Genomic DNA, 57,671 nt, shown 5'->3' on the forward strand with positions numbered 1-57,671 from the left:
GGTCGCCCCCCATGCGGGGGCGTGAGTTGAAACTGATGAACAGCTTCTTAAGACTATTGAATGGGAGGTCGCCCCCCATGCGGGGGCGTGAGTTGAAACAGCATCAACCGCGAATACCTGGGCTTGTCCGATGGGTCGCCCCCCATGCGGGGGCGTGAGTTGAAACGTACTTGCGCCGTAAGAACACCAGGGATTACGCGCGTCGCCCCCCATGCGGGGGCGTGAGTTGAAACAATCTGAAGGACCCGACCAAGATCATGGTCGGCACGTCGCCCCCCATGCGGGGGCGTGAGTTGAAACAGGAGCTCAATTTTTCGACGCGGATGCGTTCGGGTCGCCCCCCATGCGGGGGCGTGAGTTGAAACGACGACCGGTACCGCAATGGCCGCCAGACGGTGTCGCCCCCCATGCGGGGGCGTGAGTTGAAACAATTTCGGAGCGGTGGAGCGGAAGCCGGGCTCCGGTCGCCCCCCATGCGGGGGCGTGAGTTGAAACTGGTACAGCAGATACCCGAAGGTCTTACGTAGAGGTCGCCCCCCATGCGGGGGCGTGAGTTGAAACTTGGCCGCTCCAATCGATTTGCATATAGGGCAAAGTCGCCCCCCATGCGGGGGCGTGAGTTGAAACTTGTCGCGGACAGTTTCCTTCTCCCGGTCCCACGGTCGCCCCCCATGCGGGGGCGTGAGTTGAAACATCTGCGTCACATTGGCGAACCTGGCCGCCATGTCGCCCCCCATGCGGGGGCGTGAGTTGAAACCATCCGTCTCCCAAAAGCTCCGGACCAAGCCGCGTCGCCCCCCATGCGGGGGCGTGAGTTGAAACTAACCTGTTCGGCGATCTGGTCCACACGCCGGCTGGTCGCCCCCCATGCGGGGGCGTGAGTTGAAACCGCGTGCTGAAGGTGGTGTAACCGTGATCCGGGTCGCCCCCCATGCGGGGGCGTGAGTTGAAACGCCCAGGCATCCAGATCAGACTGCGCCTCCTCGTCGCCCCCCATGCGAGCGAAAAACACCCGGTTTTCTGAAAGAAAAAACTGGGTTGTATCGGTATTTTCCATGTCATGACCAAAAATTTGATTTTTGTTTCTTCATGAATTGGGCCTTATACAAAGGCTTCCACAAAGATTGACACGTGTTTTAACACGCGTTATCATATTATTGTCGAGGGGAGGAGGGGGAATGAAAAGTTTCAGCAGCAGGGAGATCATAAAGATTCTGGAGCAGGACGGCTGGTTTCTGCTGGGTGCCAGGGGAGATCACCACTACTTCAAGCACAAGACAAAGCCGGGAAAGATCACGGTTCCTCATCCTGAGAAAGATGTAGACCCCAAGACTGCCAAGAGCATTTTCAAGGCGGCGGGGCTGTAAGTTCCGCCCATTGAAGCAATACATTCTGTTCCCATGACGAAAGGAGGAATAGCTATGGCCAGTAGAGGAAACAAGGATATCCGCACATATCCGGCGATATTCTCCCGCAGCGGCAAAAATATAGCGGTTGAGTTCCCCGACCTTCCCGGATGCGCAACCTTCGGCACGTCGGAAGCTGAAGCGGTCGCACGTGCCAAAGAGGCTCTCGAAGGTTTCTTGTACTACTCGGAGCGTGACGGCGACGTTATCCCTGTCCCCACTCCTTTTGACAAGGTGCAGGTGCGCCCCGGAGAAGCCGTATCCCTCGTTACCGTTCGCATGGACATCGTCCGTGAAGAGGAAGCAAACAAAAGCGTCACGAAAAGCGTTACCCTCCCCAACTGGCTGAACAAGCTCGCTATGGAGGCCAAACTCAACTTTTCCGGAATACTCCAGGAGGGCTTGAAGAAAAAACTCGGCGTGTAGCCGCATGACAGCGCCCCTGCCCGGAAAATGTCCCGCAAGGGCGCTGTCTTTTCTGGAGAAGCTCAGTACTCCCTTTGTACGTCCGTCCTGTGTATAATACTCTGTACCAAAAAGTACACCCGAACAGCCGGCACACCCCCGGAGTGCGGAGGAGAGTCAGAGATGGCCGATTACAAAAGAAAAAACGAACTGCGGGAGCTGCTGGCGCCCTGCAATTACCAGGCGGAACCGGGCACCCCCCTGGCACTTTTCCTTGATTTCCTGGTTTCCGATGATCCGGAGACGGGAGCCCAGGCGTGCATCGACCGGGACATGAAACAGGGAGACTTCCGAACCCGCTCCCAGATACCGTCGCAGAGCTGCATCAGGTATGTCGCCCAGAGCCTGTACGCGGACCATGGAAAAAAGACCGTCACCCTCGAAACGATCCGCGAGAAGGTGAAAAACGCCTGCGGTCATCATTTTCTGGGGAATTTCGACCGGTATTGTGAACAGGCCGCTCCTTCAAAGGACACCGGCGAAGAATCCGCCACGTAGGTTCGGATTCTTCGCCGGAATATCGAAACGAGGAAAAACCGGATTGCCGCCAGTGTTTCAGGAGTCCTTCGTCACCAGCGAGACGCCGTTCAGCTTCTCAAAGTACTTCGCCACGCCGCCGTGGTCTGTATCCGGCCCCCAGTCCCGCACCACATCCTCCATCATGGCCAGAACGCTTTCGGTCAGCGGCATGGCCACGCCGTACTCCCGGCACGCGGTCATTACGTTTTTCAGATCCTTGACGTGGAGCCACATTTTTCCGCCGGGGGTATAGTCCCCGCTGAACATGCGCGGCGCCTTGTCCGTCATGCACTGGCTTCCGGCAAGGCCTCCCCGTATGGCCTGGAAGATTTTTCGCGGGTCCACCCCCGCCTTTTTTCCAAGACACATGGCCTCGCCCACTATGGCCATGTTGACGGCGACGATGCACTGGTTCGCCAGTTTGGTGATCTGCCCGGCGCCGGATCCGCCCACCAGGACGACGTCCCGCCCCATGGATTTCAGAATGGCGAGGCAGCGTTCGAAAACTGGTTCGTCTCCTCCGGCCATGATGGACAGCGTGCCGGATTCCGCCTTTTCCTGGCCTCCGCTGACCGGTGCGTCGAGCATGGCGGCGCCTTTTTTCCGAAGTTCCGAGGCTATCCGCACTGCCGTCACAGGATCGATGGAACTGGTATCGATGCAGACGCTCCCTTCGCGGACGGTCCGGAGAATGCCCTGTTCGCCCAGGTAGACCTCCTCCGCCTCGGGTGACCCCGGCAGCATGGTGATGATCACGTCGCTTTCTGCAGCCACCTCGGAGGGTGTCCGTACCACCCGGACGCCCCTGGCGGCAAACTCGCTCCGGGTTTCTTCGCTCCCGCTGCGGATGGTCATGGAATACCCCGCCTTGAGCAGGTTCAGCGCCATCCGCTTTCCCATGATCCCCAGGCCGATGAATCCGATCCGTTCTTTCGTCATGCCGTACCGTCCCTTCCCTGATGTAGTTCGCGCTCCGCACCGTCATTGTATCATCAGCGAAAGGACGCCGCGCAATAGATGAGGAGGCGGTACCTTCGGCTATGGCCAGGGATTGGCTAATCCCCATCCCTGAACCGCACTCCGGTGATCAGCTCCTGTATCCAGCCTCTCGACCCGCTGTAGGCCTCTTTCGGAAGCTGCACCCCGATAAAAAGCCCGTCATCTGCGAAAAGGGCGGCGACCAGCACCTGCCCGTCCCGGGTCTGGTAGATCCTGACCGGGACCTTTTTCCGGCCCGCGTCCATGACGACATCTCCAGCCGCTCTCCCTCCACGGGCCGCCGCCAGGTTGTCCCTGTACGCCTCTCCTTCAGGAGGAGCATTGAAAAGGTGAAGAACGACCACGGTCTTTTCTTTTCCGGCTATGCCATAGGTGGCGACTTCTCCCGAAGGGGCCGAAAATTCTGGCCTGGGAGCCCCGTCCTTTACTGCCCCCGGAGGAAGCGTTACGGTGAACCTTCCGTCAGGGGCACTGAATACCTCCTCATCCTCGAGCTCGGGAAGTCCGGGGCCGGCCGCTCCGGAAGGGGGCGCCGTCCCTTCCTGGGCAGCCGGGGTCTGGGGCGGGACCGGAAGGGGAGAGGAAGGCTTCATGGAGTCGAGTACCGCGTCAAAGACCGGCTTCAACTCCTCGAACCTGTCCGGGTGAGACGTCAGGAAGGCAAAATCGTAGACGGTCGGTGCGACTATTGTGGTTTCGTTCGGGGGAACGGCACTGACCGCAACGATGCACCATCGGAACATAACCTCGGTGTTTTCCTTCCGGGAGCGGAAATCGTGGATTATCGCATCGCTTCCGGCGACTTTTCGCCTGGCGGTGCCGACCGGGGTATAGTCGCCGTAGGTCTGGAAACTGTCCCGCACCTTTGAAGCAAGCACCGCTTCCAGGGCATCCCTTTTTTCCATGAGCGCGAAGAGCGCGGTTACTCCTGCCTTTTCATCCTTGCCGAAGGGGAAAAAGGACGCCAGGTATTGTCCGTCTGCTCCCGCATACCGGTATTTTGCCCCCATGGCATCCCCGGAGTCACTCCACCCTCCCGCAAGGGTCATTTTGAAGCCGTGTTCTTCCACCGTCCGGGGTTCGGCCTTCTTCACCTCCTGCACCGGGGGCTTCGGAACCGCCTGAATCGACGCAGTGACTTCACCGAAGGATCCCTTTACGGACGGGAAAAAGCTCGAAGTCGTGTTGAAAAAGAACGTGTAGGAGGCATTGCCGACCACGAGCACCACCACCCGGCCGGTGAAGGGAACGGGACTTTGAGGCGGGAAGTAGGTAAAATCATGGGCCACGGCGTCACTGACTCCGGCCGCAGAAACGGGAAAAGTACCCATGGGCTGATAGCCCTGAAGCCCCGCGGAGTTTTTCCTCAGCCCCTCTTCGAGCACCTGCCGGGCGCTGAGCACTGACGAAAGGGGTTCCTTCGAGAGGTACATTTCTCCGTAGGGCTTGCCCTGGTACATCAGCACGTAATAGGCCAGCGTTCCGGGCGCCGGGGCCTCTTTTTTCACCCAGCCGGAAGGCATGACGAACCGGATTTCGTCAGCCGACACCGGAGTCTGCGCCGAAGAGGGCCTTCCGCCCACAGCGGCTGCCAGCACAATCACTCCTAAAACCAGACAGGACAGCTTTTTCATCATTGCATTTCCCTTCTTCCTTTTTGCCGTCTTTCCCTTATTTTCCGAACAGCAGGAGAAGCGGCGCCAGCAGCAGAACCGCCGTCATTCCGCCGGGGGACAGTGCGGAGCACCCGCTGCTGTCCGAGGACGGGGCGAACTCGTAGGAGCCGATGTCATAGGCCGATCCCTGGGGCCTGGGGTACCCTCGCTGGTCGCTGGAAGGAGCACCCGCCGACGTCCCTTTGTCGATGGCCGAACTTCCCAGGAGCAGGGCGTGGGTTTTCGTGTAGCCGCCATTGTCCTTGAGGGTGCCGAGATTCGGGTTTCCGGTAAAAATGGAGGTCCCGCCGGTGTAGCCGTACCGCACCACGCAGTAGGACACCACCGGCATGGCATCGGTATCGTTCAGGATCTCTTTCCCCTCCTGCCCCGCATTGTTCCAGAAGATACAGTTCTTCACCACCGGAGCCCCGCCGCCGCTGTTCCTCATGCCTCCCGCGCTGTTGGCCGTATTGCCGGCGAAGGTACAGTTCACAATTGAGGGGGAGCAGTTGAAATTGAACATGCCCCCACCCGTAACAGCACTGTTCCCGGAAAACGTGCAGTTAGCTATCTTTGCGCTGCTGCTTGCTGCGTTGGTTATCGCGCCGCCCGGGCCTTCCTCCGCTGCATTTCCCTCAAAGGTACAGTTTGTTATCTCAGGGTTGCAGTTTCCCGAGTTTCCTATAGCCCCTCCGCCCCAAATACCCTTTTTCGAAATATTCCCCGAAAATGTGCAGTTGATTATGACAGGGCTGCAGTGATCCACATTGGCGATGGCTCCAACGTCTCTCTCTGCCTCGTTGCCGGTGAAGGTGCACCCGCTGATGGTGGGGCTGCTTCCGTCGTAATTGTGAATGGCTGCGGCGTCAGCAAGTACCTTGTTTCCGGAGAATGTACAGCTTACGAGTTCCGGGCTGCTGGCCTGGTTGTACATGCCTGCGCCTGTCCGGGACTTGTTTCCGGAAAAAACACAGTAACCGAACCGGAGGGAGCTTGAAACGTTGTAGACCGCCGCTCCGCTCCATTCCGCAAAGTTTCCGATGAAGGAGCAGTTTCGGATGACGGCATTGCTTCCCGTGTTGTACATGGCTCCCCCGTTCCGCTTGGAACCTCCGATGTTTTCCGGAAAGTCCGCGCTCCCGCCTGTGATGGTGAAGCCGTCCAGTATTCCCGTGTTGGGGGCGGCCGCGCCGAAGGAGCTCACCACGGTGTAGCTGTTCTGGCCTTTGATGCCCGCCGCCGTCTCCGTCACGCCGTCGCCGTTCACGGTGTCGTCTCCCGCCAGGTCTCCCGTGAGGACCGTCACGTTCTTCCGGAAGTCCCGCTGCCGCGTGTTGGTCTCTCCTCCGACAAAACCGCCGTAGAGGGTCACCCCGGACTTCAGGGCGAAGGAAGCCTCCCGGTTCGCGGGAACTCCCGCGCCCGGAAGGGAAGGACGGTACGTTCCCTTTGCGACCCAAATCTCGCTCCCCGCAGGCGTTCGCCCAGGACGTGCCGTTCCGCAGCCCCGCCCCGGCCTGGGTGACATGGATCACCGTCGCCGCTTCTCCGGGAGAGGCCGGCGGAAGAAAGACCCATGCCGCCGTGAGAACCGCCACCACCGCAAGAAAAACCCCGCAGACTTTCCATTGCATTTTCTCCGTCACGGCACACCCGCTCCTTTCCTGGCTTCCCGGTTTTCCGGAGCGCCCTTCCGCCTGGATGTTCCCCGTCTTCCCGCTGCCCCGGCGAGGGGGACGAGAAGAAACAGGGCTTCAATCCACGAGACTTCTCCCGCCGCACAGCCGCCTCCTCCTCCGGAACCGGAACGGGCGGCGCCGAAAACCACCTCGACATAATGGTCCCTTTCAAGGCCGGTGAAGGTATAGCCTGAGACAGGGCCTATGGAAACTTCGTCCACAAGAACGTCCCTCACCGCCTTCCCGGCGTCGGGAACGAAGGTCACCGTCAGGGATGCCCCCTCCATGAAGCTCCAGGTCTCCCCCATCCCGCTGGGAAACGACATCCCCTCCGTGCTGAACCTGAAGAGGCCGCCGAGGGACGCCCTGATGGTCAGCATTTTCCTTATGCCTGCCTCGTAGGCGCCCATGTCGTGACCGTTTTTCTGGGGCCTGGAGACGCCCCGCTGGTCCACCGAAGGGGAAAAGAATGCCTCTGCCGCGTCGATGGCGGAGCTTCCGGAAAGAAGGGCCATGGTCCTCGTCGGCCCGCCGTTCCACGCGAGAGAGCCGAGCTTCGGGTCCGAGCTGATGTTCCCCATTCCCGAATAGCCTCCCCTGACTACCGAGTCCGTCACTGTCGCGGACGCTCCCCCGGCGGACACGATCTCCGCCCCTGAGGGGTTCCAGAAAATGCAGTTCACGGCGGAGAAAGACCCGTCATAGGTATAGACTCCGGCGACCGTACTCCCCCCGTTCCCCGCCAGGGTGGGGCTTCTCATGGTGACGGTGCTCTGGAAATTGGCGGCGGCGCCCCCGCGGACTCCCCCGTTGCCTGAAAAAGTGCAGTTGATGACCACGGGGCTGCCCATGAGGTTGAGCATGCCCCCTCCCATATCTTTGGCAGTGTTTCCCCGGAAGAGGGACCGCCTGATCTCCGGTGAACTTCCGGAGTTGAGCATGCCGCCTCCGTGGTCGGAGGAGGCCGTGTTGCCCGAAAAGGTGCAGGCCGTAACCGCGGGGTTGCTCGAGGACGTGTTTCCCATGCCTCCGGCCCGTTTGGCCGTGTTCTCCGAGAAAATACATTCCGTGACTGCCGGGCTGCTGCCGGAATAGTTGTATACCCCTCCGCCGCTGTCCGACGCTGCATTTTCCGAAAAGAGAACCTTCGTCAGGGAAGGGCTGCTCGCAGAGTTGTACATGGCCGCGCCCATCCGGGCGGTGTTGCCGGAAAAGGATCCTCCGGAAAAGGATGTGGATGTGCCGTTCGTGTTATAGACGGCGCCTCCCGAGTCGGCCGAGTTCCCCGAAAAGTCGCAGTCCACCGCTTCTCCCTGGCAGATGTAGCTGTAGAGGGCGCCTCCATAGACCCTGGCCGAATTTCCCGAAAAGGAGCATTCCGTCATCTTCGGCGCGCTGTTCGTGGAGGCCATGGCCCCTCCTCCCTGCGAGAGGTCGTCGGCCCGGTTGTTCACGAAGGAACATCGCGTCATCTCGGGGGCGGAATTCAGGACGTTTGCCATGGCCCCTCCGTTTTTCACCGCGGTGTTTTGGGAGAAAACGCAGTCCGTGAGCACCGGAACGGCACTGTCGAAGTTGTGCATGCCCCCGCCGTCATTCGAGGCGTTTTTCGAGAAAACGCAGTCCGAGAGGACCGGACGGCCGGATCGGCTGTACATGCCCCCGCCGGTCTGGTACGCCGTGTTTTCAATAAAGGAGCACTCCGCGAGGAGGGGGTTTCCCGAATCGTCGTACATGCCGGCGCCGTTCCTGGACGTGTTTCCGGAAAAAATGCACGCCGTGAAAATCGGGCCGCCGGCCGTGGTGCAGAGCCCTCCTCCGCCCCAGTAGGCGTCGTTGCCGGTGAACGAACAGTACGTGATCGTGGGGGTGCTGTTGAGGGCGAAGAGCCCTCCCCCGTAGGAAGCGGAGTTGTCGGGGGCTCCGGCGGAATCTCCGTCCGCCTTCCCGCCCTAATGCTGAATCCGTCAAGGACGGCCGTGTGGGACACGCCGACGGCCTTCACCACCGAGTAGCTGTTGCTTCCCGCGATATGGGACGACTTCAGGGTCACCCCGTCGGCATTCACCGTGTCGTTCAGTTCGATGTCACCGGTAAGCACGGTGACGTTCGCTCCCGGGTTCCGTTGCTCCCTGGAGGCCTCCGTGCCCGCGAAGCCCCCGTAGAGGGCGACTCCCGTCTTCAGCTGGAAGGCCGCGCTTCTCGCTGCCGCCGGAGCGCCTCCCAGGCTCGTCACGGGCCGGTACCTGCCTCTGGCCACCCAGAACTCCGTCCCCGGAGGAGCCCCGTCGATGGCTCCCCGAAAACCTGCCTCGTCAAGGGCGTCAGCCCAGGAAGCGCCGCTTTTGTTCCCGGATCCGGTCCGGGTCACGTATTTCACAGCCCCTTCCGACATGCCGGAAAAAGTGGATAAAAAAGAGAATAAAACGATCAGGAAGGAAAGAAAGAGGATCACGCCGCACCTTTTGCGCCTGAATCCCGCCATGGCGATCACTCCGTTTCCGCTTCGCACTCACATGGGGTATCCGACCGGCCCGCCGCTTTTAATCTGAAGTTTCTGTTTTTACAGTATAGTATCCTTATGCTGTTTCGTAAATAACCCATCAGAACGGAATATTCCCCCGTTTTATGCTCCTTCCCTGAACACGCGCCCCGAAACCGCTCGGCGCGGCCCCGGGGCGCGAAAAAGGCGGATCGGGCTGTTCTGTTCCGGTTACTTCCGGAAGAGCAGAACCAGGGGAAGGGCCAGCAGAAGCATTCCGGGGAACGGGGCGCCCCGGACGCCGCATCCTCCTCCGCCTCCGCCGGACGAAACGGCCAGTTCAAAGGCCCCGATGTCGTACCCGCTGCCCTGGGGGCGGGACACCCCCCGCTGGTCCGTGGAGGGGGCGCCGGCGGCCTTCCCGGCGTCGATGGCTGAACTGCCCTGAAGAAGCGCACATGTGCGGGTAGGACCTCCGTTGCCGGCGAGGGGGCCTAGCTTCGGATCCCCGGCGATGATCGACGTCCCTCCGATGTACCCCCCCTGGACCACGCAATGGGACAGCACCGGAATCGAGGTCGCGTCATTGAATATTTCCCCTCCGGCGGCTGAACTCCAGAAGATGGAATTCGTCACTGCCGGACTGCTGTCCAGGTTCGCCATGTTGCCCCCTTGATTGGCGCCGTTGCCGTAAAATGTACTGTTCATTATCGTCGTCGAGGCAAGCCAGTAGTTGTTGATGCCGCCTCCCTGGCCGGAGGCCGTGTTGCCCGAGAAAGTGCAGTTTGTCACCGTCGGGGCATAGCCTATACAGAACATCCCTCCTCCATCGGAAGCGCTGTTCTCCGTGAAGGTGCTTGATGAAACCTTCGCTGAATTCGATGTATACATGCCGCCGCCCCGGTCAGAAGCCGTATTCTTTGAAAATGTACAGTTTTTCACTTCCGGAACGTGAGTGTTGGCGGCAGCCATGCCTCCTCCGTAGACGGCCTCGTTTTCAGTGAAAATGCATCCGTCCGCTACGGACGCACTGTTATCGGTGTACATGCCTCCGCCCCAGTCGGCTTTATTTCCGAAAAAGATGCAGTTCTCCAGGGTGGAGAATGAGTTTCTGCTGTAGAGCCCTCCGCCGCTCTGGCTGGAGAAGTTTCCCGCGAAAGTGCAGTTCCGTATCGCCACGGAGCTTGCCACGTCCATCATGCCGCCGCCCTCATCATTCAATGCATACCCCGCCGTGACGGTGAAACCGTCCAGCACTCCTCCCTGGCCATAGGCGTATAGCACCCTGATACTGTTGCCGTTCCCGGCGGCGTTGATGTCGGACGCTTTCCGGGTAACACCGTGGGCGTCCACCGTATCGTTGAAGTCCAGGTCGCCGGTCAGGACGGTGACGTTCGTCCTCCAGTTCCGCTGGTTCCTTGAGGTCTCCGTGCCCGTGAATCCGCCGTAGAGGGAAACACCGGGATCAAGGACAAAATACCAGGTCTTGTCCCCTGTCGTGGAAGGGCGGTACTTTCCCGCCGCCACCCAGAACTCGGTTCCCACAGGTGAATTGTTCAGATTCTGGCAGAATTCAGCCTCGCCGTAAGCGTCTTCCCATCTCGAGCCGTCTTTTGCCCCAGCCCCGTTCTGGGTGACGTAAATCACCGCCTCTGAGGCAGCGGGAAGCAATAACAGGAACGCAAAAAGAAAGACCAATGCCGCCGCACGGTACACCCCATCATTCCGATACCCTTTCACCACAGCGCACACCCCTTTTCTGGAAACCGGAAAAAACGCACCTTCCGATACCCCCATTCCGCCCGCGGCGTCCCCTCTTTCCAACCGGACAACTACTCGATTCGGGCTTTCTGTTTTTGGTGGACACTATGTTTATTTGCTCCGAAATCACCCCTTAAACCATAATGCCGGCGGTTCATTGATCTCACACAAAACGCCCCCATCCCCGCCCTAGTGGTCTTTTCATCAGGCAGGGGCCTCTTCCCGCTACTTCCTGATAATAAGGAACATCGGAAGAATCAGCAGGAGCACTCCGGGGAACGGAGTGCCCCAGATGCCGCATCCCCCGCCTCCTCCTCCGGAGGAAACCGCAAGTTCGTAGGCCCCGATGTCGTACCCGCTGCCCTGGGGGCGGGACACCCCCCTCTGGTCCGTGGAGGGGGCGCCTGCGGAGGTCCCCCTGTCGAGGGCCGAGCTTCCCGGGAGAAGGGCGTGGGTCAGGGTCAGTCCCCCGTTGTCGGCCAGGGGGCCAAGCTTCGGATCGGCGGTGATGATCGACGACCCCGAGGGAAATCCTCCCCGGACCACTGACCGGGTAACCACGGCTACCGCGCTGTTTTCCACGATTTCGTTTCCTCCCCCGTCATTCCAGAAAATGCAGTTTTTCACTTCCGGAGTTCCGTTGTAAACACGGAGCCCGCTGCCGACATCCGCAGCATTGCCGGAAAAAGTGCAGTTGATGACTTTTGCGGCCTGGCCGTCGTTATACATTCCGCCGCCGTAATAGGCCCTGTTGCCCGAAAAGGTGCAGTTCGTCAGCACAGGAGAACTCAGTTCCGTGAAAAGCCCTCCTCCGTCGCCCCAGGACGCCCCGTCGAAGGCCCTGTTCCCGGAAAAAGTGGAGGATGACACCCTGACGTCAGAATTCCTGAGGGAGAGTCCTCCGGCCCGGTAGAGCCCTAGGTTGTCAGAAAAAGTGCAGTCCTCGAGGACCATCTCGTCGCTGTCCACGAGATGCATTCCGCCGCCCCGGCCCGAAGTGTTTCCCGAAAAGTAGCAGTTTGTCACCCGTGAACCGCTGATGGACCCGAAAATACCGCCTCCCCTTGAGTCGGCGAAATTCCCGATAAACGAGGAGTTCCGGATCACCGCGCTGCTGTTCACGGCGTACATGCCCCCGCCGTTTTTCTGGAATTCGGTTCCACCGCTGTTGGAGGCATCTCCGCCGGTAATGACGACCCCGTCCAGGATGGCCGTCGAATTCACGTTTTCAGCCACCACCACCGTGTAGCTGTTGTTCCCGTTGATGGCCGTCGTCACGCCGTTTCCGTCCCTGGTGTCGTTTTCGTCGATGTCCCCTGTCAGAACGGTGATGTTCGCCCGGGGATTCCGCTGGCCCCTGGTAACCTCGTTGCCAGCGAAGCCTCCGTAGATGGACGTGCCCGAGGCAAGGTAGAATGCGGCGTCCCTGTTTCCTGCCGCCCCCGGGGCATAGACGCCTGCGGCCAGCCAGAATTCTGTGTCGACAGGCATCATGGCGTGGTTGATCCGGAAGTCTTCGACACTGAAGGCTTTCTCCCAGGAATCTCCGTCCCTGGGGGCAATCCCCCCGTTCACCGTGACTCTCTTCACCGCCCCTTCGGCGAAAGACGTGAAGGCCAGTAGACATGAAAACACTGCCAGAAGCAGCACGACAATCCTCTTTCTTTCGTTTTCCATTCCGATCTCTCCTTTCGCAGTTTCCGCCGAAGCCGTAAAAAAGCCGCCGGCTTCACCATGAGGAAAGAAATGCTCTTGAACTGAAGAATAAATTGTCTGTATCGTTTTTGTAAATAGGGTGAGACAAACCTCTTTACCGGGAAAAAGCATCGCTCAAAACCGGTCTCTGCATGGATTTTTGATGAGGCGGAAAAAAGAGGGGTACGGGGAACTCACCCCTGTGATTCCTTTAGCTCACGCTGCTTCGTCCGGGAGATACAAAAAAAGCCCCGGAACCGCTCGGCGGCTCCGGGGCTTCCGGTTCTATCTGCGGTCAGCGGGAAAACCGCGGAAAGCAGTCCAGCTCTCCCTTCGACAGGATGCCTCCGGCGAAGACGAAGAGAGGTGAGGTCTCCCCCACGACACTGCCATCGGCCCCCGAGATGTCCCGGTCGAGGACGGTGACATCGGCGGCGTATCCCGGAGCGAGCCTGCCGGAGAAGGTTCCCCGCCCGATGGCCCGCCAGGGGTTGGAGGTGAAGAGGGGCAGCGCCTCCTCCAGGGAAAGCCGTTCTTCCGGGCGGAAGGCAGGTTCCCCGCCGCTGCCCGCACGGTCCAGGAGGTGCCGGACGGAGAGCCAGGGATTCACCGACTCCACCGGGGCATCGCTGGACGCGGAAATGACGAGCCCCTCGTTCAGAAGGGACCGCCATCCGTAGGCCCAGGCCAGCCGCTCCCTGCCCAGGCGGCTTTCCGCCATGTTCATGTCGCTGGGGACGAAGGCGGGCTGGATGTCGCAGAAGAGCCCCAGGGCGGCGAGTCTGCGGCGCTGGTCAGGGCGGCAGACCATCACGTGGTTGATCCTGTCCCGGAGAGCCGGAACGCCGAATTCTCCGTCCACGGCCTCGATGCACCGGAGCCCCTGGTCGAGGGCCCGGTCGCCGATGGCGTGGAGCATGGTCTGGACTCCCCGCCGCCTGGCCTCCCGGAGCAGCTCCAGCACGTCACCGTCGGACCAGTTGAGACGTCCCTCTTCCCACGAGTCGTCGGAATAGGGAGCCGAGAGGGCCGCCGTCCTTCCCCCGAGGCTTCCGTCGAGGTAGATCTTGAGCCCCTGGTAATGGACCCAGCCGTCGCCCAGGCCCGAGGGCAGAACAGGGTAGGAGTGGCTGTCGTGGTAGGTGAAGATCCGGAGGGGCAGGGCTCCTTCGTCCCGGAGCTCCCCGTAGAGGGACAGGTCTTCCTCCATGCCGTAGTCGTCCGCGCCGCAGGGATGGGCGCAGGTGACCCCGTGGGAGGCAAGCTCGAAAAGGGCCTTCTTCAGGGCTTCTTTCATGGCGGGGCGGGAGAACACGTTCCGCTCCATGGCCCTGAGGGCGGGGATGGCCTCCCGTTCCGGCAGAACCCCGTCGGCGCTTTCCAGCCCCGAGAGGACCAGGGCCTTGCTGTCCGCCACGTTCAGGTGGGTGCACACCCTCTGGAGAAGCACGGGGTTCGGAATGCCGAGCCCGTCGAGATCTTTCTTTGTCACTGAGCGGCCTTCGGGCCAGCGGCTATCGTTGTAGCCCCATCCCCGTACCCACCTGTCAGGGGGGAGCTTTTCCGACTCGGCCCTTACCATGGCAAGGGCTTCCGCCAGGGAGCGGGCGGAAGAAAGGTCCAGCAGAGCTTTCTGTTTCGCCCAGGTGGTGAGGTGGATGTGGCCGTCGGTGAATCCTGGAAGGACCGACTCCCCCGACAGCCGAAGGACAGCGCAGGAAGCAGGGGCCGCCGCCAGGACGTCATCCTCGGGCCCAGCGGCGGCGATGATCCCTTCGGTGAGAAGCAGCGCCTCTCCCCGGAGGAATTTTTTCCCGTTCCAGAGAGTTCCTCCGGCAATGAGCAGACTGTTCATGAAAATCCTCCCGGCATGGATGATGAGCTTCATTTCAGATCATTATAGAGCCCGCGGCCGAAAAAGGCCTCTCCCTTGATGTTTTTTTACACTTCTTCCCGGTGGGTTCTATTGCAGGCCCGGCAAAAGAGTGCTATTCTTTCCAAAAGGCGCCCTATCCTTTAAATTATTTATGATTAGGATAGTGTGTCAAATATATTTTTATTATTTTGCAATATTATCCCTCGAAAAGTAGACGCAAGAGTTCTATTCGGGCTTCTTCACCGTTCATCCGGTGATAATCATCACATCTCAGGAGGGTTTCATTTTATGAAAAAGCTGTTCGCTGTCACCGCACTTGTCGCTCTTGTCGTTCTTTCTTCCGCCGTCGCCTTTGCCGGCACCTATGCCATGGAAAAGGCCGGAATCCAGTTCACTCTTCCCGACACGTGGCAGCCCGCCGACTCCAATCTCGGAACCATGTTCGTGTCCCCGAAGGGCGACATGATCGCCTTCTTCGGCGAAGTGGACGGCGAAGAAGGGCTCGACGGAGCCCTTGCCATGGTGGACGAGATCGTTGAGGGAGTCATGACCGACGTGGAATACGAGGATGCGAAGGAAACGGAAATCAACGGCATTCCCGCCGTGACCATCGACGGGGCCGGAAAAAGCGACGGTGCCGATGCCGTTGTGAGCGTGGCCGTGCTTCAGGGTGAAGGCGACTTTCTCGGCCTCATCGTATGCTTCGGTGAAGCCGGCGCCCCCCAGAACAACGCTGCCGACATGCAGGCTCTCTTTGGTTCCCTGACGGCCGTAAAGTAATCTGTCCATACCTGATTGAAAGGGAAGGAGCGGGCATCCGCTCCTTCCCTTTTTATTTTTCCCCTGAAATCACGGGGAGTGTTTCCAGGTCCTCCAGCCCCATGCCCGAATGCCTGTCCTTCCGGGGATGCCACTCCTTCTCCCCGAGCAGGGCCGCCGGCAGAAGGAGTCTTCGGCCCGCTTCACCGTTGAGCCGGTCCGCCGCCCTGGAGAGGGCCGCCCCCCGGTCTTCTCTTTTCCCGAAGAGAGAGAGCTGCACCGTCCCGGCGGAGGAGAGGCTTCCCAGGCAGACCTCGGCCTTCTCGTAATCGTGCCCTTCCCGGTAGATGGACGAAAGGGCCCCCGCCGCAGCCCGTATGAGGGTGATGTCGCTGTCGGTGGGATTTTCAAGGGCCACTTCCGCCCTGGCCCCGAAGAAGGATCCCCGGAAGCGGCTGGTGGAGATGCTCACCGAAAGGCTCCCCGCGAGGGAGTTCTGGGAGCGGAGACGCCGTCCCGCCGTTAAGGTGAACTCCGTCACCGCCTCGGCAAGGGATTCCCTGTCCCGGACCGGGACGGCGAAGGACCGGGAGGACTGGATGGACTTCTGGGGCTTTTCCTGCTCCTCTATGGGAAAACACCGTATCCCCCGGAGTTCCCACGCCGTCCTGAGCCCCCGGATCCCTAGGTGCTTCTCCAGGCGGTCGTCGGGGGCATCCCGCAGGCGGAGGGCCGTGGAGATGCCCCGCCTGCGGAGAAAATCGCTCCAGCGCCGGCCGATCCCCCACACATCCTCCACGGGAACCTCCCGGAGAAGATCGTCCCACGGCTCGCCGGGCAGGAGGGCGAACCCGCCCCCCGTCTCGGGGCGCTTCTTGGCCCGCTCGGCCGCAAGCTTCGCCGCCGTCTTCGTCGGGGCCGCCCCCACGGAGACGGGAATGCCCGTCTCCGTGAGGACCACCGCCCGGATGTCCCGGGCCCACTCCTCCGGCTTCTTTTTCCCCTCAGGGGGAACCTCCAGAAAAGCCTCGTCCACGGAGTAGACTTCCATGGAAGGGACAAACCTCCGGAGGCACGCCATGACCCGGGCTGACACTTCCTCGTAGAGCCGGAAATTGCTGGAAAACACCGCTGCGCCGTGACGTTCCAGAAAGGAGCGCACCCTGAAGTAGGGCTCCCCCATCTTCACCCCGAGGGCCTTGACCTCGTTGGAGCGGGAGATGACCACACCGTCGTTGCTGGAGAGAACCACCACGGGACGCCCCTCCAGGTCGGGACGGAAGAGCCGTTCGCAGGAGACGAAAAAGTTGTTGCAGTCACAGAGGGCCAACAGATCGGCGCAGGACTTCAGGACGGCTCCCGGATGACCCACGTCACCACCCCCCACACCCTGGACGAATCGAACCTGGAGTCCAGGGTGGCGAGCCGGAGCCCTCTTTCTGTGGAAAGGATGGCCTTCCGTCCCTCCGCGGGGGGAACGGCCCGGTCCACCACGAGGATGGACCCGGGGGCGTCGGCGGACCGGAGAAGAAAGGTGGAGGACGGACGGGGAAGAAGCATGTCCAGAAGGCGCCCGGCGGCGCTGCCCTGAATCTCGTTGCTTCGCGTCATGTGGACGGCCATGGATTACACTCTCCTTCAGGATATTTTGGTGTATAATGATCACTGAAAGTATTCGTAGGCCAGTATAAATACATACACACAGAAAGTCAATATGCTAAAATATAAACCCTAAGAAATCATTTCTTTTTTCTTCTTCCTGCCCTTTTATTCAGCAAATAGTGGAAATACAGGAAATCGGCAGATAAAATGAGTCTCAAGACCCAGACCGTAACTAGTCTCCGGCTCATGGAGTATGATATCTTTACCCGGCTGGCCCATGACAGAATCAAGTGTCCCATTCCGGAACACCGGGAGGAAGAAAGGCATGAACGGACTGACCCACACAAACGGCGGAGACGCCGCCGTTGCATCGGAGGCCGAATTCGCTTCCCCGCCGCCGTGGATCCTTCTCTCCTCCGGCTCTCCCTTCTTTGAGGACGGAGACGCCCTTCTGGACCGCATCATCCCGGAAGACAGGCAGCGCATCCTCGCCGAGGGAAACCGGGCTGCCGCAGTCAACGGCCGGGTGATCCTGGAATATTCCATGGACATTCCCTCCCTCGGAACCGTTCCGGTCCAGGAGTTCAGGTGCTGCTTCCCGGGCGGGTTCAGGAGCCTTTTCGTGGCGGCGCAAGGGTTCCGCCGGAATGAAGCGTTCCCCTGCAGAAACGTGTGCAGCCAGAACCTGGTCCCCGTCTACCGGGCGGACCGGAATTTCGAGCGGATCCTGGACTGCAATCCACCCTTCGCCCGCCTTTTCGGCTTCGAAGAACCGGAAGAGTTCCTATCCTCCCTCTGGGCCCGGAACCCCTTCTTTTCCCACGCGGCCCGCGAAATGACCCTTGCCCGGTTCGACGGCGGCTTTCTCGACCGATTCGAGGTCATGTTCCGTCGGAAGGACGGCACATCCTTCTGGGGGGAGCTTTCCGCGGTGATCTCCCCCGACGGGGGATACGCCGGAGGGAGGCTGACGGACATCACCGAACGCAGGAGGGAGGATCTGCTCCTCCAGGAACGGAACTCCGCCCTCTCCATGCTCGGCGAGATCTCGGCGGACCTGATGGAGGACCTGGACATGGACGTCCTTCTCCAGAAAATCCTCGACTACGCCGCCACTTACATGAACACCGAGCACGGAGCCATCTCCTTCGCGGACCATCCCAGGGGAGAACGGTATATCCGGTGGGCCCGGGGTCCCCTCCTCACCCGGTGGATCGGGAAGCGGATCCCTCTCTCCAGGGGGCTCGGCGCCCGGGTGCTTGCCTCGGAAAAATCCATGGTCGTCCCCGACTACAAAACCTACGAAAACCGCCTCCCCGACAGGGACTTCGACATCCTCTCCACCACGGTGGGCGTCCCGCTCCGGTGGAAGAACCACACCTTCGGTTACCTCTCAACGTATTACGAGGGTCCTCCCAGGGAGATCAGCGGTTCAAAGGTGGAGTACCTTGAACGGTTCGCTTTCCTGGCCTCCATGGCCCTCCGGAATGCCGGACTCTACGAGGACGCCCGGCGGGAGCTGGAGGAGCGGCGCAGACTGGAAAAAGAACTCGTGAAGGCCCGGGAGGCTGCGGAACAGGCAAGCGCTGCGAAAGGCGAGTATCTCGCCAGGATAAGCCACGAAATCCGCAATCCCCTGAATGTGCTGGCGGGCATCTCCGACCGCCTTCTCGAAACCTGCCGCGATAAGGGAACAGCGGAAGGCCTCCGTCTGATGGAAAAGGCGAAAAACCATATCCTCCAGGTTCTGAACGACATCCTGGACCTCTCGAAGATCGAGGCGGGACGGATGAACGTTACGGTGGCCCCCTTTTCTCCGGGAGAACTCGCCGGGGAATGCGCGGCCCTCTTCTCTCCCCAGGCGGAGCTGAAGGAACTGACGTTCAGCACAGAGGTAAATCCTGATGTTCCGGAGTACACCCTCGGAGACCCCCTCCGCATCCGGCAGATCCTGTTCAACCTCCTGGGCAACGCCGTGAAGTTCACCTCCCGGGGAGGCGTCTCCCTTTCCTTGACCGAAGCCCGTGACGTCCCCGGTTCTCCCCGGCTGCTCTTCACCGTCTCCGACACGGGACCGGGAATCGACCCGGAGCGGATGGAAAGCATTTTCGAGCCCTACACCCAGGGAGGGCGCCCGTCTTCCGGAGAATCCGGGGGAACGGGGCTCGGCCTTTCCATCAGCAGGCGCATCGCCCGGCTCCTGGGGGGAGAGCTGACCGCGGACAGCGCCCCGGGAAAGGGCGCCGTCTTCACCCTGTCACTCCCTCTCCTTCAGGACGGACCCAACGAAAAGGACGTCCCGAAGGGGAAGGAAAAGACTCCGCCCCTGCCGGAACGGCTGACCGTCCTCGCCGCCGACGACCACCCGGTGAACCGTGCCCTCCTGTCGAAAATGCTCTCCCGGCCCGGCTGGCAGGTGATCCTCGCGTCGGACGGCAGGGAAGCCCTGGAGCTGGCGGAAAAACATACGCCCGACGTGATCCTCCTCGACCTGGAAATGCCCGTCCTGGACGGACTGGAAACCGCCCGGGCCCTCAGGGACGAAAACCCCGGAGATGTTCGGCCCTTCATCCTCGGCCTCACGGGCCACGATCCGGACAGGGCCCTTCCCCTCTGCCGCAGGGCCGGCATGGACGGATGCCTCACAAAGCCCTTCACTCCAGAAGACATCCTCGGCGAGATCGCCCGGAGGTTCGGGCGGGACGGGTAACCGGTCATCCCGGACCTCCCCTTTCCTGTCTTTTTTTCCTCTCCCCGAACCTTTCTTTCCGTTTGACTTTTTCCGGAAACAGATCTATTCTCCCCTCTACGGAGGAATCGGATCATGAGCCCGAAAATCGCCCCCACCAGGGGAAACATGGTGAAATTCGCATCATCGCTGAAACTGGCCGAGAAGGGACACGACCTTCTCGAGCAGAAACGGACCATCCTCCTTATGGAGCTGATGGGGAAAATCCGGGAGGCCAAGGAACTCCAGCACTCCCTTGAAGCGGTCTTCTCCGAAGCCTACTTCAGCCTCCAGATGGCCGGACTTTCCCTGGGCATCGAGAACGTGGAGGAACTCTCCTACTCTGTCCCCGAAACCGACGACTTCACCGTGAGGCTCCACTCCGTCATGGGCGTGGAGATACCGAAGGTGGACCCTGTAAACAGGCCGCCCGAACCGTGCTACTCCTTTCTCGGCACGTCGGGGGTCCTGGATGGCGCCTACCTTCACGCCACGGAGGTGCTCTCCCTCATCGCCCGGCTGGCGGAGGTGGAGACTTCCGTCTATCGGCTGGCAGTGCAGATCAGGAGGACCTTCCGGCGGGTGAACGCCCTGGAGAAGGTGGTCATTCCCTCCCATAGGCGGATGCTCGCCTGGATCGCCAACGTGCTCGAGGAGAACGACCGGGAGGATTTCACCCGGATGAAGATGGCCCGCGAGGGATTGGAAAACGAAGGAGGAGGGATCCTATGAACCTGAGCGAAGTGCTGACCGCCCTTCTGGCCGCCGAGGACGAAGCGGCGGATTCTGTTGAGGACGCCCGGCGGAAGGCTGCGGACATCCTCCGGGAAAACAGGGAAAAATTCGCCGCGGACCAGGAGGCCCGGCTCACCGCCGCCAGGGCCCAGGCGAAGGCCATCGTGGAGTCGGCCCGTCATTCCGCCGAGCTTGAGGCCGCCCAGATCGCCGACATGGGAATGCGGGGGCGGCAGAAGATGAAGGATCAGTTCGGCGAAAAGGCCCCGCCGGCGGTGTCGAAGTTCGCGGAAGAGATCGCCGAACGGTACGGAAAAAAAGGAGGGGCCTAGGTGTCCTTTCTCGCCGCGGGAGAACGGGCCGCGGTGACGGCGAAGGCCCGGGTCTACAGGGGAAGGCTTCTCGCCCCCTCTGACTACCTCCGGCTTCTCGAACTGGAGACCGTGGGGGAGATCGCCGCCTACCTCGCGAAGACGGAAGCTTACGGTCCGTACATCACGGAGCCTTCTCCGGAGACCATGCACCGGGGGGACCTGGAGGCGATCATCACCTCCGTCCCTCTCCTGGAGGAGATCCCTTTCTGCCGCTACCTCGGTCCGGAACGAAGCGCCCTGCTCCGGGCATGGGGCGAGCGGTTCGACGTGGACGTGATCAAGCGGGTGCTCCGCATCATCACCACGGGAATGGGAAGCAGGGAGAACCTCCGGCGGAGGGTGGCCTCCGTCCCCATCACCGTGGCGGACGGGGAGAAGCTCCTGGCGGCCGGAAGCCTGAGGGACGTGCTGGAGTCCCTTCGGGGGTACCCCTTATACGACATCCTCGCCGAGCCCCTGAAAAGGATCGAAAAAGAGGGTGGCACCCTCTTTCGGCCCAAGATGGCCATGGATGCCTTCTTTCTCACCCGGATTCTCTCGAAGGGGAAAAAGCTGTCCGGGAGCGAGGGGCGGGGCGTCCGGCAGATTTTCGGCACCAGGGCGGACCTGATCAACATGTACTGGATCTACCGGAGCCGCCGGTTCTTCTCCCTCACCCCGGAGGAGGCCCTCGGCCTGACGCTGCCGGTGCGCTACAGGCTGAATTTCGACACGCTGAGCTCCTTCGCCTTCGCCCCCGACGTGCCGTCCATGGTGAAGCTGCTCAGGGAGAGCCCCTACGGCGAGGCCTTCCGCACCTCCGGCGGAAACGAGGTCCCGGAGGTGGGGGAGATGGCCCTGGAGCACAACCTGTACCGGATCCTCTGGAGGACGGCGTCGGCCATCTTCCGGTCCGGCTCCGCGGGGGTCCACGCGGTGCTCGCGTACCTGACACTGAGAGAGCTGGAGGTGAAGGACCTGTTTACCATTATTGAAGACGTGCGGTATCACTACGACAGGAAAAAGGCCAGGGAATTCCTCATCCATCCCGCCGCCGCATCCTTCGCCGGAAAGGAAAGGGAGGTCGAACCGTCGTGGCTGTAGTGGAAATGATGGGGATGTCCCTCATCGGTCCCCGGCAGGAGATAGAGGCCCTGGCGGCGGAACTGCTCACCCTGGGAAACTTCGAGCCCGTTCCCCTGGAATTTGCCCTTGAACGGCGCCCCGCGTCCCTGTCTTCGGGAGGGGCGCGGATTTCCACCTTCCAGAAGAACCCCTACGACGAACTCCTGGAGAAGCTGAACTACGTCTGGAAGGAAGCGGGAGCGGTATTTCCCGCTGAACGGACCTGCAGCCGGGACACCCCGTCCCTTTCCCGGGAGGAATGCTCCCGGCAGGTGCTCGATGTGGCCCAAAAAATCGACATCTGGAAAAAACGGGCTGAAGTCCTGGAGGAAGAGCGGGAGAAGCTCATGGCGGCGGGGGCCTTCCTCGACGCCCTGGCATCCGCCGACAGGGACGTGGAGGAGACCCTGATGACCCGGTATCTCTCCATCACCTTCGGGCGCCTGAGCGCGGAAAACTATAAAAAACTGGAGGAAATGGCCGCCGTCACGCCCCTGCTGGTCTACCCCGTGGTGGCGGAAAAAGGGTATGTCCTGGCCATCGTCTTCTGCTCCAGGGACTACCTGGAGGAGGCGGAGAAGATCTTCCGGACGGTCTACCTGAAGGAATACCGGCTGACCGACCTCTTCGAGGGTGCTGGTGCAAACCTCAGGGAGCGGCTGAGGGAGCGGCAGCTCGACTCGGAGCGGGCCATCCGGGCCCTCCAGGAAGCCCCCCGGAACTACCTGGGACGCCGGAGGAAGGATCTGGAGCGGCTCTACTGCGCCGTCCACTCCCTCCAGCGGGTCTACGCTCTCTGCCAGAAGCGGGGGGAGATGAGCGGCATTTTCGTGCTGTCGGGGGTCATCCCCGCCCCGACGCTGGACAGGGTGGCGGATCAGGTGGAACGGCTGGGCCCCAACACCCTGCTGCTCACGGAAAAGGGAACGGAACTGGAAAAACGGGGCAGGCAGCTCCCCACCCTGCTGAAGAACAATTTCCTCGCCCGAACTTTCCAGGAGATCGTGGCCCTCTACAGTCTGCCCTCCTACGGGGAGACGGACCCTTCACCGCTGGTGGCGCTGAGCTTCTGCCTCTTCTTCGGCTTCATGTTCGGCGACGTGGGGCACGGCTTCCTTCTCGCCGCCGGGGCATGGTGGCTTGCCCGGAAGGGGATACTAAAAAAAGCCTTCGCATCGGTGATCCGGATCGCAGGAGTCTCCGCCATGGTCTTCGGCTTTCTCTACGGGAGCGTCTTCGGCTCGGAGGAGATCCTGCCCTCCCTGTGGACTTCCCCCATGCACGGCATCTCCGACCTGATACAGACCTCCCTCTTCGTGGGAGTGGCCTTCCTGAGCATGGGGATCGCCATCAACATCCTGGCCCTGAAACGGGAGGGACGGACGGGAAAGATGCTCTTCGACGGCGAGGGGGTGGCCGGTCTCCTCTTCTACTGGACCGCGGCCCTTACGGCCGCCATCGCCTTCACGTCTGACGGGGGGGCTCCGAAACCGCTCCTGGCGGTTCTCGGGCTGCTTTTCCTGGTGATCCTCTTCAGCTCGGTGCTGGAGCGGCTCCTGTTCGGCCCCCAGGAAAAGGACGAGGGCGGAGTGGTCCACACCTTCACGGTGTTCCACGACCTGCTCTCCTTCCTGAGCAACACCGCCTCCTTCGTTCGGCTGGCAGCCTTCGCCCTGAACCACGCGGGACTGTCGGCGGCGGTGTTCATGCTCAGCGACATGGTCCACAGCCTCCCCGGGGGAGCCCTCTTCCGGGCAGCGGTCCTGCTGCTCGGCAACATTGTCATCGTGGGCCTCGAGGGTCTCATCGTCTTCATCCAGACCCTGAGGCTCGAGTACTATGAGTTCTTCAGCAAGTTCTACCACGGCGGCGGCAGGCCCTTCGCCCCCGTGACCTGGAATGGGAAAAAACAAGATTAGACTATCGAGGAGGAACCAATTCATGAGCGGACTTGTACTTATTGCAGGAGGAACGGTGTTTGCCTGCGCTGCCGGATTCTATCTTCGGGGACGGACCGTGCGCTCCCCCAGGGCGGTCCTGGGAGGCGTCCTCGCCGTCCTGGCCGTCCTTCTCGCCGCCGGACTCGTACTGACCCTGCTGCCCGCCCCGTCGGCGGCCGCTGAGGCAACCGCAGCCTCCGCCGCGTCGGGGCTGGGGTTCCTCGGCGCGAGCCTCGCCACCGGGCTGGCCTGCCTGGGTGCGGGCATCGCCGTGGCCGTGGTGGGCGCCGCCGCCCTGGGCGTGGTGGGAGAGAAGCCCTCCATGCTGGGGACGACCCTCATCTACCTCGGCCTGGCGGAAGGCATCGCCATCTACGGAGTCATCGTCTCCCTGCTGATCCTGGGCAAGCTGTAGCCCGGAGGCTCCCGGGGACATGAAGGGATTCCTCATCAGCGACAACCACGACTCCCTGGTACTGCTCCGCCTGGCGGGCATCCCCGGCGTGGAGGTCCACGGCCCGGAGGAGACCGCCGCAGCCCTGGAGGACGTGCTGGCGAACAGGCCGGGCGTGGGAGTCCTTGTCATCACCGAAAAGGCCGCCGCCCAGGTTCCCGCCATGGTGAAGGCCCTCCGGGAAAGGGGAGAAACCCCTCTCCTGGTGGAGATACCCGACCGCCACGGCAGCATGCGGCAGGGTGACTTTCTGACGCGGTACATCCGCGACGCGATTGGAGTGAAGATAGAATGACCGGTTCCATAGCAGGAGACGGCCGGAATTACGAGGTCCGCAACCCCGAAAAACTGGCCTCCCTGAAAAATTTGCTGCTCAAGAAGGCCGACGACGAACGGGAAGCCCTCCTGGAATCAGCCAGGAGTGAGGCAGCCTCGTGGCTCGCCGAGCAGAACGCGGCCCTGGACCGCATGGTGGAGCAGATCCACGCCGAGGCGGTGAAACGGGCGGAGGAGATATCCAAACGGCAGATTTCAGGTGCCGAGATGGCCCGGACCAAGGAGCGGCTCCGCCTCCAGAACTCCCTTCTCGACGAGGCGGTGGGGATGCTCCAGAAGGAGCTCACAGCCCTCCGGATTCATCCGTCCTATCCCGCGGTCCTCGCGGGCCTGGCCCTCGAGGCGGCGGAAAACCTCCCCGCCGGGACGGAGGTCAGAATCCAGCTCGCCTCCGAGGACGAAGCCCTGGGGGAACCTCTGGCGGCCCGCCTCCGGGAGAAGCGTCCCGATCTCTCCGTCTCCTTCGCCCCCGACGCCGCCCCCATCCTGGGCGGGGTCTGGCTCTCCGCACCGGACGGCTCGTGGCGCTCCCCCGCCGACTGGCGGGAGGTCATCGCCGAAGTGAAGGATGCCCTCGCCGAGCGGATCCTCTCCCTCCTGTGAGGAGGCGGCCATGAACTCAGGACGAATCATCACGGTGAACGGCCCCGTGGTCCGGGCGACGGGCATGCGGGACTTCTCCATGCGGGAGATGGTCACCGTGGGACATCTTTCCCTGCTGGGAGAGATCATCCGCCTCGAAGGGGAGGAAGCCCTCGTCCAGGTGTACGAAGACACGGCGGGCCTCACCGTGGGCGAACCGGTAACGGGGTCGGGAAGCCCCCTCTCCATGACCCTCGGTCCCGGCCTCATGGGCTCCATTTTCGACGGTATCGGCAGGCCCCTGGCCCGCCTTATGGAGAAGGAAGGGGCTTTCGTGACACGGGGCGTCTCCGTTCCCCAGGTCGACCCCGACCGTACCTGGGAGGTCACTCCCCTGGGCAAGGTAGGGGACGTGGTCACCCCCGGGACGGTGCTGGCATCGGTGAAGGAGACCTCTCTTGTGGAGCACCGGATTCTGGTGCCCGCAGGGCTTGCGGGGGAAATCCTCTCCATACTCCCCTCGGGCTTCCACAGGGCGTCGTCCGTGGTGGCGAAAATCCGGGATGCCCGGGGAAAAGAAAGATCCGTCCCCATGATCACACGGTGGCCGGTGCGGACGCCCCGGCCCATAGCGGAGCGGCTTCTGCCCGACGAACCCCTGCTCACCGGGCAGAGGGTCATCGACGGCCTCTTCCCTCTTTCCAAGGGCGGCGTGGCCGCCATTCCCGGAGGATTCGGCACGGGCAAGACGGTGACCCAGCACCAGCTGGCCAAGTGGAGCGACGCCCAGATCGTGGTCTATATCGGCTGCGGCGAGCGGGGCAACGAGATGACCCAGGTGCTTGAGGAGTTTCCTGTCCTGGAGGATCCCCGCTCGGGGAAGCCCCTCATGGAGCGGACCATCCTCATAGCCAACACGTCGAACATGCCCGTGGCGGCAAGGGAAGCCTCCATCTACACGGGCATCACCCTGGCCGAGTACTACCGGGACATGGGCTACGACGTGGCCCTCATGGCAGACTCCACCTCCCGGTGGGCGGAGGCCCTGAGGGAGATTTCCGGCCGCCTCGGAGAGATTCCCGCCGAGGAGGGGTTCCCCGCCTACCTCCCTACCCGCATCGCCGAATTCTACGAGCGGGCGGGAAAGGTTACCACCCTGGGGGGAACCCGGGGCAGCATCTCCATCATCGGCGCCGTCTCCCCTCCGGGAGGCGACTTCACCGAGCCTGTGACCCGCCACACCAAGCGGTTCATCCGCTGCTTCTGGGCACTGGACCAGCAGCTCGCCCGGTCCCGCCACTTTCCGGCAATCAGCTGGATCGACTCCTACAGCGAGTACGGCGACGAGGTGAAGGACTGGTACGCCGCGAACGTGAACCCGTCCTGGGCGTCCCTGCGGGAGCGGGCAAGAGAGATCCTTGCGGAGGACGACAAGATCCAGCAGATCATCCGCCTCGTCGGCGAGGACGTCCTCCCCGACGACCAGAAGCTCACAGCCCTCACGGCGTCGCTGCTGAAGAACGGCTACCTCCAGCAGGGGGCTTTCGGGCCCGATTCCTACTGCCCGCCGGAGAAGGGGCTGGCCATCCTCGACCTGCTCCTCGGGTTCCATGAGAAGGCTGACAGGCTGCTGAAGCGGGGCTGTCCCCTCTCGCTCCTCAAGGGAATAAAGGAGCTGGTGGAGCTGACCCACCTGAGGGAGATCCCTGCGGAGATGAAGGAAGCCTTTGCCGATCTGAAAAAGCGTCTCTTCGAGCGCATGGAGACGGTGGACCGGGAGCGAATTGCCCCCGGAAGGGAGGGGTAAACCATGGCAGCAACCGAATACGTGGGCGTGGAGAAAATCTCCGGTCCCTTCCTGCTTCTGTCCGGCATCCCCGGGGTGGGATATGACGAAATCGTGGATGTTCTTTCTCCGGACGGAGGGGTGCGCAAGGGACGGGTGGTCCTCGTGGACCGGAATTCCACCCTGGTGCAGGTCTTCTCGGGCACCGAGGGACTGGCCCCATCCTCCACAGCCGTCCGTTTTCTCGGCCGTGAACTCGAAATTTCCCTGTCCCCGTCGCTTCTCGGCCGGACGTTCTCGGGGCTGGGCGAGCCGAAGGACGGGTGCGGCCCCGTACTCGGGGGCGTGCGCCGGCCGGTGAACGGATCGGCCATAAACCCCATGGCCAGGGAGTATCCCCGGGACTTCATCTCCACGGGCATATCGTCCATCGACGTCCTCCTCACACTGATCAGGGGGCAGAAACTCCCCATCTTCTCCGGGAACGGCCTGCCCCACAACCAGCTGGCGGTGCAGATCGCAACCCAGTCCCGGCTCGTGGGGGCAGAAAACTTCGCCGTGGTCTTCGCCGGAATCGGCATCAAGCACGACGACGCCGCCTACTTCCAGCAGCGTCTCTCCGCCCACGGGCAGGGAGGGCACCTGGTACTCTTCCTCAACCTGGCGGACGACCCGGTGATCGAGCGGATCGCCACGCCGAGGTTCGCCCTCACGGCGGCGGAATACCTCGCCTTCGACCTTGGAATGCACGTTCTGGTCATCATGACGGACATGACAAGCTACTGCGAGGCTCTCCGGGAGCTCTCCGTGGCCCGGGGCGAGGTGCCGAGCCGGAAGGGATATCCCTCCTACCTGTACAGCGACCTGGCGTCCCTCTACGAGCGGGCCGGGGTTCTGCGGAGCGGGCGGGGGAGCGTCACCCAGATCCCCATCCTCACCATGCCGAACGACGACATCACCCACCCCATCCCCGACCTGACGGGGTTCATCACCGAGGGGCAGGTCGTCCTTTCCCGTGATCTCGAGGCCCGCGGAATCTATCCTCCCGTAGAAGTTTTGCCGAGCCTGTCCCGGCTCATGAAGGACGGCATCGGCAAAGGATACACACGGGAGGACCACCCCGACCTCGCAGGACAGCTGTTCGCCTCCTACAGCAGGGTCCACAACGTACGGTCCCTCGCAGGAGTGGTGGGCGAGGACGAAGTGAGCCCGGCAGACCGGGCGTCCCTGGCCTTCGGGGATGCCTTTGAACGGTCCTTCCTCAGCCAGGGGCCGGAGGAGAACCGGGAGATCAGCCAGTCCCTCGATCTGGGATGGGAGCTTCTCTCCTCTCTGCCCGTACAGGAACTGTCCCGGCTTTCCATGGAGGAGATCGAAAAGTACATCCGGAAAAAGGGCGCGTAGATGCAGCGCAGGGGCCGGGGAGATTTCCCCGGCCCCTCCTGTCGCATGAAAGTTTGTCATTCCGAAGGGCGAAGCCCGAGGAATCTCGGTTTTACGACCCCGAAATCAAGCTGTGGAGCGATCGCGTTCCCGGAGGGGAAGGATCTCGGGTTTAAGGCCTTCAGAATCAGGATCAGATCCTTCGTCGCAAACACCGCTCCTCAGGATGACAAGAACGGGGACAATCCCGCCTCTGCTGCCGTACCATAAAGGTTTGTCATTCCGAAGGGCGAAGCCCGAGGAATCTCGGTTTTACGACCCCGAAATCAGGCTGTGGAGCGATCGCGTCCCCGGAGGGGAGGGATCTCGGGTTTGAGTCAACCAAGAACCAAGAACGAGATCCTTCGGCCATGAACCCGGCCTCAGGATGACAAGAACGGGGACAATCCCGCCTCTGCTGCCGTACCATAAAGGTTTGTCATTCCGAAGGGCGAAGCCCGAGGAATCTGGTTTTAAGACCTCGGAATCAAAAACGAGATCCCGCCCCCACAAAGTTTCCCTAAATCACCTGCCGCTCGATCCGCTCCAACTCCACTTGCTCCGATTCCCCTGCGTACCACCGGGGGTTCCTGAACTGTACGAAACAGCCGCAGCCTTCGGGCAGGACATTGCCGTGGGGCGTGTGGACCCGGATGACCTGCCCCGCGATGTTCACGTGGTACTCGATGCAGAAGGTCATGTAGAGCCGCTTCTCTATCCGCCCCGGGTAGCCCGTTCCTTCCGTCCGGCTCAGGCCGATCTCGTTCGGCCGGGAGGCCAGCAGCCCCTCACCATCCGACACGCCCTGGGGAAGCTCGAAGGGGATTGGCTGAATGGTCCCTTCCGCAGGAAACACACGGCCGTCCCTCACCCGGACCCTCAGGAAGTTCGACAGGCCCAGAAAGCCGTAGACGAACTTGTTGGCGGGGTCCTGGTACATTTCCCTCGGCGTTCCCGTCTGGATGATCTTTCCAAGGTCCATGACGAGCATCCTGTCCGACAGGGCCATGGCCTCAGACTGGTCGTGGGTGACGAAGATGATGGTGAAGTTGAACTTCTTCTGCAGGGCCTTGATCTCGAACCGCATGGACTCCCGGAGCTTCGGGTCGAGGTTCGACAGGGGTTCGTCCAGGAGCATGACCCTCGGGTTCGTGACGATGGCCCGCGCCAGGGCGATCCGCTGCTGCTGCCCCCCGGACAGGTCCGAGGGGTAGGCCTTCTCGGCGCCCTGGAGGTCCGTGTGGCCCAGGGCGGTCATGACCCGCTCCCGGAGCTCGTCCCTCGGGGTCTTCTTGACCCTCAGGGGAAAGGCCACGTTCTCGAAGACGTTCAGGTGGGGCCACACGGCGAAGGCCTGGAAGACCATGCCCAGCCCCCGTTCCTCAGGAGGGACGTAGAGGTTCTTCGACTTCACGGACACAGGCTTGTCACCAAGCCAGATTTCCCCTTCCGTCAGGTCCTCGAAGCCGGCGATCATGCGGAGGGTGGTCGTCTTCCCGCAGCCGGAGGGGCCCAGGAAGGAGAAGCACTCCCCTTCCTGTATCTCGAGGTTGAAGTTGTCCACCGCAGTCACCCGGTGGCCTCCCCGGGTGACGAATTCCTTGGTCACGTTCTTCAGCGTTATCCGGCTCATGTTATATACCCTTCCTGTCTCTGGTCACATACCGGAGGGCGAAGTGCCCCGCGATGATGATCCCGATGGCCACGGTGGCGAGGGCCGAAGCCTGCACCGTGTTCCCTTCCGAGTTGATGGCGTAGATGGCCACGCCGAGGGTCCTGGTGAAGGGCCCGTAGAGCAGTACCGACGTGGTCAGTTCCCTCATGGCCGGCAGGAAGATGAGGAAGAAGCCTGCGATCATGCCCGGGCGTATCAGGGGTATGGTGATGTCCCGGAGGGACTCGAGATGGGTGGCCCCGCAGGACCGGGCCGCCTCCTCCAGGGAGTAGTGGACCTGCTCAAGGGAGGCCGACGCTGATTTCATGGCGAAGGACACGTACCGGGCGATGTAGGCGATGAGGATGATCCAGATGGTGTTGTAGAGGTTGATCCCGAAGGCGCCGCTCCAGACCAGGATGACGCCGATGGCCAGCACCAGCCCCGGGATGGAATAGGGCAGCAGGGAGAGCATCTCCAGGAAGCCCTTTCCCCTGGGCTTCACCTTGATGACCACGTAGGCGATCATCACGCCCAGGAACATGGTGATCACGCCCGAGGCCACCGACAGGAAGAGACTGTTCACGATGGAATCCCGGACCATCTTCGACTGCCCCAGGATGTACTCGTAGTTCCGCAATGTGAGGTTCTGCAGCGTGAGCGGCAGGCCGTAGGCCTTGAGGAACCCCACGATGAAGATCATGAAGAGGGGGACCACCACGATGACGAACAGGGAAAGCAGGCTGATCCCGAGAAGGGGGATCTTCGCCCCCCGCAGCTTGATGAGCATGGGCCGCATGCTCTTTCCCTTGATGATGTCGTAATGGCCCGTCTTGAGCACGAGGCGCTGGATGTAGAGGGCCGCCACCACCACGCCCACCAGCAGGATGGACAGGGCCGCCCCCTCCCGGATTCCGTCGAAGCTGCCGGCGGACCGGTTGATGAGCTGGTAGATCTTCGTGGGCAGGGTGAAGATGTTGTTGGAGAACCCGAGGATGGCCGGCACGCCGAAATGGGAGATGGAGGAAATGAGGATGAGCATGGCTCCCGCGGCGATGGCGGGCAGGACCAGGGGAAGGGTGATCTTCCGGATCACGTACCACTGCCCCGCCCCGGCGATCCGGGCGGACTCCTCCAGGGTGGGGTCCATGCGCTCGAGGGCGCTCACCACCTGGAGGAAGACGAAGGGGAAGTAATAGCAGGTCTCCACGAAGACGATGCCGCCGATGCTGTTGATGTCCAGCAGCGGAGCGGTGCTCCCCGTGAGCTGCATGAACCACTTGTTCATGTACCCCGACCGGGGGGCGAGCAGCAGGCTCCACGCCATGGCCCCGAAGAAGGGGGGGAACATGTAGGGAATGGTGAACAGGGCCTTCATGAGACCCTTCATGGGGATGTCGCTCCGGCCGATCAGCCAGGCGTAGAACAGGCCGAGCACGGTCCCGAAGAGGGTGACGAGAAAGCCGATCTTCACGGTGTTGTAGATGGCCGAAAGGTTCTCCGGGGCCAGGACGACCCGGGTGAACAGGGCCCAGTCGGGCTGGGTGCCCTTGAAGAAGGTCCTGACGACGATCATGAGCATGGGCATCAGGACCGTCACGATAAGGATGAACAGCGAAAGGAGGAAGACGATCCGGTCCAGGCCGAAGCGGCGGTCTCCCCGGGACGTTTCTTTTCCGAACATGCTTGTCAGAAAAAATTTCATGTCAATGCTCCTGTAGTGGGGAAATCAAAGGTCAAACCTGGGATCCAGGGGATCCGCCTCGTACACCGCCGGCTGGAGAAACTCCACCGCGCAGGGGGAACCCTCGGCGGGGACCCCCCGGCCGAAGGCCTCGAGGGAATCCTCCTGGACCCTGACGGTATAGCCGCCCACGTTCACGAAATAGTCGAACTGGTGCCCAAGGTAGGTCACCCGCTCCACCACGCCCTCCACGCCTGCGGGGTCGTCCGAAAGGGGGGAGACCCGGATGTCCGTGGGGCGTGAGGCAAGGAGCAGCCTGGAGCCGAAGTCTTCCGGAATGTCCGCCGCAAGGCTGTCGAGCTTCCGGTTTCCGGAAGGCGAGACAAGATGGAGGGAGCCGTTTTCGTGAAGAAGGGGAAGGAAGTTGGACACGCCGAGGAAGGCGTAGACATCCCGGTCCTTCGGGCGGTTCCAGATCTCCTCAGGAGTTCCGAGCTGGCGGATGGTTCCCTTTTTGTCCATGATCACCATGCGGTCGGAGATGGTCATGGCCGTCTCCTGGTCGTGGGTGATGTAGATGACGGTGACCCCGATGGTCTTCTGGAGGTTCCGGATTTCGTAGGCCATCTCCTCCCGGAGCTTCGCGTCGAGGTTGGTGATGGGCTCGTCCAGGACGATCAGTTCCGAGGACGACACCAGGGCCCGGGCCAGGGCCACCCGCTGCTGCTGTCCCCCCGAGAGCTGGGAGGGCAGCCGGTCGGCGAAATCCTGCATCTTCACCTGGGCCATGGCGGCGAGGGCCCGCTCCTTCGCCTCTTCCTTGGGAACTTTGCGCTTTCTCATGGGGTAGACGATGTTTTCGAAGACCGTAAAATGAGGCCAGACGGCGTAATCCTGGAACACCACGCCGATGTTCCGCTTCTCCGGGGCGACCATGATCCTCCGGGACGGTGACGACACCACCCCGTCGTTGAGCAGGATTTCGCCGCGGCCAATCTTTATGAACCCGCACAGAGCCCTCATCAGGGTCGTCTTTCCGCAGCTGGAAGGACCGACGATCGCCAGGTTCTCTCCCCGCTCCACTTCAAGGGACAAACCGTCGATAACGGTGTTCTTTCCATAGTGTACGGTGATGTCCCTCATCGAGACTATCGCCATGGGCGCACCTCCTGGATATGATGCGCGGTCCGGGATGACCTCCGGACCGCACGGGCAATACCGGAAAATACCGGCGTCTATTTGAAAATGGCGTCGAACTTCTGCAGCATGTCCAGCTTGTCCCGGACCAGGGCCGCGGGATCCACGGGAAGCATCCTGGCCTCGGCGACCTTCACGTCGATGGCGTTTTCCAGCTTCATGTCCGGGTTGATGGGCATGGTGAACTCCTCGAGGAGCACCGACTGGCCCTCCACGCTGATGATGTAGTCGTAGAGCTTCTTTGCGGCTTCAGGGTTCTTTGTGTTCTTGATGATGGCGATGGGGCTCTCGATGATGGGTATGTCAGCCTCGGGGTAGGCGAATCCCACGGTGGCTCCCTGGGCCATGACGGTGCGGGCGATGTAGTCCACTCCGATGGAGACCTTGTACTCTCCGGCGGCGGCCTTGTTGACCACTGCGCTGGACCCGTTCTCGAGCTTCAGGCCGTTGGCCTTCAGCTTCTCCAGGTATTCCCAGCCGTATTTCGGGCTCTGGACGAGGCCGGCCACGGTGAACAGGGTGGTGCCGCTGGTGGTGGGGTCGGTCATGGAAAGGTAATCCTTGAACTCGGGCTTCAGCAGGTCTTCCCATGTTTTGGGGATCTGGTCTTCCTTCACGAGGTTGGTGTTGTACACGAAGCCCAGCATGATCAGCCGGGCGGACATGTACAGCCTGTCGGCGTCCTTGAACTTGTCGGGGATATCGGCGGCCGCGGGGGAATCGTAGGGCATCAGGAGGTCCTGCTCCTTGAAGGTCAGGTAGTTGGTGGGATCGCCCACCCAGATGATGTCGGCCGCGATGCCGCCGGACTGGTGCTCCGTGGCCAGCTTGGTCATCACGTTGCCGGTGCCGGCGGTGTAGTAGTCCATGGTCACGTTGGGGTGCTTCTTCATGAAGCCCTCCCGGATGGCGGCGAGCTGGGAATCTTTCAGCGAGGAATAGAGCATGACGTACTGCTTCTCTTCGGCCGCCGCGGCCGTCTGCGTGAAGGACCCTGTCATCGCGGACGCCAGGAGCGAAAGTACGAGCGCTGCCTTAACAAACTTTCCCATAGAAATCATCTCCTCCTTGAACTTTTTTAAACCCGGTGACATTGTAGGAGAAAGGGATTTCCGGGAAAACTGCAAATTTCGTTTCTTTGTTTTATCCCCGATTATCGAAGGCGGAAACGGGAGCGGTACTCCCCGGGGGTGGTGCCGAAACGCTTCCTGAAGAGGGTATAGAAATAGTTCTCGTTGGAAAAGCCCGCGGCCGCCGCCGCGTCACGGACGGGGATGTCGGTCTCCGCCAGCAGCGCCGAGACCTTTTCCATGCGGACCTCCAGGCAGTAGTCGCTGAGGGAGACTCCTCCGGCCTCCTTGAAGATTTTGGAGACGTGGGAGACGGAAAGGCCGACCCTGTCGGCCAGGTACTGCTGGCAGAGGTTTGGATTGGCGTACTCCTCCCGGACCGTCTCCCGGATCTGCTCCACCAGCGCCCGGTTTTTCTCCGTCCTGCACCGCTGCAGGGTCTTTTCGAAAGCTTCGAACCACTCCCGAAAGAAACCGTCCAGGGTCGTCCTGTCCTCGAGAGTCTCGACTGTCTGCTCAAATTCCCCGATGTTCATCTCCTTCGGGCTGCCGAACCCCTTCCCCATCTCCTTCGCCAGGAGCTGCAGTGAAATGTAGAGCCTCTTCATGGAGAACCGGAAATGGGTGAAGGAACCGCCGGAGATGGCCTCGAAAAACTGCAGGTACGCCTCGAAGGCATCCTCTGCCCTGCCCTGGCGGAGAAGCTGCAGCAGCTCCTTCTCCTTCTCCGTGGGGTAGGTCACCGCGGTGCCGCTGCTTCTGGACTCTTTCGGGCACCCGAGGATGGTGCCTTCCGGATAAAGGAAGGAGAACCGCAGCTCCCGGAGAAGGGAATCGGCCAGTCCGGGCAGGAAGGAAAGCCCCTCCGCCTGGGGAGAGCCCACGGCGATCCTGGCGCCCAGCGAGACGGCCCGTGAGCACAGTACCCCCGTTGTTCTTCCGGAACCTCCCTGGAACAGGACCACCATCCGCTCCCCGTCGAAGGGAACCCCCATCAGGGCCGTCTCCGGAAAATCGGACCTGAGCCTGTCCAGCTTTTCTTCAGTGAAAGGCCTGAAACCCGTCAGGCCGAAGGGTTCTTCCGGAGAGAAGGGGATCCGGAATTCCCGGAACTGCTCCAGGAGGCTCCCGGGATCGGCGGTCTTTCCCGACAGGGCCCCCCGCAGTACGTCGGTCTGCAGGAGCTTCCGGTAGGACTCGGCCGTCTCCTCCACCGTCTCGGCCCGGGACAGGATGCTGTCTATCCGGGAGGAGAGGAATCCGAGATCTCCCTGGCCGGAATTTTCCCCCTCGGCGTGGGGGTCCACCCTGCGCACGAGCTGCCTGATGGGCCTGTAGAGTTTCCTGGAGACCGCCACCACGAGGAGCATGGCCAGGGGAACGCAGACCAGCACGAGGATCATGGTGGTCCGCCGCCGGGCGAGGATCTCCCCCATGATGGCCCCGTAGGGATAGGTCCGGATGAGGAAGGGGGAATTCTCCCCGCTCCGGGAATAGAAAACGAACACCTCGTCCTCCCCGGACAGGAAGGAAAAGGAGCCGCTCCGGTCTCCCCGGGCCTTCAGCCGCCGGAACAGCCCGTCACCGGCGATGTTCTTCAGGAACATGGACGGGTCGGAATGGTAGGCGATGGTGCCGTCGGCGTCCACGAACATCACCCGCGACGGGGAAGAGGGCGTGTCCAGGAACACCTCCCGGAGCCAGTCCAGGGTGATGTTCATGATGAGGGCGCCGCCGATTCTCGGCTCCGTCTTCCGGATGTCGTAAAAAACGAAGGAATAGACGGGAACCTCGCCGGAGGCCTGGCGGGAGAACCGGGGGATGGGCTCGAGCCTTCTGCGGTCGGCGGAACCGCCGAGCAGGGAGAGAGCCCCCTGGTCCCGGAACCGTTCCGCCCTGTCGGAATCCACGTTGCTGGTGGCGTACACGTACTTCCGTGCGCCGTTGTAGACATAGATGGAATGGATATGCATCCCCGCGCTCATGACGGCGTCCAGCCGCCGTATTCCCGTCACCTCGTCGAAGTTCTTCAGGTCACCCCGGTACATGAGGTTCTGGATCGACGGCTCCAGGAACAGCTCCATGCCGCTGATGCGGATCATCTTCTGGAGATACTCGTTCATCCGGCGGTTTTCCGCGAGGAACTCCCGGTTCAGCCTGTTCACCGTGGCGGCGGAGAACTGCTCGAAATGGTAGTTGAGGAACCAGGAGAGCACCACGATGGTGATGATGACCGTGGCGGCCACCAGCATGAGGATCTCGGAAAAATAGGTTTTCAGTATCCTGAGTCTGACCATGGCTCCCGGAGCGGCTCCTTCGCATCGTGATGGCGTCCCTTCCGGCCTGGAGGACACGGAAATATGGTACCATACGCCGGCCCGCCGGCCCGGAAACCCGAAGGTATCGATTCAGCCGTGCTATAATTTCCCACAACTGAATATTCTGTTCTTCACAACCCCACTTTTTCCGGGAGGAACGGACTATGGCTGAATTACCGGCTTCGCGAAAAAGACGACCATTCTCCCGGTTCTTTCCGGGAGTCCTGATCATTGCAGCCCTTCTCGCCTTCCCGTTCCTGTCCTCCCCTCCTGCGGCAGCCGTTCCCCCGGGAGAACTCACGCCGGAGGAACGGGAATACCTTCGGCGCCTCGGCCCCGTGAAGATGTGCGTGGACCCGGACTGGTACCCCTACGAGCGGCTCGGTGAAAACGGTGAATTCTACGGCATCGCCGCGGATCTCATCCGACTCGTCGCAGAACGGTCCGGGGTGGAGCTGGAGCTCGTCCCCACCTCGAGCTGGGCTGAAAGCATCGAGTATTCCCGGACGGGACGATGCCACATCCTCGCCTTCCTCAACCAGACCCGCGCCAGGGACGAATGGCTTCTCTTCACTTCGCCCTACTACACGGAACCGGCGGTGTTCATCACAAGGCAGGAACACGAATACATACCGGACCCCGCAAGGCTCACCGGCAGGACCATTGTCCTCCCCGAGGGGACCAGTATGGAGGAGAGGGTACGAAGGGATTACCCCAACCTGCGTGTCATCACCGTCAGGAACGAGGACGAGGTTTTTTCCTTCGTGGCGGGCCGGAAGGCGGACATGACCCTCCGCCCCCTGTCATCCGCAGCCTACGCCATAAAAAAACAGGGTCTCTTCAGCCTGAAGATCGCCGGCCAGCTCCCGGACTTTCTCAACCGCTTCCGCATCGGCGTGGTCAGAGAGGAGCGACTCCTCCGGGACATCCTCGAACGCGGGGTGCTGAGCATCACTCCCGGGGAGACCGAGGAAATCTTCAACCGGCACGTTTCCGTGACGATCGAAAGGGGCGTGGACTACTCCCTTCTCGTGAAGACCGTCCTCCTCTTCCTGGCTCTCTCCGCCGCGGGAGTGTTCTGGTATCTTCACCAGCGCCGTCTGAACAGGGAGCTTGCGGAACTCAGCGGCCGCCTCCGGAAGGACGTGGCCGCCAGGATGGAAGCGGAGGACAGGCTCAGGCTCCTCGCCGACCACCTCCGCATGATCATCGACACCGTGCCCGAGTATATCTTCGCCATGGACCTGAACGGCCGTTTCCTCCTCGCCAACAGGGCGGTGGCTGACCTCTTCGGCACCTCCCCCGAGAATGTCACCGGAAAGACCGACATGGATTACGGAGTGCCGGAAGAGCAGGCGAAGGCCTACATGGAAACCAACCGCACCGTCTACCGGAGCGGAAAACCCCTTGTAATACAGGCTGAGCGGCTGATGAGGCGGGACGGTACCCTGGGGTGGTTCCAGACCACCCGGATCCCCTACATCCATTCGTGGTGGAAAGAGCCGGCGGTTCTGGGCGTGGCCATTGACGTGACCGACAGAATCCGGGCCGAGGAGGAGCTCCGGCGGAGCGAAGAGCGGTACCGTCTTCTCGTGGAGACGGCCCAGGAAGGAATCTGCGTCATCCAGGATTCGGGCATCGCCTATTTCAACCCCATGGTCCGGGAAATGCTCGGATACTCCGGGGAAGAGCTGAGCGCCTCCCCCTTTCTCAGGTTCGTTCACCCGGGGGACAGGGAAGTGGTGGCCTCCAACTACAGGAAGCGGCTCTCCGGAGAACCCGTGGACCAGCGGTACCCCGTCCGCCTTCTGAGAAAGGACGGGTCCGCAGCCCGGATCGAAGTCAGCGGCATCCTTATCGACTGGAACGGCAGGCCGGCCACCCTCAATTTTCTGAACGACATTTCCGGACAGTACGAGGCCAGGGAAAAACTGCTGGAGACCAACCGCTACCTGGAGGAGACCATCGGCGTCACCAGGGACCTGGCGGAGAAGGCCGAGGCGGCGAACAGGGCGAAATCGGAGTTCCTGGCCAACATGAGCCACGAACTGAGGACCCCCATGAACGGCATCCTCGGAATGACAGGACTGCTCCTGGACACTTCCCTTTCCCAGGAACAGCACCGGTACGCGGAGCGGGTCAGGGAAAGCGCGGAATTTCTCCTGGGCCTCCTCAACGACATCCTCGACTTTTCCAAGATCGAGGCGGGGAAACTCGACCTGGAAACCATGGACTTCGACCTGGGAGTGCTGCTGGAAGGTTTTGCGGCCACGGCGGCGGTGAAGGCCGGGGAGAAAGGGGTCGATTTTCTCTGCACTGCCGCCCCCGATGTCCCGTCCCGGCTCCGGGGTGACCCGGGCAGGCTGCGCCAGGTTCTCACCAACCTGGCGGGGAACGCCGTGAAGTTTACCTCGGAGGGGGAGGTATCGGTCCGGGCGTCCCTGGAAAGGGACGACGGCGAGACCGTGACGGTGAAGTTTACCGTGAAGGATACAGGCATAGGCATCCCCGAGGGAAAAAAGGGCCTGCTCTTCAGGAAATTCAGCCAGGGGGACGCCTCCACCACCAGGAGGTACGGCGGGACCGGGCTGGGTCTCGCCATCTCCCGGCAGCTCGTGGAGCTCATGGGAGGGAAGATCGGCTTTGTCAGCCCCGCCCCGGGGCCGGGGAAAATCCCCGGAGGGCCGGGTTCGGAATTCTGGTTCTCCGTTCCTTTCGGGAAACAGTCCGGTGAAGGAAAGATACTCTCTGCTTCCCCCGCCGTTCTGGAAGGAGTCAGGATCCTCGTGGCGGACGGCAGCGAGACCGGCAGGGAAACCCTTTCTTCCCTCGCCGCTTCCTGGGGAATGCGCCCCGAAACGGCCGCTGAAGGAGCCGCCGCTTTCGCGGCGCTCCGGAGAGCGGCGGAAGAGAATGACCCCTTCTCCATCGTTCTCATCGACCAGCACCTGCCGGACACGGAGGGAGAGGCATTAGGGCAGGCTATTCTGTCCGACCGCCGGTTCTCAGGAACGAAACTTGCCCTGCTGGCCTCTTTCGGGGCCCGGGGAGACGCCCGGAAGACTGCTGAAGCGGGGTTCTCGGCCTACCTCACCAGGCCGGTGAGTTCCGGTGAACTCCGCAGCGCCCTCTCTCTCGTCCTCTTCCCCGAAGGCACCGGCGGCACCCCGCCTCTCGCCACCCGCCATGCTGCCCGGGAGCGGTTTCAGGGGTTCGGAGGCCGTGTTCTCGTGGTGGAAGACAACACCGTCAACCAGGAGGTGGCCGTGGGCATCCTCCGGAAGTTCGGCCTTTCCGCCGACGTCGCCCGGAGCGGACAGGAAGCCCTGGAGCTTCTCGGGAAGGCCCCGTATGACCTTGTGCTCATGGATGTCCAGATGCCCGACATGGACGGCCTCGAGACGACGAAACGGATCCGGGGCCCTCTCTCCCCCGCTCTCCGCCCTGACATACCCATCGCCGCCATGACTGCCCACGCCATGCAGGGGGACAGGGAACGATGCCTCGCCGCGGGCATGAACGACTACATAGCCAAGCCCGTCCATCCCGCTGCCCTTGCCGCCGTCCTGCAAAAGTGGCTTCCCCGGACGGAACTGAAGCCCCTTTTACCGGAGAGCTCCGCCTCCGGAGGGGAGGAGTTCCCCGGTGTATGGAACAGGAAGGGCTTCCTTGCCCGCCTGATGGGCGACGAAGCCCTTGCCGGTGACATTCTCGCAGACTATCTCCGGGATATTCCCCTCCAGATAGCCGATCTCAAGGCAGCTCTCTTCCGGGGAGACGCTCCCGCCGTACGGAACAGGGCCCACTCCATCAAGGGGGCATCGGCGAGCATCGAGGCCTCCGCCGTGACTGATGCGGCGTTCGCCGTGGAAGAGGCGGGCCGGTCCGGTGACCTTTCCGGGGCGGAAGCCCTCTTGGAGGCCCTGGATCGGGCCTTTTCCGGTCTGAAGCTGATCGTAACCGGCTCCCGGGGGGTTTCCGGGCCTGAAGAAACGAACTGACGGTTTTTCGGATATCATGAAACCGCCGGGACAGGTTCCCGGCCCGGTAAATCTTTGCCCAGAGGAGGGAACATGCCATGAAAATCCTTGTCGCCGAAGACGACCTCACATCCCGGAGAATACTCTCCTCCGTGCTGGGCAAGATCGGTCACGAAACCGTGGAGACCTCAGACGGGCTCTCCGCCCTTGCCGTGCTGGAAAGCCCCGACTGCCCCCGACTGGCCGTGCTCGACTGGATGATGCCTGGAATGGACGGGCCCGAAGTAATCCGGCGGGTCAGGGAAAAAGGAAATGACCGGCCTCCCTATATCATCATGCTCACCACCAGGGGCTCGAAGGAGGACATTATCGCCGGGCTCGGCGCCGGGGCCAACGACTATCTTGCGAAGCCCTTCGACACCGGCGAGCTCCAGGCGAGGGTTGAAGTGGGACGCCGCATGGTGGAGCTTCAGGACGCCCTCGTGGAAAGCCGGGAAGCCCTTGCCTATCAGGCGGCCCACGACAGTCTTACGGGACTGCTGAACCGCAGGGCGATCCTCGACCGCCTCGCTGCCTGGACCATGGAGGCCCGAGACGGCCATGTGGCGGTAGGGCTCCTGGATATCGACCATTTCAAGAGAGTGAACGATACCCTGGGGCACCAGGCGGGGGATGAGGTCCTCCGAAGAATTGCTTCCGTGATGAAGGAGTTCTGCGGCGCCGATGGGGCAGGCAGGATGGGGGGGGAGGAATTTCTCGCCCTCCGGCGGCCGGGCGGAAACGGAGATCCCTTCAACTTCTTCGACAGCCTCAGGGAGCGCATCGCGAAAACATCCATAAAGACAGAGACGGGTACCGTCTCTGTCACGGCCAGCATCGGCGTAGCCCTGGCCGCTGCCGGGACGGCCGAAGACCGTATCCTGACCGCCGCCGACGATGCCCTCTACCGGGCGAAGAACCTCGGCAGGAACAGGGTGGAAAGGGCGTTCTGAAAAGGGATTTTCACCTATTCCTCTCCCGGGGCAGTCCTGTTGCGACCTTCAGCCTTGGCCCGGTACAGGCCCATATCCGCCCTCCGGACAAGGGTTCCGGGAGTGTCTCCCGGAAGGGCCTCCGCCACCCCGATGCTCACAGTCACATATCTGGTAATATCAAACGTTCCATTCTCCACGTTGCTCCGTATTTCTTCGGCCACGGCGAGAGCTTCCTCCGCACCTCTCCCGGGAAGGACCACCAGGAACTCCTCTCCCCCCCACCGTCCCACGGATCCCCGCTGTCCTACCGTGCCGGAAAGGATGGCGGCCGTCTTCCGCAGCACCCCGTCCCCGGCCTGGTGACCGAAGGTATCATTCACTTCCTTGAAGTGGTCAAGGTCGAGAATGAGCACCGACAGGGGGGCGCCGCTTTTTGCGGAGCTCTGCAGTACCCGCTGGAGGACCCCGTCGAGATGGAGTCGGTTGCTCACCTGGGTCAGGGCGTCCGTCCTGGAGGTCCATTCGAGCAGGGCAATCTTTTCCTCCAGCATCTTCAGAATGCTCGCCACCGCCGCCGTCACCGCGGCAACTTCATGGCGGCTCTTCCCGGACTCCTCCTCCAGGCTCTCCCTGAGCCCTGGAAGATCGGCATCCTTGTCCGAGAGCCTGATAAGGCTGCCCATAAGTCGGGTGTAGGGACGAAGATGGCGGCGAAGCATCAGGAAGAGGCCCAGGGGGAGGGCAACGAAGAAGAATCCCAGGGCAAGCACAAGTTTGCTGTGCAGGTCCGTGAGGGGGACCATTGCCCGGTCGTCGGGGAAATAGACAAGAACCCTTTTCATGGGAATCCCCTCGTGGATCAGCTCCGGATCCAGGTGAAGGAAGGATCTGTAGCAGGCGCCCGCAAAACTTGTTGCAGCCGGGTGCCCCTCAGGCTCCACCAGAAGTTCGAGCCCCGTTCCGGAGACGAAGAACGAGAGCAGTGACGGGGTCACCGGCGCCGCCACCATGACCGTTCCCACGGGGATATCCCCGTAGAGCTTCACTGGAGCCGCACAGATGATGCTGAAGGCTCCCTCGATCTCGTAGAAGGCCGCCACGTCCCTTCCTCCGGCGGCACCCTGAAACGCCGGGTGGGACCGGAGACTGTCGCCGAACCTCGAGGGGTCGTGGGGCCTGGAAAGTACCATGCCGTCCAGGTCGGTGAAGAGAATTTTATCCATTCCCCCCGCATCGAGAAAAAGCTTTCCCCAGGTGGTCAGGTAGTCGGAATCGGCGCCCTCCACGGCCCGGGCGGCATCTCCCGAGGCGCCGAGGATGGCCGCTGTTTTCTTCATGTCGTTCAGGAAGGAGGAAAGCCGGAAACGCAGGAGGGACACCTTGAGACGGTTCTCCAGGGCCACGCTTTCCTCGTGGAGCCTGAGAGACCGGTTCACCTGGAACATGCCCAGGCCAAGCACCAGTATCAGGGGCAGCATGGCCGTGATAAGGACCTTCCAGTACAGCTTCAATCGGGCTCCCCCTTTCGTCCTCAGTCACCGGTCCCGAGAGCCCGGCGGAGGGGGTCGTAAAAGGAATCCCCCAGTACGGCGAATCCGGCGGCAGGCCACTGCAGGTGGAACCGGACAGCCTCCATGGGAGCGGAATCCGGCCCAAGGCGGGGGAGCACTTCCTGCAGAAGTTGTACGTGCTCCTGCGGCACCCTCTTCCCGGCAGCTATGGCATCGAGAGGGATTGGCTCCGAAGAGGCAAGCACCCGGAAAATATTGCCTTCCGTGCCCTCTGCGGCGGCGAGCGTCCCGGAAGACACGGCACCTCCTTCCACGGAGCGGGCTTTCAGGGCCTCGATGACGGCGTCGTGCTTTCCGACGAAGAAGATTTTTCCGAAGAAGGTCTCCGGGTCGATCCCCCTGTCCCGGAGCATCAGCAGGGGGATGATGTAGCCCGAGGTGGAATAGCGGTCGGTGAAGGCGAACCTTTTTCCTTCCAGGCCTTCAAGACCGGTGACGGCACTGTCGGCCAGGCACAGAATCACCGAGTGGTAGAAGGGGGTTATCTCCCCCCCCTCCTCTTCCATGTAGGTGGCCACGTAGGATAGTCCCGGAACGGAGGGGCCGAATCGGACATAGCTCGCCGCACTGAGCATGGCGATATCCACCGAGCCGTCGGCGAGGCGGCGGATGATTTCCTCGTAGTTTCTCGTGACCACCGTGCGGACCGTCCACCCCGTTGCGGCGGAGATATAATCCGCCAGGGGCTTCAGGGCTTCGTATACTTTTTTCGGGTCGTTGGTGGGGTATGCCGCCAGGGTATAGGCCGGGGGCTCCGCGAAGAGCGGCACTGCCGGAGGAAAGGCGGAACAGAACAGCAGGAGGAGGACAGTAAAAAAAACACCCCGGCAGATATTCCGGGGCTGCTCGAAGCCTGCTTTTTCCGGAACCTGTGAACGGTTGTCCTCCACGGAACGGTTTCTCCGGAAGAAAGTCGGCAAACTATTCACCTTCTTTAATTCTGTTTGTCTATTATTGTGATCCCAAAATACCATTTCTTTCCCCGGGAGTCAATGATCATGCAGGACTATCACCGGAAAAGAGAATAAAGAAGATAAATCAGAAAAAATTCTTTGTTCCGCCTATTGACAAAAGAAAACCCGGAGAGTATCGTTTTTTTGTCGACATTAAAATTCTCGGTCAGGACGGTGACATCATGGCTGTCTTTTCGGCTCAGGAGTACGGGGAACGGCTCCGAAAAACCAGGGAGCGGATGCACGAACAGGGCGTGGAAGTTCTTCTGGTGTCCCATCCTGCGAACATGAACTATCTCACCGGTTTCGACGGGTGGTCCTTTTACGTCCACCAGGGCCTCATCGTCGCCCTGGACCACGACGAACCCCTCTGGTTCGGCCGCGAGCAGGACAGCAACGCCGCACGGATCCTCACCTCCCTCCGGGAGGAGGACATTCTTGGCTACCCGGACCACTACGTCATGTCGAAGCTCCGCCACCCCATGGATTTCGTGGCGGACATCCTGAAGGAACGGGGCTGGGACAGGCTGCACATCGGCGTGGAAATGGAAGGGTACTACTTCACCGCCGAAGGCTTCCGGGTCCTCGGGAGAAACCTCCCCGGCGCGGTGGTGAAGGACGGTACCCTGGTGGTGAACCTCGTGCGGAGGGTCAAGTCGGAGGCGGAGATCGAGTATATCCGCCAGGCGGCCAGGATAGCTGAAAAAGTTATGAACACAGCCCTCGAGACCATTGTCCCGGGTGTGAGGGAGAACGACGCCGCGGGAGAGATCTACAAGGCCCAGATCAGCGGCACCGCCGAATTCGGCGGAGACTATACCTCCCTCTGTCCCATCATGCCTTCCGCCGAACGGACATCCTCGGCCCACCTCACCTGGTGCACCGACCGCAGGTACGAAAACGGGGACATCGTCCTCCTGGAACTGGCCGGAGCCCGCCACCACTATCACTGCCCCATTTCCCGAACGCTGTTCCTGGGTGAACCCCGCCCCGAACTGCAGAAAATCGCCGACGCCGTCATCGGCGGGCTGAACGAAACGGTGGCCTTCATCCGCCCCGGCGTCACCGCCGAAGAGGTGGAGGCCAAATGGAGGGAATCCATCGCCGGAACAGGGGTGAACAAGCCCTCCAGGGTAGGCTACTCCTTCGGCCTCAACTACCCGCCCGACTGGGGAGAGCAGACCCTGAGCCTGCGGCCGGCGGACACCACCATCCTCCAGCCGGGGATGTGCATCCACTTCATGCCGGGCATCTGGATGAAGGATTTCGGGTTCGAATGCAGCGAGCCCCTCGTGGTCACCGAAAAAGGGTGCGAGCTTTTCCTGAACTTCGAAAGGAAACTCTTCTCAAAATAGGGAAACCGTGGTAATCAGGAAGGAAAAACAGGATCGGAGAGATGGAAATGGACCGCGTAGCCTTTGAAAAGGACACCCTGAGCGAACGGGTCGCCGACTACATCAGGCGGCAGATCCTCTACATGGACACCTTCAGGGACGGAGACCACATCCTGGAGACGGAGATCGCCGAAACGCTCGACGTGAGCAGGGCCACCGTCAGGGAGGCCCTCAAGGACCTTGAGACCCAGGGCATAGTGGAGATCATCCCCCGGAAGGGGACCTACGTGGCCGCCTTCGACCACAAGGACATGATCGAGCTCCTCGAACTCCGCTGCATATGCGAGGCCTACATCTTCGAAACCCTTCTGGCGGAAAACATGCTGGAGGATCAGGACTTCGCGTTCCTTGAGAAGATCATCGACGAGATGGTGCAGGTATCCCGGTCCTCCGGCGAAAAGGGGCTCTCCCGGTCCATGGCCTTTTCCTCCAAAGACCTGGAGTTCCACGGCTATCTCTGGAAAAAATCGGGACGGCGCTGGTTCTGCAAGGTCCTCTCGGACAACTACTACCGGCTCCGGCTCGCCATGATGCAGGACCTCATGCTCGAAAGCAACATGGAACAGTCCGCGGTGATGCACTACGACATCCTCGGGGCCCTGAAGGCGGCGAACCTCGCGGACGCGAAAGCCTTCCTCCGGAAGCATATTCTCACCCTCCACGGCAGCGAAACGGTGATCTGAACCTATTCCTTTCCCCCGGAGTGACAGGATATCCGCCGGCATGATATGTCGACAAAAAAACGGCGACAAAAAAATCGAGAAGGAGGATGAAAGAGATGTTCAAGGCAAAGCACCTGACGGAAATACAGGCCTTCATGGAGAAAACGGGAATCCCGGGCAGGGACGGGTGGGGGCTTCCCCCGTCGAAAAAGAGTTTTCCCGACGGCTGCAACTACCGCATCGAGATCGCCGGAGTCGAGCGATATTCCAACATGGTGGCCATGGTGGACGAAGCGAAGAAGCGCAGCCTTCCCGTCCATCGGGCCATCTGCACCGTGAGCGGCTCCACCTACTGCGACTTCGAAGAACTGAAGAACATGGCGAAGCTGGCTCATGACGAGCAGATCGAACTGATCATGGTGGTGGGCCACCGCAAGGCCTGGGACGTGGGTTCCAAGGAGATGGGCTATCCCGAAGGGGGTCCCCAGGGACCGAGGCACCGCGGGTCCGACAGCATGGCCTACTGGGTGGAGGACATGATGCGGAACGTGGAGGCGGGGATCCGGGGCTTTCTCGTCTATGACGAAGGGGCCCTGAAGCTGGTCAACCGGATGAGGGCCGAGGGTTTTCTCCCGAAGGAGACCATTTTCAAGTGGTCCGTCTTCGGCGGCCAGTGCAGCCCCGCCGGGGCGAAGCTCCTGGAGGAGCTGGGGGCCGACACCATGAACCCCATCTCCGACGTGTCCCTTCCCATCCTCTCCAGCATCCGCACGGCGGTGAACATGCCCCTGGACGTCTACATGATCATCGTGGACTCCTTCGGCGGCATGTTCAGGGCCTACGACGCCCCGGAGATCGTCCGGGTGGCCTCGCCCGTGTACTTCAAGATCGAGCCGGGAACCTCGGAGGGCGACATCTACAAGCCCTGGGTCACCGACGGGTGGCACGACGAGTTCATCCGGGCCAAGGTGAAGATCGCCTCCACCCTTCGGGAGATCATGGAGCGCCGCGCTCCCGAGCTGAAGCTTTCCGGCCGGGGTCCCGCCGACCTCAGGCTCCCCGCAGTCGACTGATTTATCCTTTTGAGAGCCCGGGACGGACAGTTCCCGGGCTCTTCCGCCCCGGGCCGCCGGGGCCCATCCGTTCGCCGGGAGGGAGGATCCGCTATTGAGAAACCTTGAAAAGATCGACAGCGTTCTCACCTGGATCGAGGAAAAGATCCTCGTGTACGGCATCCTGTTCATGGCGGTGATTCTCATCGCCAACGTGATTTCCCGGAACTTTTTCTATTCCAGCATCAACGCCTCCGAGGAGATCAGCTAGTTTCTCGTGGTCATGGTGACGTTCCTGGGTACGAGCTACGCCGCCAGGAAAGGGCTCCATATCCGCATGTCCATCCTGAACGACGCTCTAAGGGGGAAACCCCAGAAGCTCCTTGCCCTTTTTGTCTCGCTGGTTACGGCCTGCATCATGCTTTACCTCGCCTGGCTGTCCTTCCGCTATGTCCGCCGGGTGGGGACGCTCCACAGGGTCAGCCCGATCCTCCAGTTTCCCCTTCACTACGTCTGGTCGGTGGTCCCGGTAGGGTTCGCCCTCACCGGGGTCCAGTACTTCCTCACCTTTTTCCGCAACCTGAAGAGCGGCGACGTCTGGGTTTCCTACTATGTGAAGGATGAACTGCTCGACCCGGGAGAGATGGCCGCGAAGAAGGAGGGGAACTGACATGCTGCTTCTGATGATAGGGATCATGTGCTTTTTCCTCATCCTCGGCTTTCCCATGATCGTCCCCCTGGCCCTGACGCCGGTGATCGTGGCGGCGGTGTACTTTCCCCTGCTCGACCCCATGAACCTGGTGCAGCAGATGCTTGTGGGGGTAAGGCCCCTGTCTCTCGTGGCGGTGCCCATGTTCATCTTCGCCGCCGACGTGATCTCCACCGGACAGGTGGCCAGGCGGCTCATCGACTTCGTCATGGCCTTCTTCGGCCACACCCGGGGAGGCCTCGCCGTAACCACCACGGCGGCATGCACCTTCTTCGGCGCCGTCTCGGGGTCCACCCAGGCCACGGTGGTGGCCATCGGGGGCACCATGCGCCCCTACCTTCTCCGCGACAGGTACGACGATTCCTTCTCCATCGCCCTCATCATCAACGCCGCCGGCATCGCCCTGCTCATCCCGCCGAGCATCTCCATGATCATCTACGGCGTGGTCACCGGCAGCTCCGTGGGCGAGCTCTTCATCGCGGGGATCGGGCCCGGGCTGCTGGTCTTCCTTCTCTTTTCCCTGTACTGCAGCTTCGCCGCCCGGACAATGGACATCGTCCGCACACCGAAAGTACCCCTTGCCGACCGGCTGAAGGCCCTCAAAAAAGCCGTCATTCCCATCGGCTTCCCCCTCATCATCCTCGGGGGCATCTACTCGGGCAAGTTCAGCCCCACCGAGGCGGCGGCGGTGGCGGTCCTCTACGCCGTGGCCGTGGAAGTTCTCGTGTACCGGCATATCGGCTGGAAGGACCTGTACCGCATCTCCCTTTCCACGGGCATCGTCACGGCGGTGGTGTTCATCCTCGTGGCGGCGGGAGCCGCCTTCTCGTGGCTCATCGGCTACGCCAGGATCCCCGAGATGATCCTGCCCCCCCTGCTGGGGGAAAACCCGTCCATGGTCAGGCTCCTTCTGATCATCGCCGCGTCCTACTTCATCGGGTGCATGTTCGTGGACTCCATCGTGGTGATCATGATCCTCGCCCCCATTTTCCACCCCATCGCCATGAAGCTCGGCATCGACCCGATCCTCATCGGCGTCCTGGTAACCATGCAGGCGGCCATCGGGGCGGTCACGCCGCCCTTCGGGTGCAACATCTTCACAGCCATGGCCGTCTTCAGGCGCCCCTACGCGGACGTGGTGCGGCGGATCACGCCGTTCCTCGCCCTGTACATTCTCGCGACCCTCATCGTCATCTTTTTCCCGTCCCTTTCTCTTTTCCTGAGGGATCTGGCTTTCAGGTAGCGCCCCGTGCGTGGGGAAGCACAGCCGAAAGGGGGAATCCGCCGGAAAAACCAGGAAAATCAGGCAGTCCGGGCATCGAAATACAAGGAGTTGTTCCCAATCTGAAGGAGGTGCTGGAAGGAATGAACAGGTTTTTGAAAGCGGCGGCAGCGGTGCTCGTGTGTTTCTTCGTCTTCGGGGCTGTCTCCCCGGCCATGGCGGCGAAGCAGGAGTGGAAGTTCGCCATCGAGGAAATCACCGGGAGCGTGCAGGATGAGTTCGCCCAGTTCTTCAAGAAGAAGATCATGGAGCGGATTCCGGATACGGAAATCGAAATTTATCCCGTGGGGGTCCTCGGCGACAGCGAAGACCTGACGGAGCAGACCATGAACGGCGTCCTTCATTTCACCATGGCGTCTCCCGGACACCTGGGAACCTTCATTCCGGTGGTCCGGGTCTTCTCCCTCCCCTTCATCTGGTCCGACAGGATGGAAGTCAACAAGGAGGTCATGAAGAACAGCGTGGCCATCTACAGCCTCCTGGAGAAGGAATACGAAAAGCACAACCTGAAGCTGCTGGGCGTCTTCCCCGAGGGGTGGCAGGTGTGGACCGCCAACAAGCCCCTGAGAACACCCGACGATTTCAGGAATTTCAGGATGCGCATCATGGGCGACCCGCTCCTGGCCGAGATCTACAAATCTTACGGCGCCAACGCGGTCCAGGTGCCCTATCCCGACCTCTATTCCGCCCTGCAGCTGAAGATGGTGGACGGCAACATCCAGCCCTTCTTCGCCCACGAGGAGATGAAGTTCTACGAGCAGCAGGATTACTTCATCGACATCAGGGAGATGCCCTTCGTGGCCACCTTCGTGGTGAGCCTGAAGTGGTTCGAGACCCTTCCGGCGGAGCAGAAGAAGATCATCGAGGAGACGGCCCGGGAGACCATCGATTTCGTCTTCGACATGCAGGACAGGATGAATTCCGAGCGGCTCCAGAAGATGCTGAAGATCAAGCCTTCCCTCCAGGTGATCGTGCCCGCCCCCGAGGAGCGTGAAACCTTCAAGAAGCTCTCCCTCCCCGTGCGGGACACCTACGTGAAGATGGCGGAACCCTACGGTAAAGATGTTCTCGAGACCCTGGTGAAGGAGCTCGAGGAAGCGGAGAAGAAAATAGCGAAATAGCCGGTTTTCCGCCGGGGGGGAGGGAGGTTCCTCTCCCCCCCGGCGGTCCCACGGAGCTGAGGCAGGCCCCGGAGTACTCCAGGGAGGGGAACCCCATGAAAAATGTCTGGGAAGAAGCGCTGTTCAACCTGTCGAAAGCGGCGGAAGCCATGGACCTGGAACCCGAGATCCTGGAGCGGCTCTCCGTGCCCATGCGGTTCACCGAGTTCACCATTCCGGTGCGGATGGACAACGGGGCCCGGAAGCTCTTCCTGGCCTTCAGGTCGTGCCATCAGGACGCCACCGGGCCCACGAAGGACGGCACCAGGGTGCGCCCCGGCCTCACGCCGGAGGAGATCAAGGCATTATCCCTTTTTATGAGCATCAAGCATGGAGTGGCCGGCATTCCCGCCGGCGGGGGGAAGGGAGGTATCAGGGCGGATCCGTCCGCGCTGAGCGAGGGGGAGTACGAGCGGCTTATCCGGGGATTCATCCGGAGGCTGAACCCGAAGGGGGCCTTCACGGACATTCCCGGAGCGGATATCGGCACGGGAAAACAGGCCATGGCCTGGATGCTGGATGAATACGAACAGATGACGGGAATGCACTGCCCCGCGGCCATCAACGACAAACCCGCCGAACTGGGAGGTTCCCTGGGGGGCTTCGAGGCCACGGGATGGGGAGTGGCGGCCTGCACGGGAAAAGCTGCGGAGAAAATGAACCTTGAACCGGGACGGACGCCCGTGGTCATCCAGGGGTTCGGCCAGGTGGGCTCAGTGGCGGCGAAAAAGCTCTCATCCATGGGCTTCCCCGTCACGGCGGTCTCCGACATCGCCGGGGCGGTTGAAAACCCGGGGGGACTCGATATCGGCGGGCTGGCGGCCCATGTGGATCGTACCGGTTCCGTGGCGGGCTTCCCGGGGGGGAGGAACGCCGACAAAGGCAGGATTCTCGAAATTCCCTGCGGCATCCTGATACCGGCGGCGGTGCAGGACGTGATCACCGCGGAAAACGCCCGCCGGATACAGGCAAAGGTCATCGTGGAGGCGGCGAACGCCCCCGTATCCCCCGAGGCGGACGACATGCTTGCCTCCGCGGGAATCCGGGTGATCCCCGACGTGGTGGCCAACAGCGGCGGGGCCATCGTCTGCGACTTCGAGCGCACCCAGGGGCTGAGCAACGACTACTGGTCCCTGGACAAGGTGGAGGAACGGCTGAACGGCCGCATCCTCACCGCGTACCGGGAGGCGGAGGACCGGGCGGCGGAGCGGAAGGTCTCCATGCGCCGAGGCGCGTGGATCAACGCCATGGGGAAAATACGGGCCGCCATGCTTCTGCGCGGCTGGTGCTGATTTCAGTTCAGGAGGCGACGTTATGTACTTCGAAATCTCCGAGTTTCACGAACGGCTGAAAAAAACGAAGGAGAGCATGCTCCGGAACAAGATAGAGGTTCTCGTGGTGAGCGACCCGGCGAACATGAACTACCTCACCGGGTACGACGGCTGGTCCTTCTACGTCCACCAGGGACTTGTCGTGGCCCTGGACCGGGACGAGCCCCTCTGGTGGGGCCGGGGAATGGACGGCAACGGTGCGAAGCTGACCACGTGGCTCAGCCCGGACAGCATCCGGCCCTACGCCGATGATTACGTGCAGAACGTCTTCAGGCACCCCATGAGCTTCGTGGCGGACATCATCCGTGAGCACGGGTGGGAGAGAAAGAACCTGGGGGTGGAGGCGGACAACTACTGGTTCACCGGCAAGTGCCTCCGGACCCTCTCGGAAGAGCTCCCCTCCATGGAAATCACTGACGCCACATCGCTGGTCAACTGGGTCCGGGTCATCAAGTCGCCGGCGGAGATCCGCTACATGAAGCAGGCGGCAAGGGTCTGCGAACATGTCATGGAGACCGCCGTGAACTCCATCACGACCGGCGCCCGGGAAAGCTCCGCCGCCGCCAACGTCTATCATGCCTGCATCACGGGAACGGATGAGTTTACGGGCGATCATCCCGCCATCTTCCCCATCATGCCCTCCAACGAACGGACCACCTGCGCCCATCTCGGGTGGGATCCCGAACGGAAGTACGCCCCGGGGGACCTGGTCCTTCTCGAGCTCTGCGGGGTCCGGTTCAGGTACCACTGCCCCCTCTCCCGGACGGTCTACATCGGCACGCCGCCGGAGAAGCTCCGCAAGGTGGCAGACACGGTGCTCAGGGGCGTGGAGGAGACCCTGGCCTTCATCCGGCCGGGAGTCACCGCCGAGGAGGTGGAGGCCCGGTGGCGGAAGGCCATCGAAGGGTCCGGCGTGGTCAAGCCGTCCCGGCTGGGGTATTCCATCGGCGCGAACTACGTTCCCGACTGGGGGGAGCACACCCTGAGCCTCCGCCCCGGGGACAAGACGGTGCTGAAGCCCGGAATGACCATCCACCTCATGCCGGGGATCTGGGAGGACGATTTCGGCTTCGAAAACAGCGAGCCCTTCCTCGTCACCGACACGGGATGCGAGCCCTTCTGCTCCTTCCCGAGAAAAATCCTCACCCGCTGAGGGATTTCCATGGCGAACCTGGGCCATGAAACGCTGGAACTCGCCGGGGAGCTCGTCGCCCTGAGGAGGGAATTCCACGCCCATCCGGAGCCCGGCTTCGGTGAGCGGTGGACCGCCGGGAGAATCGCGGCCTTCCTCCGGGGCCTGGGCCTGGAGGTAAAGGAAGGGGTGGCCGGGACAGGCGTGACGGCCCTTATCCGTGGAAACGGCGGAGGAAAGGCCCTTCTTCTCCGGGCCGACATGGACGCCCTGCCCCTGGAAGAACAGACCGGGCTGCCCTTCGCCTCACTGAACAGGGGGATGATGCACGCCTGCGGCCACGACGCCCACATGGCGGTCCTGCTGACGGCGGCGAAGATGCTCAGCCGCATGAAGGACCGCTTTTCCGGAACCGTCCGTCTCGTCTTCCAGCCCAACGAGGAGATCGCCGGGGCACGGAGGATGATCGACGAGGGGCGCCTCCTCTCCGACCCTCCGGTGGACGGCGCCATGGCCCTCCACGTCTGGAGCGGCATCCCGTCGGGAAAGATCTCGGTCCAGGCCGGCCCCGTCATGGCGGCCATGGACGAGTTCCGGGCAGTCATCCGGGGGAAGGGGGGACACACGGGCGCCCCCCACAAGGCGGCGGACCCAGTCCTGGCGGCGGCGAACTTCATATCAGCAGCCCAGATGATCCAGACCAGGGAGATCGACGTCTTCTCCCCCACCCTCGTCATGTTCGGTTCGGTCCACGCCGGGGGACAGGCCTCCAACATCATTCCGGAGGAGGTTTCCCTGGCGGGAACGGTGCGCTATCTCTATTCCGGGGGGCCGGACAGTCCCGAGCGGCCCCTTCAGCGGTTCGAGCGGGTGCTCGCCGGAATATGCGCCGCGTCGGGGATGGATTATTCCCTGGAATGGATTCCCAGCAACCCCTGCCTGGTGAACGACCCCGGAATGGCGGCCCTGGTGAGGAACGCCGCTTCCGCGGTGGTGGGGGATGAAAACCTTGTTCCCTACACCTGCACCGCCGGGGAGGATTTCGCCGAGTTCGCCCGGGAAGTTCCCTCGGTCTTCTTCTTCGTGGGAACGGGCGACCGGGAGAAGGGAACCGACTACCCCCAGCACCACCCGAAATTCGACATCGACGAAGAGGCCCTTCCCGCGGCTGTGGAGATCCTGGTGCGCTCCGCCCTGGCTTTCCTGGGGGCGTGAGCGGGGAACTTCGGTTCTGCGAAAGGAGGAAATGAGCGCCATGAGAAAACGCCCCGTTCACCCTGCGTCTTCCCCCGTTCCGGCGGGGGCCTACACACCGGGACTGGTCGCCGGCGGCTTCGTCTTCGTGAGCGGCCAGACGGCGGAAAAGCCGGGAAGCAGCGACCTGGTCGAGGGGGACGTGAAGGTCCAGACCCGGCAGGTCCTGGAGAACATCCGGGGTATCCTCGAGGCCGCCGGATGCTCTCTGGACGACGTGGTGAAGGTGACGGCCCACCTGGCCGACGCGGAGGACTTCGACGGATACAATGAAATCTACCGGCAGTTCTTTTCCGTTCCCTTCCCGGTGAGAACCACCGTCCAGAGCGTCATTCCGGGCGGGTCCCTCGTGGAGATCGACGTGATCGCCCTTCTCCCCGAAAGGCCGGACCGGTAATGGGAATTCCCGGGGAAGGCCATGGAGGCCTGCCGGAGGCCCGGCACGTCTGGGAGGCCCGGAAGCGAATCGCTCCCTATGTTCTCCGGACCCCCCTCGTCTTTTCGCCGCACCTCTCCGGACTTCTCGGCGCGGAAATTTTCCTGAAGCTGGAGAACCTCCAGGAAGTCGGCGCCTTCAAGATCCGCGGGGCGGCCAACAGGATACTGAGCCTCTCCGACGATGAGAGAAAGCGGGGGGTAACCACCTATTCCACGGGAAACCATGCCCAGGCGGTGGCCTGCATGGCCCGCAGGCTGGGAATACAGGCTTCCGTCTTCGTCTCCGACAGGGTTCCGGAGGCAAAGCTGGAGGCGATCCGCCGGTGGGGAGCGGACGTCCTCATAGCCGGCACGAGCCAGGACGACGCGGAAGAATACTGCAGGGAACTGGCCCGGAGGGACGGGATGACCGTGGTGGATCCCTTCGACGATCCCTTCGTCATCGCCGGGCAGGGAACTATCGGCCTGGAAATCCTCGAGGACCTTCCCGCCGTGGATACCGTGGTGGTCCCCACGTCGGGAGGCGGCCTCATCTCCGGCATCGCCCTCGCCGTGAAGGCGAACATCCCGGGGGCCAGGGTCACGGGAGTCTCCATGGAGAAGGGGGCGGTGATGTACGAAAGCCTCAAGGCCGGAAAACCCGTGGTCCTCGAGGAATCGGACACCCTTGCGGACAGCCTGCTCGGCGGGATCGGTCTCGAAAACCGCTACACTTTCCCCCTCGTCAGGCGGCTGGTGGACGGTATCGCTCTCGTCCCTGAAAAAGACATCGCCGGGGGTATGGCCTTTCTGCTAAGAAAGCATAAAATAGCTGTGGAGGGGGCGGCTGCCACGGGCCCGGGAGCCCTGCTCTCCGGAATCGTTCCTCCCGGCGCCAGAACAGCGGTGGTCATCACAGGCTGCAACGTCAGTGCGGATTCGTTCCTGGAAACGGTGAACGCCGTCCGGGACTTCTAAATTCACACCCCTCGACGGGGAAAGGAGAATGAGTGATGGCAAAGAAGAAAGGGCGCCTCGATTTTGTGAACATGAAGAAGAACGGAGAACAGGTCACGTGGGTCACGGCCTACGATTTCCCCATGGCGAGCTTCGCCGAGGCCGCGGGGATGGACATGATCCTCGTGGGTGACTCCCTGGGCATGATCACCCTGGGGTACCAGGGAACCATCCCCGTGACCATGGAGGACTGCATCAGCCACTGCAAGGCCGTGCGCCGGGGCGCGCCGAACACCTTCGTCATGGGCGACATGCCCTTCGGGTCCTACCAGGTCTCCGACCAGCAGGCGGTGGAGAACGCCGTGCGCTTCTTCAAGGAGGCGGACGTGGACGCCATCAAGCTCGAGGGCGGCGTGCGGGTGGAGTCCCGGATCAAGGCCATGGCGGACGCGGGAATGCTGGTGTGCGGCCACATAGGCCTCACCCCCCAGAGCTCCGGTCCCCTCGGAGGATTCAAGGCCCAGGGGCTGGACCCCGCATCGGCCCGGTACGTCATCGAGGACGCCCTTGCGGTGGAGCGGGCGGGGGCCTATGCCCTGCTCGTGGAGGCGGTGCCGCCCGAGCTCACCCAGTTCCTGGCGAAGAAGCTGACCATTCCCGTGTACTCCATCGGCGCCGGCGCCCCCTGTGACGGTCAGCTTCTGATCTGCGGCGACATGATCGGCATGTTCCAGGCCTTCACGCCGAAATTCGTCAAGGTGTACGCCAACGTGGCGGAAGTCATCACCAACGCCTTCAAGGAGTACGTGGAGGACGTGCGGACGGGCAAGTTCCCCGGAGACGAGCACTGCTACCACGTGAGGAAGGGCATGGAGGAGGAGTACGCCGCCATGCTGAAGGAATACGAGTAGAGACGACATTCCCGGCCCGCACCCCGGAGGTGCGGGCTTTTTTCTTCCCCCGGCGGGGAAATACGACTCAGAGAACAAGGAGAGGGTAGCATGAAGTTCGCCGAACGGTACGCGGGACTGCAGCCCTCCGGCATGCTGAAGATCTTCCAGGCCGCCGCGGCCGACCCCGACATGGTCAACCTGGGAGAGGGAGAGCCGGATTTCGACACGGAGCACGACATCATCGACGCCGCCGCGAAGGCGGCGAAGGAAGGATACACCCACTACGGCCCCATCATGGGGTTCGAGGACGTCCGCCGGTCTGTGTGCGGCTACTGGGACAGGCGGTACGGCCTCAAATCATCCCCCGACGAGGTGATGATCATGGCGGGAGGAGTCCAGTCGGTCCACCTGGCCCTCCAGGCCCTCCTCGACCCGGGCGACGAGGTGATCACGGCGGAGCCGTGCTTCACTCCCTATTTCGAGCAGATTTACCAGCACAGGGGAACGGCGGTCCACCTTCCGACGACGGAGGAGGCCGGCTTCGTCCCCACGGCGGAGGCCCTGGAACGGGCGGTCACGCCGAAGTCGAAGGTGCTCATGATCTGCTCCCCCAGCAACCCCACCGGAAGGGTCATGACCCGGCGGCAGATGGAGGACATCGCCGCCGTGGCGGAACGGCACGACCTCACGGTGCTCTCGGACGAAATCTACGACTCCCTGGTCTACAAGGGACGGCACGTGCCCTTCGCCACCATCCCCGGCATGAAGGAGAGGACCCTGACCATGGGAGGGCTCTCCAAGAGCCACTGCATGACGGGCTGGCGCATCGGCTACGCCATCGGCCCGGCACCCCTGGTCCGGCTCATGGCCCTTATCGGCGCGAACCAGACCTACGGGGTCAACGTCCCGACCCAGATGGCCTCGAAGTACGCCCTGGACAACCATGACCGAAAGCTCGAGGAGCGGGCCGGGATCTTCCGGCAGAGGCTCGGCTACGTGGCGGAACGGCTCAACGCCATGCCCGGCGTCCGGTGCTCCGAGCCCGAAGGGGCCTTCTACCTCTTCCCGGACATCCGGGGCACGGGGCTTACCAGCGAGGAATTCGCCTGGAGGCTCCTGGAGAAGGGAAAGGTGGCCACCCTTCCGGGATCGGCCTTCGGCGCCTGCGGCGAGGGTTACGTCCGCCTGGCCTGCACCCGGTCCCTCGAGGTGCTTGCCGAAGGCATGGACCGCATGGAGGCCTTCGTGAAGTCTCTGAAGGGATAGAAGCTCTTCTTCAGGAAAGAACATGAGCGGGGCGCTCTCGTGTTAACACAATCCCGAATACAGAAGGGGGAGTGCACCAGTGCTCGCTTGGGCCGCCGGCGCACATTGTCGTCCCTGACAACTGCGCCTGAAACCGACATCCATGTCGGTTTCTCGGCCCGGGCGCTGTGCCTGGCGACACTCCCCCTGCAGGAGAATTGATTATTACATTCTTTTTACTCGAAGGTCCCCCGGACGGTGACTTCGCCCTCCTCCATAAGGAGCCGCCCCTTCGCGGCCAGGAACAGGGGCCTGAAGTTTCCGTCGAGGACCAGCACGTCCCCGTCGCACCCCGGACGGACCCTTCCCTTCCGGGCCAGCTTCAGGTGGTCCGCCGGATTCGACGTCACAAGGGAGATC

General features: G+C 62.1%; 48 protein-coding genes and 1 CRISPR repeat array (1 of these 49 running past the window's edge). Of the genes, 31 read left to right on the forward strand and 17 right to left on the reverse strand.

Translation table 11 applies throughout. The features are described from left to right. The first annotated feature begins 1 nt into the window (after position 1). A CRISPR array of direct repeats spans positions 2-953; the repeat unit is 32 nt; unit sequence GTCGCCCCCCATGCGGGGGCGTGAGTTGAAAC. A gap of 225 nt (positions 954-1,178) precedes the next feature. From C8D99_RS06675 to C8D99_RS06685, 3 genes are all read left to right on the forward strand, one after another. Next, positions 1,179-1,367, forward strand: a complete 189-nt coding sequence (locus C8D99_RS06675) for a type II toxin-antitoxin system HicA family toxin (protein WP_133957362.1) — start codon at positions 1,179-1,181, stop codon at positions 1,365-1,367. 54 nt (positions 1,368-1,421) lie between these two features. Further along, the gene (locus C8D99_RS06680) at positions 1,422-1,832 is read left to right on the forward strand and encodes a type II toxin-antitoxin system HicB family antitoxin (RefSeq protein WP_133957363.1); all 411 of its coding nucleotides are present in this window, start codon (positions 1,422-1,424) and stop codon (positions 1,830-1,832) included. 162 nt (positions 1,833-1,994) lie between these two features. Continuing rightward, positions 1,995-2,369: a hypothetical protein gene (locus C8D99_RS06685; protein ID WP_133957364.1), complete on the forward strand. Its 375-nt coding sequence runs from the start codon at positions 1,995-1,997 to the stop codon at positions 2,367-2,369. Positions 2,370-2,426: 57 nt separating this feature from the next. Here the strand turns inward: C8D99_RS06685 and C8D99_RS06690 are convergent, their stop codons facing one another. From C8D99_RS06690 to C8D99_RS06705, 4 genes are all read right to left on the reverse strand, one after another. After that, the gene (locus C8D99_RS06690) at positions 2,427-3,329 is read right to left on the reverse strand and encodes an NAD(P)-binding domain-containing protein (RefSeq protein WP_133957365.1); all 903 of its coding nucleotides are present in this window, start codon (positions 3,327-3,329) and stop codon (positions 2,427-2,429) included. Positions 3,330-3,445: 116 nt separating this feature from the next. Continuing rightward, positions 3,446-4,993, reverse strand: a complete 1,548-nt coding sequence (locus C8D99_RS06695; RefSeq protein WP_208321114.1) for a hypothetical protein — start codon at positions 4,991-4,993, stop codon at positions 3,446-3,448. Between the two features lie 67 nt (positions 4,994-5,060). After that, the gene (locus C8D99_RS06700; protein ID WP_133957367.1) at positions 5,061-6,575 is read right to left on the reverse strand and encodes a right-handed parallel beta-helix repeat-containing protein; all 1,515 of its coding nucleotides are present in this window, start codon (positions 6,573-6,575) and stop codon (positions 5,061-5,063) included. A gap of 114 nt (positions 6,576-6,689) precedes the next feature. After that, entirely contained in the window at positions 6,690-8,462 is a 1,773-nt protein-coding gene (locus tag C8D99_RS06705; protein ID WP_133957368.1) for a right-handed parallel beta-helix repeat-containing protein, read from the reverse strand. Between the two features lie 555 nt (positions 8,463-9,017). Between C8D99_RS06705 and C8D99_RS06710 the strand changes: the two genes are divergently transcribed. Beyond that, positions 9,018-9,278, forward strand: a complete 261-nt coding sequence (locus C8D99_RS06710) for a hypothetical protein (protein WP_133957369.1) — start codon at positions 9,018-9,020, stop codon at positions 9,276-9,278. Between the two features lie 161 nt (positions 9,279-9,439). Here the strand turns inward: C8D99_RS06710 and C8D99_RS06715 are convergent, their stop codons facing one another. The 3 genes from C8D99_RS06715 to C8D99_RS06725 all read right to left on the reverse strand — a co-directional run bounded on the left by C8D99_RS06715 (position 9,440) and on the right by C8D99_RS06725 (position 14,519). Then, the gene (locus C8D99_RS06715) at positions 9,440-10,906 is read right to left on the reverse strand and encodes a right-handed parallel beta-helix repeat-containing protein (RefSeq protein ID WP_208321115.1); all 1,467 of its coding nucleotides are present in this window, start codon (positions 10,904-10,906) and stop codon (positions 9,440-9,442) included. Positions 10,907-11,194: 288 nt separating this feature from the next. Continuing rightward, complete coding sequence (locus C8D99_RS06720) at positions 11,195-12,646, reverse strand: right-handed parallel beta-helix repeat-containing protein (protein WP_133957371.1); 1,452 nt, start codon at positions 12,644-12,646, stop codon at positions 11,195-11,197. Between the two features lie 313 nt (positions 12,647-12,959). Continuing rightward, positions 12,960-14,519 carry an amidohydrolase gene (locus C8D99_RS06725; RefSeq protein ID WP_166670054.1) on the reverse strand — a complete coding sequence of 520 codons (1,560 nt, stop codon included), beginning with the start codon at positions 14,517-14,519 and terminating at the stop codon, positions 12,960-12,962. 309 nt (positions 14,520-14,828) lie between these two features. On the opposite strand from C8D99_RS06725, the gene C8D99_RS06730 reads away from it, so the two are divergent. Beyond that, positions 14,829-15,320, forward strand: a complete 492-nt coding sequence (locus tag C8D99_RS06730; protein ID WP_133957373.1) for a hypothetical protein — start codon at positions 14,829-14,831, stop codon at positions 15,318-15,320. Positions 15,321-15,372: 52 nt separating this feature from the next. Here C8D99_RS06730 and C8D99_RS06735 read toward each other — a convergent pair whose 3' ends face one another. After that, positions 15,373-16,671 (reverse strand): Y-family DNA polymerase, encoded by a 1,299-nt coding sequence (locus C8D99_RS06735; RefSeq protein WP_133957374.1) that lies wholly within the window; start codon positions 16,669-16,671, stop codon positions 15,373-15,375. Beyond that, positions 16,647-16,922: a LexA family transcriptional regulator gene (locus tag C8D99_RS06740; protein WP_133957375.1), complete on the reverse strand. Its 276-nt coding sequence runs from the start codon at positions 16,920-16,922 to the stop codon at positions 16,647-16,649. Before C8D99_RS06740 ends, C8D99_RS06735 begins: the two co-directional genes overlap by 25 nt. Positions 16,923-17,226: 304 nt before the next feature. Here C8D99_RS06740 and C8D99_RS06745 point away from each other — a divergent pair, with 304 nt between their 5' ends. The 10 genes from C8D99_RS06745 to C8D99_RS06790 all read left to right on the forward strand — a co-directional run bounded on the left by C8D99_RS06745 (position 17,227) and on the right by C8D99_RS06790 (position 28,344). Beyond that, a complete protein-coding gene (locus C8D99_RS06745; RefSeq protein ID WP_166670055.1) occupies positions 17,227-19,611 on the forward strand; it encodes an ATP-binding protein in 2,385 nt (794 codons plus the stop codon). Positions 19,612-19,725: 114 nt separating this feature from the next. Next, positions 19,726-20,361 (forward strand): V-type ATP synthase subunit D, encoded by a 636-nt coding sequence (locus C8D99_RS06750; protein WP_133957377.1) that lies wholly within the window; start codon positions 19,726-19,728, stop codon positions 20,359-20,361. Next, entirely contained in the window at positions 20,358-20,696 is a 339-nt protein-coding gene (locus C8D99_RS06755; RefSeq protein ID WP_133957378.1) for an ATPase, read from the forward strand. The genes C8D99_RS06750 and C8D99_RS06755 overlap by 4 nt, the downstream gene beginning before the upstream one ends. After that, complete coding sequence (locus C8D99_RS06760) at positions 20,697-21,821, forward strand: V-type ATPase subunit (protein ID WP_133957379.1); 1,125 nt, start codon at positions 20,697-20,699, stop codon at positions 21,819-21,821. Beyond that, entirely contained in the window at positions 21,812-23,761 is a 1,950-nt protein-coding gene (locus C8D99_RS06765; RefSeq protein WP_133957380.1) for a V-type ATP synthase subunit I, read from the forward strand. The genes C8D99_RS06760 and C8D99_RS06765 overlap by 10 nt, the downstream gene beginning before the upstream one ends. A gap of 22 nt (positions 23,762-23,783) precedes the next feature. Further along, positions 23,784-24,197 (forward strand): ATP synthase subunit C, encoded by a 414-nt coding sequence (locus tag C8D99_RS06770; protein ID WP_133957381.1) that lies wholly within the window; start codon positions 23,784-23,786, stop codon positions 24,195-24,197. A 19-nt stretch (positions 24,198-24,216) separates the two neighbouring features. Beyond that, positions 24,217-24,531 carry a V-type ATP synthase subunit F gene (locus C8D99_RS06775; RefSeq protein WP_133957382.1) on the forward strand — a complete coding sequence of 105 codons (315 nt, stop codon included), beginning with the start codon at positions 24,217-24,219 and terminating at the stop codon, positions 24,529-24,531. Then, positions 24,528-25,175 (forward strand): V-type ATP synthase subunit E, encoded by a 648-nt coding sequence (locus tag C8D99_RS06780; RefSeq protein WP_133957383.1) that lies wholly within the window; start codon positions 24,528-24,530, stop codon positions 25,173-25,175. The genes C8D99_RS06775 and C8D99_RS06780 overlap by 4 nt, the downstream gene beginning before the upstream one ends. Before the next feature lie 10 nt (positions 25,176-25,185). Further along, complete coding sequence (locus tag C8D99_RS06785; protein WP_133957384.1) at positions 25,186-26,961, forward strand: V-type ATP synthase subunit A; 1,776 nt, start codon at positions 25,186-25,188, stop codon at positions 26,959-26,961. A 3-nt stretch (positions 26,962-26,964) separates the two neighbouring features. Then, complete coding sequence (locus tag C8D99_RS06790) at positions 26,965-28,344, forward strand: V-type ATP synthase subunit B (protein WP_133957385.1); 1,380 nt, start codon at positions 26,965-26,967, stop codon at positions 28,342-28,344. Positions 28,345-28,882: 538 nt separating this feature from the next. Here the strand turns inward: C8D99_RS06790 and C8D99_RS06795 are convergent. From C8D99_RS06795 to C8D99_RS06815, 5 genes are all read right to left on the reverse strand, one after another. Next, positions 28,883-29,995, reverse strand: coding sequence for an ABC transporter ATP-binding protein (locus tag C8D99_RS06795; RefSeq protein ID WP_133957386.1), 1,113 nt, complete (start codon positions 29,993-29,995; stop codon positions 28,883-28,885). 1 nt (position 29,996) lies between these two features. After that, positions 29,997-31,721, reverse strand: coding sequence for an ABC transporter permease (locus tag C8D99_RS06800; RefSeq protein ID WP_243833856.1), 1,725 nt, complete (start codon positions 31,719-31,721; stop codon positions 29,997-29,999). A gap of 24 nt (positions 31,722-31,745) precedes the next feature. Next, a complete protein-coding gene (locus C8D99_RS06805) occupies positions 31,746-32,858 on the reverse strand; it encodes an ABC transporter ATP-binding protein (protein ID WP_133957387.1) in 1,113 nt (370 codons plus the stop codon). Between the two features lie 77 nt (positions 32,859-32,935). Then, a complete protein-coding gene (locus tag C8D99_RS06810) occupies positions 32,936-33,949 on the reverse strand; it encodes an ABC transporter substrate-binding protein (protein WP_166670056.1) in 1,014 nt (337 codons plus the stop codon). 101 nt (positions 33,950-34,050) lie between these two features. Beyond that, positions 34,051-36,264 (reverse strand): AraC family transcriptional regulator, encoded by a 2,214-nt coding sequence (locus C8D99_RS06815; protein ID WP_133957389.1) that lies wholly within the window; start codon positions 36,262-36,264, stop codon positions 34,051-34,053. Positions 36,265-36,449: 185 nt separating this feature from the next. Between C8D99_RS06815 and C8D99_RS06820 the strand changes: the two genes are divergently transcribed. Then, on the forward strand, positions 36,450-40,286 hold the full coding sequence (locus C8D99_RS06820; RefSeq protein WP_133957390.1) for a PAS domain S-box protein: 3,837 nt from the start codon (positions 36,450-36,452) through the stop codon (positions 40,284-40,286). A 77-nt stretch (positions 40,287-40,363) separates the two neighbouring features. After that, positions 40,364-41,257, forward strand: coding sequence for a GGDEF domain-containing response regulator (locus tag C8D99_RS06825; RefSeq protein ID WP_133957391.1), 894 nt, complete (start codon positions 40,364-40,366; stop codon positions 41,255-41,257). A 14-nt stretch (positions 41,258-41,271) separates the two neighbouring features. Here C8D99_RS06825 and C8D99_RS06830 read toward each other — a convergent pair whose 3' ends face one another. Continuing rightward, the gene (locus C8D99_RS06830; protein ID WP_133957392.1) at positions 41,272-42,750 is read right to left on the reverse strand and encodes a GGDEF domain-containing protein; all 1,479 of its coding nucleotides are present in this window, start codon (positions 42,748-42,750) and stop codon (positions 41,272-41,274) included. 20 nt (positions 42,751-42,770) lie between these two features. After that, positions 42,771-43,730, reverse strand: coding sequence for a phosphate/phosphite/phosphonate ABC transporter substrate-binding protein (locus C8D99_RS06835; protein WP_166670057.1), 960 nt, complete (start codon positions 43,728-43,730; stop codon positions 42,771-42,773). A gap of 215 nt (positions 43,731-43,945) precedes the next feature. Between C8D99_RS06835 and C8D99_RS06840 the strand changes: the two genes are divergently transcribed. The 14 genes from C8D99_RS06840 to C8D99_RS06900 all read left to right on the forward strand — a co-directional run bounded on the left by C8D99_RS06840 (position 43,946) and on the right by C8D99_RS06900 (position 57,272). Further along, entirely contained in the window at positions 43,946-45,118 is a 1,173-nt protein-coding gene (locus C8D99_RS06840) for a M24 family metallopeptidase (protein WP_133957394.1), read from the forward strand. A gap of 41 nt (positions 45,119-45,159) precedes the next feature. Continuing rightward, on the forward strand, positions 45,160-45,840 hold the full coding sequence (locus tag C8D99_RS06845; RefSeq protein ID WP_133957395.1) for a GntR family transcriptional regulator: 681 nt from the start codon (positions 45,160-45,162) through the stop codon (positions 45,838-45,840). Between the two features lie 95 nt (positions 45,841-45,935). Beyond that, entirely contained in the window at positions 45,936-46,892 is a 957-nt protein-coding gene (locus C8D99_RS06850) for a hypothetical protein (protein WP_133957396.1), read from the forward strand. 94 nt (positions 46,893-46,986) lie between these two features. Then, positions 46,987-47,142 (forward strand): hypothetical protein, encoded by a 156-nt coding sequence (locus C8D99_RS15175; protein WP_166670059.1) that lies wholly within the window; start codon positions 46,987-46,989, stop codon positions 47,140-47,142. A gap of 12 nt (positions 47,143-47,154) precedes the next feature. Beyond that, positions 47,155-47,541, forward strand: coding sequence for a TRAP transporter small permease (locus C8D99_RS06855; protein ID WP_208321116.1), 387 nt, complete (start codon positions 47,155-47,157; stop codon positions 47,539-47,541). Between the two features lies 1 nt (position 47,542). After that, positions 47,543-48,823: a TRAP transporter large permease gene (locus C8D99_RS06860; RefSeq protein ID WP_133957398.1), complete on the forward strand. Its 1,281-nt coding sequence runs from the start codon at positions 47,543-47,545 to the stop codon at positions 48,821-48,823. A gap of 122 nt (positions 48,824-48,945) precedes the next feature. Further along, the gene (locus C8D99_RS06865; RefSeq protein ID WP_133957399.1) at positions 48,946-49,983 is read left to right on the forward strand and encodes a TRAP transporter substrate-binding protein; all 1,038 of its coding nucleotides are present in this window, start codon (positions 48,946-48,948) and stop codon (positions 49,981-49,983) included. A gap of 95 nt (positions 49,984-50,078) precedes the next feature. Then, positions 50,079-51,314 (forward strand): Glu/Leu/Phe/Val family dehydrogenase, encoded by a 1,236-nt coding sequence (locus tag C8D99_RS06870; protein WP_133957400.1) that lies wholly within the window; start codon positions 50,079-50,081, stop codon positions 51,312-51,314. A gap of 22 nt (positions 51,315-51,336) precedes the next feature. Beyond that, complete coding sequence (locus C8D99_RS06875; protein ID WP_133957401.1) at positions 51,337-52,506, forward strand: M24 family metallopeptidase; 1,170 nt, start codon at positions 51,337-51,339, stop codon at positions 52,504-52,506. A gap of 9 nt (positions 52,507-52,515) precedes the next feature. Next, positions 52,516-53,700 (forward strand): M20 metallopeptidase family protein, encoded by a 1,185-nt coding sequence (locus C8D99_RS06880; RefSeq protein WP_133957402.1) that lies wholly within the window; start codon positions 52,516-52,518, stop codon positions 53,698-53,700. Between the two features lie 40 nt (positions 53,701-53,740). Further along, positions 53,741-54,136: a RidA family protein gene (locus C8D99_RS06885; protein ID WP_133957403.1), complete on the forward strand. Its 396-nt coding sequence runs from the start codon at positions 53,741-53,743 to the stop codon at positions 54,134-54,136. After that, the gene (locus C8D99_RS06890; RefSeq protein ID WP_133957404.1) at positions 54,136-55,134 is read left to right on the forward strand and encodes a threonine/serine dehydratase; all 999 of its coding nucleotides are present in this window, start codon (positions 54,136-54,138) and stop codon (positions 55,132-55,134) included. Before C8D99_RS06885 ends, C8D99_RS06890 begins: the two co-directional genes overlap by 1 nt. Before the next feature lie 35 nt (positions 55,135-55,169). Next, complete coding sequence (panB, locus tag C8D99_RS06895; protein ID WP_133957405.1) at positions 55,170-56,024, forward strand: 3-methyl-2-oxobutanoate hydroxymethyltransferase; 855 nt, start codon at positions 55,170-55,172, stop codon at positions 56,022-56,024. Positions 56,025-56,114: 90 nt separating this feature from the next. Then, positions 56,115-57,272: a pyridoxal phosphate-dependent aminotransferase gene (locus C8D99_RS06900; RefSeq protein ID WP_133957406.1), complete on the forward strand. Its 1,158-nt coding sequence runs from the start codon at positions 56,115-56,117 to the stop codon at positions 57,270-57,272. Positions 57,273-57,487: 215 nt separating this feature from the next. On the opposite strand, the gene iadA is transcribed toward C8D99_RS06900, so the two are convergent. Continuing rightward, positions 57,488-57,671, reverse strand: the end of a protein-coding gene (gene iadA / locus C8D99_RS06905; protein WP_133957407.1) for a beta-aspartyl-peptidase. Its footprint extends 989 nt past the window's final position; the window shows 184 of its 1,173 coding nt (coding positions 990-1,173); its start codon lies off the right edge, out of view; it ends in the stop codon at positions 57,488-57,490.

Origin of the sequence: Aminivibrio pyruvatiphilus (assembly GCF_004366815.1) — a bacterium.
Lineage (GTDB): Bacteria > Synergistota > Synergistia > Synergistales > Aminobacteriaceae > Aminivibrio > Aminivibrio pyruvatiphilus.

Excerpts from the sequence above, each read along its gene's own strand:
- C8D99_RS06675 (WP_133957362.1), top strand. The coding sequence starts at position 1,179 with ATGAAAAGTTTCAGCAGCAGGGAGATCATAAAGATTCTGGAGCAGGAC.
- C8D99_RS06680 (WP_133957363.1), top strand. The coding sequence starts at position 1,422 with ATGGCCAGTAGAGGAAACAAGGATATCCGCACATATCCGGCGATATTC.
- C8D99_RS06685 (WP_133957364.1), top strand. The coding sequence starts at position 1,995 with ATGGCCGATTACAAAAGAAAAAACGAACTGCGGGAGCTGCTGGCGCCC.
- C8D99_RS06690 (WP_133957365.1), bottom strand. The coding sequence starts at position 3,329 with ATGACGAAAGAACGGATCGGATTCATCGGCCTGGGGATCATGGGAAAG.
- C8D99_RS06700 (WP_133957367.1), bottom strand. The coding sequence starts at position 6,575 with ATGTCACCCAGGCCGGGGCGGGGCTGCGGAACGGCACGTCCTGGGCGA.
- C8D99_RS06705 (WP_133957368.1), bottom strand. The coding sequence starts at position 8,462 with ATGTACGACGATTCGGGAAACCCCCTCCTCGCGGAGTGCTCCTTTATT.
- C8D99_RS06710 (WP_133957369.1), top strand. The coding sequence starts at position 9,018 with ATGGCTCCCCGAAAACCTGCCTCGTCAAGGGCGTCAGCCCAGGAAGCG.
- C8D99_RS06720 (WP_133957371.1), bottom strand. The coding sequence starts at position 12,646 with ATGGAAAACGAAAGAAAGAGGATTGTCGTGCTGCTTCTGGCAGTGTTT.
- C8D99_RS06725 (WP_166670054.1), bottom strand. The coding sequence starts at position 14,519 with ATGAACAGTCTGCTCATTGCCGGAGGAACTCTCTGGAACGGGAAAAAA.
- C8D99_RS06730 (WP_133957373.1), top strand. The coding sequence starts at position 14,829 with ATGAAAAAGCTGTTCGCTGTCACCGCACTTGTCGCTCTTGTCGTTCTT.
- C8D99_RS06740 (WP_133957375.1), bottom strand. The coding sequence starts at position 16,922 with ATGGCCGTCCACATGACGCGAAGCAACGAGATTCAGGGCAGCGCCGCC.
- C8D99_RS06745 (WP_166670055.1), top strand. The coding sequence starts at position 17,227 with ATGAACGGACTGACCCACACAAACGGCGGAGACGCCGCCGTTGCATCG.
- C8D99_RS06750 (WP_133957377.1), top strand. The coding sequence starts at position 19,726 with ATGAGCCCGAAAATCGCCCCCACCAGGGGAAACATGGTGAAATTCGCA.
- C8D99_RS06755 (WP_133957378.1), top strand. The coding sequence starts at position 20,358 with ATGAACCTGAGCGAAGTGCTGACCGCCCTTCTGGCCGCCGAGGACGAA.
- C8D99_RS06770 (WP_133957381.1), top strand. The coding sequence starts at position 23,784 with ATGAGCGGACTTGTACTTATTGCAGGAGGAACGGTGTTTGCCTGCGCT.
- C8D99_RS06775 (WP_133957382.1), top strand. The coding sequence starts at position 24,217 with ATGAAGGGATTCCTCATCAGCGACAACCACGACTCCCTGGTACTGCTC.
- C8D99_RS06780 (WP_133957383.1), top strand. The coding sequence starts at position 24,528 with ATGACCGGTTCCATAGCAGGAGACGGCCGGAATTACGAGGTCCGCAAC.
- C8D99_RS06785 (WP_133957384.1), top strand. The coding sequence starts at position 25,186 with ATGAACTCAGGACGAATCATCACGGTGAACGGCCCCGTGGTCCGGGCG.
- C8D99_RS06790 (WP_133957385.1), top strand. The coding sequence starts at position 26,965 with ATGGCAGCAACCGAATACGTGGGCGTGGAGAAAATCTCCGGTCCCTTC.
- C8D99_RS06795 (WP_133957386.1), bottom strand. The coding sequence starts at position 29,995 with ATGAGCCGGATAACGCTGAAGAACGTGACCAAGGAATTCGTCACCCGG.
- C8D99_RS06800 (WP_243833856.1), bottom strand. The coding sequence starts at position 31,721 with ATGAAATTTTTTCTGACAAGCATGTTCGGAAAAGAAACGTCCCGGGGA.
- C8D99_RS06805 (WP_133957387.1), bottom strand. The coding sequence starts at position 32,858 with ATGGCGATAGTCTCGATGAGGGACATCACCGTACACTATGGAAAGAAC.
- C8D99_RS06810 (WP_166670056.1), bottom strand. The coding sequence starts at position 33,949 with ATGGGAAAGTTTGTTAAGGCAGCGCTCGTACTTTCGCTCCTGGCGTCC.
- C8D99_RS06815 (WP_133957389.1), bottom strand. The coding sequence starts at position 36,264 with ATGGTCAGACTCAGGATACTGAAAACCTATTTTTCCGAGATCCTCATG.
- C8D99_RS06820 (WP_133957390.1), top strand. The coding sequence starts at position 36,450 with ATGGCTGAATTACCGGCTTCGCGAAAAAGACGACCATTCTCCCGGTTC.
- C8D99_RS06825 (WP_133957391.1), top strand. The coding sequence starts at position 40,364 with ATGAAAATCCTTGTCGCCGAAGACGACCTCACATCCCGGAGAATACTC.
- C8D99_RS06840 (WP_133957394.1), top strand. The coding sequence starts at position 43,946 with ATGGCTGTCTTTTCGGCTCAGGAGTACGGGGAACGGCTCCGAAAAACC.
- C8D99_RS06845 (WP_133957395.1), top strand. The coding sequence starts at position 45,160 with ATGGAAATGGACCGCGTAGCCTTTGAAAAGGACACCCTGAGCGAACGG.
- C8D99_RS06850 (WP_133957396.1), top strand. The coding sequence starts at position 45,936 with ATGTTCAAGGCAAAGCACCTGACGGAAATACAGGCCTTCATGGAGAAA.
- C8D99_RS06855 (WP_208321116.1), top strand. The coding sequence starts at position 47,155 with ATGGTGACGTTCCTGGGTACGAGCTACGCCGCCAGGAAAGGGCTCCAT.
- C8D99_RS06860 (WP_133957398.1), top strand. The coding sequence starts at position 47,543 with ATGCTGCTTCTGATGATAGGGATCATGTGCTTTTTCCTCATCCTCGGC.
- C8D99_RS06865 (WP_133957399.1), top strand. The coding sequence starts at position 48,946 with ATGAACAGGTTTTTGAAAGCGGCGGCAGCGGTGCTCGTGTGTTTCTTC.
- C8D99_RS06870 (WP_133957400.1), top strand. The coding sequence starts at position 50,079 with ATGAAAAATGTCTGGGAAGAAGCGCTGTTCAACCTGTCGAAAGCGGCG.
- C8D99_RS06875 (WP_133957401.1), top strand. The coding sequence starts at position 51,337 with ATGTACTTCGAAATCTCCGAGTTTCACGAACGGCTGAAAAAAACGAAG.
- C8D99_RS06880 (WP_133957402.1), top strand. The coding sequence starts at position 52,516 with ATGGCGAACCTGGGCCATGAAACGCTGGAACTCGCCGGGGAGCTCGTC.
- C8D99_RS06885 (WP_133957403.1), top strand. The coding sequence starts at position 53,741 with ATGAGAAAACGCCCCGTTCACCCTGCGTCTTCCCCCGTTCCGGCGGGG.
- C8D99_RS06890 (WP_133957404.1), top strand. The coding sequence starts at position 54,136 with ATGGGAATTCCCGGGGAAGGCCATGGAGGCCTGCCGGAGGCCCGGCAC.
- panB (WP_133957405.1), top strand. The coding sequence starts at position 55,170 with ATGGCAAAGAAGAAAGGGCGCCTCGATTTTGTGAACATGAAGAAGAAC.
- C8D99_RS06900 (WP_133957406.1), top strand. The coding sequence starts at position 56,115 with ATGAAGTTCGCCGAACGGTACGCGGGACTGCAGCCCTCCGGCATGCTG.